Origin of the sequence: Collinsella sp. LCP19S3_B11 (assembly GCF_052121915.1) — a bacterium.
GTDB lineage: Bacteria > Actinomycetota > Coriobacteriia > Coriobacteriales > Coriobacteriaceae > Collinsella.
This window is the reverse complement of record NZ_JBQKDI010000018.1, coordinates 1-43,842: the sequence shown is the minus strand read 5'-3', so window position 1 is coordinate 43,842 and position 43,842 is coordinate 1. Positions and strand designations below refer to the sequence as shown.

Below are 43,842 nucleotides of genomic sequence, written 5' to 3'. Positions count from 1 at the left end.
CGTAGAGCATGGCGCCGTCCTCGCCGTAGAGCACGGTCTTGTAGCCCAGGTCGGTCAGGCCGGTCGACATGGCGCCGGTGGCGCGGTCGAAGTTGTACCAGCGGCCCTCGATCCTCTGCTCCCCGTAGAGCATGGCGCCGTCACGGTAATAAAATGTTCCGCTATCAGTCTTGCTCCAGCCGTCGGCCGCCGAAATCTCCGCCAAGTCCTCGTCGGAAGGAGCGGTCGGCAAATCAACATCGGCATCGGATTCGATCCGATCACTATCAGATCCCTTGTCTTGACTGGAGGAATGATTGCCTTCTTCCGAATCGTCTGAAGAAAACGAATCTTTAGACTCCGACTGAACCTTATCAGAAGTACCGTCATCAGTGGTGCTGTTGCCGTCTTCAAAATCTGATGAGGACGGGGAGGCAGGATTCGCGGACGCATCAAGCTCAGGGTAATGGCTTGAATCCCACGTTTCATCCGTAGCCAAAGAAGAAACAGCGAAGCCGCCCTCAGGCTGAGTGACGTAGAGCGAAGGCTGTGCTTCGGCAGCGAAGGCTTTGCACGGAAACGCAAGGAGAGTAGAAATCGCGAGAATACCCAGCCCAGCACGACAAATGGTCTTTCTTTTTGAAAGAGGGCAGCTTCGCAATCTATATAAACGAACAGACAATTTAAATCCCTTCTATACGACTTAAGCCATTATATAAACGCATCGCCCACGCATAGTTTATTTCCAAACAAGTTGAAGCCATAAACAGCTCGCCAATTAGGCTCTATTTAGTAAACAATTGCAGGATGTTGCTAATGAGGTAATGTGAGCGTTCGTTAAAGTGATCATTCACTAAAACATAGCCGTAAAACCTCTGCTGCGAAATCATTGTGAATTGGCATCCAATCGAGTTCGCGCCGAAGCCTGCTCGCATCTATAGAGTAACGTCGATCATGTCCCGGACGATCCTTCACCCAGTCAATGTAGCCCTCACTCTGACCCATTGCCTTAAGAATGGTTGTGAGAACCTCAAGGTTGCTGCGCTCGCAATTAGCACCAATGAGATACGTCTCCCCAACCTTCCCTTTAGTCAAAATAGACCAAACGGCACGGGCGTGATCCTCAACATGAATCCAATCGCGCACATTAAGACCGTCGCCATACAACTTGGGGCGTTCACTATGTTTAATGCATGCAATGGAATGCGGGATGAACTTCTCGGGATGCTGGTGCGGACCGTAGTTATTACAGCAATTTGAAATCGTTGCACGTAGGCCATAAGTACGAATCCAGGCCCTCACGAGCATGTCAGAGGCCGCCTTGGAACTGGAATACGGACTACTCGGCCGATAGGGGGACTCCTCGGTGAACTTACGCGGGTCATCGAGCACAAGGTCTCCGAACACCTCGTCAGTCGAAATGTGATGGAACCTCACATTGAACGTACGTGCGGCTTCGAGAAGCCGATATGTACCATCAATGTTCGTTTTTACAAAAGGCTCAGGGTCGGCAATCGAATTGTCGTTGTGAGACTCGGCAGCGTAATGCACGATTGAGTCGTGTCCAGGAACAACTTGATTAAGGAGGTCTGAGTCACAGATGTCGCCAACAACAAGCTTCACTCTGTCCTCAGGAAACCCAGCGATGCTGTCAGGATTCGCGGCATAGGTAAGTTTATCCAGCACTGTTATATGAACATCCGGGATATTGCTCACCACGTAGCGGACAAATGCAGAGCCACAAAACCCACAGCCGCCGGTTACCAAGATATTTCGCGGCTCAAACATTATGTCCCTCCAGAAGTCCTAGCCAATAAGCCCCTCAATCAACCGCACCGTCTTGAGATACGAGTGCGGACGATCAAACTGCTCTTCTGCGATGGCTCGCGCTCGTTCCCCCATTTGCGCTCGGCGAGACGAATCTTCAATAAGGTCAATAAGGACCCTAGCCATACCTTCGGCATCTCCGGGTTTAACGTTTACACCAAACCCATCGGCCTCAACTTTTGCTCTAAACTCCTTGCTGCACGACGTATTGACCATAGGCTTTCCGGCGGCAAGATAGTCACCAATCTTGGTCACGATGCTCTGAGCGGCCTTCTCCACCAGCGAGTTGATCGTAATGTCACTCTTGGACAGCCAAGCAGCCATTTGGTCATACGGCAAATAGCCGTGGAAGGCTACAGAAGCACCACAAGATTGCGCTGCGGCCTTAAGATTCTCACGTTCCGAGCCATCGCCCAAAATTTGAAGCTTAGCTTCGGGATGAGATTTCTGTACCAACGCCATGGCATTAACCAACGTCTCCAGGTCATAGCACGCGCTTAACGTACCGGCATAGGAAACCCAAATATCACCAGCAGGCTTATCAATCTGCGGAGCATTCACAGAAACGCCGGCATCAAACTCACATAGCTGGTTGCCGACATAAACGGTTTCACTCGGAATGCCAGCTCGTGCATCACGCAGACCACGCTCGCGATACTCATCCGAAGTACCAACAATGGCATCGGCCATCTGATATACGGCTTTGGCCTGTCGATAAAACGGCGCGAACAAGATATCGGAAAGAACGGGAACGTCGAACGCCACACGGAAGGCCTCAGGCCAAAGGTCATTAACATCGACCACAAACGGGATATTAAACTTTTGAGCAGCTTTACCAATTTCCCTGGCAACATCATTGGGTGGAATCTGGCAGTAAATCAAGTCGTAATCATGATGCCAATCGAAATACTCCGATACACGTTTGGCAACGACGTGATGTGCCCAGATACGCTGGGGACACATGTTCTTGGGGTAAAACGGTTCCTCAATAAATCGAATTGTATAGGCGTCAGTCCCGGCATTAAAGTGTTCAACGTCGCGTTGACGTTTTTCCCAATGCTGAAATCCCGAAGTAATAAAATCGACATCATAGCCATGTTCATGCAGCAACGTTGCAAGATATACATAGCGCGTTGCGCCCTTGACCTCATTGCCAAGCTTGGCATCTTGCGTATAGATGGCAATTCGCTTCTTGTCTGTCATATCAATAATCCACTCTCACAGCTTCGTTAGGCACTAGTCTTATCGCGGCGCTCCCCTTTTTCGGCAGCTCGACGATTGCCAAACAAACCGATACGCGAGAAAGCGAACCCAAAACCATTAATGCGCAACGAATAGACGAACTCAGAGGCAAGATAGGCGACATATGCCACTTTATTGGCCGAAACAACTACACCGGTGAGCTGGGAGTATGTCTGCTTAAATGCACCGCTGATGTGCGACATGCCCGAAACGATTTCAGGATTCATGCGTTTAAACAATGCCGCACAGCGAGCCTTAAGTGCCGGATCCTCAAAGGCCCCCTGCTCAACAAGGCCACCAACATACCTAAAACCAATGGTATAGAAAGACTCAAGAATCCCCTTGTCGGAAATATTAAGTTCATCAACGATATCTGCCATATCATTCCAACGAACAATAGGGAGATCGCTTGCTTTTTTAGCCGAAGACGACGTAGGAAGATCTTCACGATAGCAATAAAACGAATCATCGGTATACGCAATCGAGCGAGCCTGAGCAAGCGTTTGAATCAAGAAGGGATTGTCCACCCATCCGGCACCGGGCACCTCTTTAAAGCGAATTCCAAACTCATCCAAAAACGAACGCTTGTAAACTGCACTCCAAATGGAAGGGTGATGCTGGATCAGACGAGGATTATCCCGCAACGTAAACGGCTGCCTCTTTGTATTAATTCGCTTGTAATAGGCGCAGTGACATACGTTCTCCTGTGGAGTACCGGGCATACACACACGCCAATATGCCGACTTCACAACATCGGGCTCTCCGTATGCATGGGCAAGGTCCATCAGTCGTGCATACATACCAGGCTTAAGGTAATCATCGGGCTCGACAATGGCAATATATGCACCTCGAGACTCCTCAATACCACGATTGACCGTAGCACCATATCCCTGGTTCGGCTTATCAATAACGCGAATTCGGGAATCAATTTCCTCGTGGCGCCTCATGATTTCCAGTGAGTTATCAGTCGAGCCATCATTAAGGACAATAACCTCAAGCGATGCAAGGTCATCGGCCTCGATGCTCGTCAGGCACTGATCGAGATACTGTGCCGTATTAAAACACGGAACAATAACTGAGACCTCTATACGCTCATCAGAATGCAAATTGCTCGGCACTTAAACCCCTTTGGGAACGCAAATCAGAACTGTTTAATCCTAGCACAGCGGTATTAACCGCTAAAAAACTGCTCATACGCCCGCCCCTACAGCCGCTGGCATACTACGGACACATGCTGTCCATCAAAGCCAAACCCCCAGCGCATGCGGCCCACGGCAGGACGTGGCACGCGAATGTCGTCGAGACCGCTCCGCTCGATATCGAGCAATGCCTGTACCGACAGAAGCTCTAGGCCCAACGCATCGACATCGGAGTCGTACAGCATGCTGACCGAGATAAGCGGGCGGCTATCCAATATGCCAAGTGTATCCACCGCATCAAAGGTATTGGCGGTCGGAAACACCTGGAAATCCACAAACTCCGAACCGTGCGCTCGTTTTGCAACAGGGTCGGCATACCCAGGCAACCCAAAACAAAGACCCTGCAGTGCCAAACGAAAAGCCAGCGGCAAATCCGACTCGTCTCCTTCGACGCCCAAGTCATTAATAATTGCGTCCAAAGCTCGCCTGACTGCACGCTCGTCACCGCGGCTAAGACCCTCTTGGAAGTCATCGATAGTCTCGGCACTCTCGGCAGCGCACTCGAACCATTCGATAATCACAAGACGCAGCGCATACCGGAGCTCGTTATTGGGAAGGCGCAGGGCGTGGGGCAGACTGCCGTCCGCCTGGCGATCAGTCGCATCTGTCGTCAGGAGTCCACTCAAATACAAATCGGTCCAAATACCTTCCGCTGTCCCGGCATCAGGCTTCACGGCGTCCAAGCACAGTGGCGCCTCAACACAGCCATACGGATTAAGCAAATCAAACATTGCCGCAAGCCATCTCAAATCCCAGGCGCCCACAGTCTCGTTCAGACAATCGGCATAGCAACATACATCAAAGCGCGTTGGCGGCAGGCAGCCCCGAGCCAAGAAGTCAACCACACGAGCCGGGTTCGAACAATAGAACCCGCCAAACCGGTAGCCTTCGAACCATTCGCGCGCGCAAGCCAGTCTGTCGCTCTGACCAGTGTAATCTAGCAGCGCCCTGTTTTCGGCATCCGAAAAACCAAACCAGCGATCGCACCAGCTCGACAAGGGCGAAGCCAAACAATACGGGCAGTTGCGATGCGCAAGTGCCGCCCGTGCGGGGCCGGGTCGCTCCCCCATCAAGCAAACCAGCCGCAAAGAATCGATCGAGGAGACAATAACGTCAAAGAGCAGGCGGTCAAGCAACTCGACAAAGCACGAGCCATAGGCGCCCTTCGCCTGCATATGATTCGTAAACGCCGCGTCATACCCATCAACCAGCAGCACAACCTGTTCATCACATGCCATACGGAGGAGCTCGATTAACACGCCAAGAGCCGAATCGATTTCATCAGAACCGGCAACACCGCGCGCTACGCGCTCGATATGGCGCACGTCGCCGCGCGCTAAATCGGGAACTTCCAGCAGCGGCAACAGACGAGCGCACTCACGAGCGACGGCATCGCGCATGGCGGCCTCGGCATCGGCGCCTCGATAGGAGGAAGCAGAAAAATCCAAAGCAATGACCGGATAGCGTGCATACTCATCACGATAGACGCCATCTTCTGCGTCCCATATTTTGCTACCGATGAAGAGATTGACGTTAGACGAGCCGGGCACAGGACGCTCCAGATAACATTTGAGCATGGAGAGGTTCATACTCTTGCCAAAACCATGAGGCCGACAACAGAGCGCCACAGTCGATTCGCAATCTAAGATATCGGCAATAAACATGGTCTTATCAACTAAGACACAATGATCGGCGGCATCGGCAAAATCATGAATATCAATCGTCAGAACGGCATTTCCGCCGGGATTGAGCAACTTTACGTCAAAGGTGTTATCAATATCATACATTGCCTGTTCAGACACCGTTTTATCTCCCCTTTTAGAATAACGATGCCATTTTAGCGACCATCTTGGTAACAATTTTATTGTTCAACAAATGATTCGGGTAACGGTAGAAATGACTCCATAAGGGGGGCATAACAAAACGATTCGCAACAAATAGGGATCCGGTGCTATCGCATCGGGCCCCTATTTGAATCGCTAAGGCAAAACGCTCGCTGAGAGCCTACTTTTGGGCGTCTTTCTCCGCAGCGTCTTTGTTTTGCTGATCAAGTTTATGCTTACCGCTCACAATAGACGTAGCGCCCAATGTGGCCAAGCTCGCGCTGGCAAGGCTCGCCATCAAAATCAAGTCACCCGTCTTGGGCATGCTGCCCTTAGAGGACTCAGTCGTCGTGGCTGAGGCAGTCACAACCTTGGTCTTACCCTGGTTCTGGTCGGCGCCATCATCAGCCAGGCCCTTGGACCCATTGTCGTCCGCGTGCTTGCCATCCTTACCAAGGCGGGGATCCTTCGATTCCGCACCGTCGACTTCCGTGCCCTTGTCGGAATCAGACCCCTTAGACCCCTCGTCCTTCGAATGGCCTTTAGCTTCTTCGGTCTTTTCCGTAGCGGCCTGGTCGGAGCCATCCTTCTTGGAAGACGAGCTGCTGTTGATGCCAGACATCAGCGAGGAGCCAAACATGGAGCCAAGCTGTTCGCTCGCAGAGGGTTTGTCATTCGTCGACGAGTCGCTCGAACCGGCAGTCGATCCACTGGCGGAAGAACCAGACCCTGCCGCAGCATCTGCGGAATTCGAAGGCGAGGCAGGCCCCGCGCTGCCGCCCGAAACGACATCGCCATTTCCATCGCTTGCTCCGGCATCGTTCGAAGGAGTATCGACGGTATCCTTGTCAGCACCATTGGTATCGGCACTAGACCCAGAGGGAGCAACGGGAGCGGCGGGCGCCGGAGTCACGGGCTCGGGCTCGGGCTCAGGCTCGGGCTCAGGCTCAGGCTCAGGTTGAGGCTCGACCGGCGGCGTCGCCGCGGCCTCGTCCTCGGTAATATAGACCAGGCAATCCTTAAGCTCGTTCTTGTAACGGTTCTTCCAGCCCTCGTGATATTGCGGCTGGCTCGAGTACTTACGGGCAACGTTATTGACCACGCTGCTGGAAAGCGCCGTCACAAATTCACGGTCGGTCATATCGTTTGTAAGATTTGCCCAGCGGAAAAAGTCCTGGCAGCCATAGGTGCCGCACATGTTGGTGATGCTCCACACCATACCCTTGACGCAATCGGCGCGGCCAGAGATATCAATACCAAGCGCGCTCTTGAGCCAGGCCTCGGTCACCGCGTAATAGGAGTTGTATGCATATGAATCTTGCAGCGCCGAGAACTCAGCCGGATCGGCGTTATAGGCGCCCTGGAAGGCCCCCTGTGCAATGCGGCCCAGCTCTGTCAGCTGACCGTTCGAATACATGGGGTTGCTTGCGTTGGAGATATCGCCCCCGCGGTCAATTGCAGACTTAAGCATGCCGTACTTGGCAGAATCGTAGTTGTAGACCTGCTTCATAAACGGAATGAGCGACCAACGACGGTCGAACTGGTAATAGCCCAGCGCGTTATAGCCGTCGCCGTACGAAAAGCCCTGGTTATAGTTGCCGTGGCTCTCATACTTGGTAAAGTACTTCATCTCGCTGGTCACATTGACAAACGAGACGCCTTGGACCGACCTCAGCACGCCCGAGAAAGACTGCTGGGTATAAAGGCCCTTATCGATATCGGTGGCATCCGAGGCAACGCCCGGCGTGGGCTCATCCGCAGCAGCGGGCGCGGGCGCGGCAACGGCGCCAAACGAAAGAGCCAGCGTCAATCCGGCAACAATCGCAGAATGCTTGGGCTGCATAAGATCCTCCTTGCATTGGTGTAGTTAAAGTGCAGTTTGCAAAGATAGATTTAAGTATCGCAGCAAGACCGATGTCGTACAACAACAACTCGACAAACGATAACGCCCTCCGCGAAATCTTAAGGAATTGTGCTCGAGTTATAGCTTGATATCGAAGTTAATCTCGGGCACGGCCGCCAAGTCGGCCAACGTCACGCCGTCGACGTACTTTTCAATCACGTCGTCCAGACCGCGCCAGAATTTCACAGTAGAGCACAGATCGCTGCGAGTGCAGTTGTTATCGATGCCATCGCATGCGACGGGCGCCGTGCTGCCCTCGACGGCGCGCAGTATATCGCCGGCTCGCACCTCGGCCGGGTCCACGGCCATCATGTAGCCGCCGCCCTTGCCGCGCACACTCTTGAGCAAGCCCGCCTTCATAAGCGGACGGACCAGCTGCTCCAAATACTTTTGCGAAATATGCTCACGGTCGGCAATCTCGCGCAGGGCGATTTTGCCCTCGGCGTCACCGAGCGCCGCGATATAAATCATCAAACGGAGGGCATAGCGGCCCTTAGAAGAAATGAGCATACCTACCCTCCCGTTGCGCTTGAGAAATTATCATCAGCAGGGTTTGCCCCAGATGCCAAGCGTGTGGGGCAGACGATCCCAATTATTATGTCCCACATCTGAAAAGTCGAGTGGATTAGTCGGGTTTTCCCTTGACTAACGCCGAACCCATAGTAACTTTATTCCGAGAAGATTCCTAGGGTTTAGTACACCTATGAGTACACCATAAACAGAGAGGGACAGCATGAGCGCAAATCCGCTGCTTTCCATCGAAGGTCTGACCGCCTCCGTGGACGAGAAGACCATCCTCCACAACGTCAACCTCAACGTCGCCGCCGGCGAGACCCATGTGCTGATGGGGCCCAACGGCGCCGGCAAGTCCACCCTCGGTCACCTGGTCATGGGCGACCCCGTCTATACCGTGCAGAACGGCCGCATCGTCTTTGACGGCCAGGACATCACCGAGCTCACCACCGACAAGCGTTCGCGCGCCGGCCTGTTCCTGAGCTTCCAGGCTCCGGTCGAGATCCCGGGCGTGCCGCTGTCGAGCTTTTTGCGCGCCAGCATCGCCGGCCGCCCCGGCCTGGAGATGAAGGGCAAGGAATTCCGCCGTCGCGTCAAGGAGCTCGCGGCCGAGCTCAACATGGACACCGCCTACCTCAACCGCGAGCTGGGCGTAGGCTTCTCGGGCGGCGAGAAAAAGAAGGTCGAGATGCTCCAGCTTCTGCTGCTGCAGCCCAAACTCGCCATCCTGGACGAGACCGACTCCGGCCTGGACGTCGACGCCCTGTCCACCGTCAGCCACGGCATGGACGCCTACCGCAAGAGCTGCAACGGTTCCATGCTCATCATCACGCACAACACGCGCATCCTGGAGCACCTGGATGTCGACCGCGTCCACGTTATGGTCAAGGGCCACATCGTGCGCGAGGACGACGCCTCGCTGATCCCCTGGATCGACAAGAACGGCTTTGAGACCTTCGAGCGCGAGGCCGCCGAGCAGCGCGCCCAGGCCGAGGCCGTCGCTGCCGAGCAGCAGGCGTAAAGGGGCGACGCAATGACCAAGAACCGCACCGAGGTCGCGGACATCGACCGCAGCCTCTACGACTTCACCTATGGCGAGGAGGGATTCGAGCGCCTCGACGCCGGCATCACGCCCGACATCGTGCGCGAGATCAGCGCCAAAAAGGACGAGCCGCAGTGGATGCTCGAACTGCGCCTCAAGTCCCTCGAGATTTTCAACCGTTTTCCCGACCCGACGTGGGGCCCCTCCATCGAGGGCCTGGACATGGACAACATCGTCACCTACGTCAAGCCCAACACCGACCAAAAGCACGACTGGGAGTCGGTGCCCGACGACATCAAGAACACCTTTGAGCGCCTGGGCATCCCCGAGGCCGAGCGCAGCTACCTGGCAGGCGTCGGCGCGCAGTACGACTCCGAGCTCGTCTACCACAACATGCAGGACACCGCGTCCAAGATGGGCATCGTCTACTCCGGCATCGAGGAGGCCCTGCACGACCCGCGGTGGGAGCCGCTCATCCACGAGAAGTTTATGACGCTCATCCCGCCCACCGACCACAAGTTTGCGGCCCTGCACGGCGCCGTGTGGTCGGGCGGCTCGTTTGTCTACGTGCCCAAGGGCACCAAGCTCGATTTTCCGCTGCAGAGCTACTTCCGCCTCAACGCCAAGGGCGCCGGCCAGTTTGAGCACACGCTCATCATCGTCGAGGACGACGCCGACCTGCACTTTATCGAGGGCTGCTCCGCGCCCAAGTACAACGTGGCCAACCTCCACGCCGGCGCTGTCGAGCTCTTTGTGGGCAAGCGCGCGCACCTGCGCTATTCGACCATCGAGAACTGGTCCAAGAACATGTACAACCTCAACACCAAGCGTGCGCGCGTGGACGAGGACGGCGACATCGAGTGGATCAGCGGCTCCTTCGGCAGCCACGTGGGCTACCTCTACCCCATGAGCGTGCTCAACGGCCGCCGCGCCCGCTCGAGCTTTACCGGCATTACCTTTGCCGGCGCCGGCCAGAACCTCGATACCGGCTGCAAAGTCGTGCTCAACGCGCCTGAGACCTCGGCGACCGTCGAGACCAAGGGCATCTCCAAGAGCGGCGGCATCCAGACCTTCCGCAGCTCTATCGTGGCCACGCCTAAGGCCGAGGGCTCCAAGGCAACCGTGAGCTGCCAGTCGCTGATGCTCGACGACCAAAGCCGCTCCGATACCATCCCCGCCATGGACATCCGCGCCAAGAATGTCGACATCGGCCACGAGGCCACCATCGGTCGCATCGGCGACGACAAGGTGTTCTATCTGATGAGCCGCGGCATCTCGGAGGAAGAGGCCCGCACCATGATTGTCAACGGCTTTGCCAACCCGGTCTCCAAGGAGCTGCCGCTTGAGTACGCCGTCGAGATGAACAACCTGATCAAGCTCGAGATGGAAGGAGCGATCGGATAATGAATCAGACCACCAACACGCCGAACGCATTTACGTCATCCGAGCTTCTGCAGTGCGACGTATCGGGAGCGACGAGCCCGACGACGCGTACTAAAGGTACGCGAGGAGGGTCGGAGCCCCGAGACGGCGTGCTGCAGGAGATCGGGGGCGTCAACGCGATGCCGGCCGCCACTTGGGGTTGGCTCAAGATGAACCAAACCAGGCTCGAGCTTTCGGACGAACTTGCCGCCGCTCCCGCCGAGGCCGTTGAGGTCGAGGGGCTGGACGAGCAGATCCATGGTGCGGCCGACGCCTTCGACGCCGCCATGGACGCCATGGCCGAGCGCTTCCCCGAGCGCCGCGCCTCTGCCCCCGGCGACGCCGCCGACCGCGCCCGCATCACACCCGAGACCGAGCTCGACGTGCCCGCCACCTCTGTCTACCAGGCCGGCGCTATCAAGCTCGAGGAGGAGCTCTCCCCCGCCGAGGCCTTCGAGACCGGCATGGGCGAGGCCGCCTACACCTATCTGGCCGACCATGCCACCAAGCACATCGTCATCGATGTGCCCGCCTACGGCCGTGCCACGGTCACCGTGCGCGTGAGCGGCGTCGATGCCGCCGCTGCCATCGCCGCCATCGATGTCGTCGCCCGCCCGCAGGCAACGCTCGACCTGCAGATCGCCCTGGACTCCCCCGTTACCGGCGAGGGCGTCGTGGGCTCCGTGCTGCGCGTGTGCGCCCACGAGTACGCCACCGTCAACGTTGCCTGTACGCAGACACTCGACGACAGCTGGATCGCACTCGATGACGCCGGCCTGTTCCTGGACGAGGGTGCGCGCGTCAACGTGCAGCACACCGTACTGGGTGCTGGCGCCAGCGCCACCGGCCTTGCCGGCGACCTGCTGGGCGATACCGCCAAGGTGACCATCGATACCGATTACCTGGGCGCCCGCCAGCAGGTGCGCGACTTTAACTACGAGCTGCGCCACCGCGGCCGCAAGACCGAGTGCGAAATCGATGCCAACGGCGTGCTGACCGGCACGTCCAAGAAGGTCTACCGCGGCACCATCGACCTCGTGCACGGCTGCAAGGGTGCCGTCGGCACCGAGCGCGAGACGGTGCTCTTGGCCAACAAGGGCGTCGACAACAAGACCGTTCCCGTCATCCTCTGCGACGAGGACGACGTCGCCGGCAACCACGGCGCCACCATCGGCCACGTCCGCGACGAGCAGCTGTTCTACCTCGCCTGCCGCGGCCTTGACCAAAATGCCGCCGAGGACCTGTTCATCCGTGCCAAGCTGGAGGACGCCGCACTTTCCGCCGCCGACGAGCGCATCCGCGCCGCCGTCGTCCGCTTGGGCAACAACCTGATCGATAACTTTGAGGAGGAGCTCGCATGATCGACACCGAGCACGTTAAATGCGATACCTGTACTGCCCCCGAGCCCATGGAGTTCGACGCCAGCGATGAGGCCTCGCGCGGCTGGCCTACCGTCGACATCGAGACCAACCCCTACAAGGCGCAGTTCCCGCTGTTCCAACAGCACCCCGAGATCGCCTTCCTCGATAGTGCCGCCACCGCGCAGCGCCCCGCCTGTGTGCTCGACGCCGAGCGCGATTTCTACCAGCGCATGAACGCCAACCCCCTGCGCGGCCTGTACTCGCTGTCCGTCGAGGCCACCGAGGCCATCGCGAAGGTGCGCCAGCAGATCGCTGACCTCATCGGCGCCTCCCAGGCTAATGAGATCGTCTTCACCCGCAACACGAGCGAGTCGCTCAACCTGGTCGCCAAGAGCTTTGCGCCCACGGTGCTGGAGCCCGGCGACGAGGTCGTCATCACCATCATGGAGCACCACTCCAACCTGATTCCGTGGCAGCAGGTCTGCCGCGAGACCGGCGCCAAGCTCGTCTACCTCTACCCCACCAAGACCGGTCAGCTCACGACCGAGGAAGTGCTTGCCAAGGTTGGCCCCAAGACCAAGATTCTGGCCGTGGGTCAGATCTCTAACGTGCTGGGCGTCGAGAACCCGGTCAAGAATCTCGGCAAGCTCGTGCACAAGTACGGCGGCTATCTGGTCGTCGACGGCGCGCAGTCGCTGCCGCACATGCCGGTCGATATGGCCGATCTGGAAGCCGACTTCTTTGCCTTTAGCGCGCACAAGGCCATGGGCCCCATGGGCATCGGCGTGCTGTGGGGCAAGATGGATCTGCTCAACGCCATGCCGCCCATGCTTACCGGTGGCGAGATGATCGATTCGGTCACCGAGCAGGACGCCGTCTGGGCGCCCGTCCCCGAGAAGTTCGAGGCCGGCACACAGGACGCCGCCGGCGTCTTCGCCACGGGCGCGGCGCTTGATTACCTGGTCAATACGGTGGGCTACGAAAACATCCAGGCCCGCGAGCAGGCACTCGTCCACTACCTGATGGGCGAGCTCATGCAGCTCGACTTTGTCCAGATCATCGGCTCCATCTATTGGGACAACCACCACGGGGTCGTGAGCTTTAACGTCAAGGGCATCCACCCTCACGACGTCGCGAGCATCATGGACATGGACGGCGTCTGCATTCGTGCCGGTCACCACTGCGCGCAGCCGCTGCTCACCTGGCTGGGGGTCGAAAACCTTGCCTGCTGCCGCGCCAGCGTGGCCTTCTACAACGACAAGTCCGATATCGATAAGTTCATCGCCGGCCTGTATCACGTTTGGAGCACGTTCAATGGGTAATCTGTACACCTCCACCACGTTTATGGAGCACAACTCCCACCCCGACTATAAGTACGAGATGGATGCGCCCACGCACGAGCACGACGGCATCAACCCCAGCTGCGGCGATGAGCTCACCCTGCAGCTGCGTGTCGAGAACGATGTAATCGAGGAGGCATCCTTTACCGGTCACGGCTGCGCCATCAGCCAGGCTAGCGCCGACATCATGGCCGACCTCATCACGGGCGAAACGGTCGAGGAGGCTCGTCGTCTGGCAGGGCTTTTCCTCGCCATGATCCGTGGCGAGGAGCTCTCCGAGAAAGACTTGGAAGACTTGGACGAGGCTGCTCAGCTCCAGGACATCTCACACATGCCCGCCCGCGTCAAATGCGCCGAGCTCGCCTGGCGCACCCTCGACGGCATGCTCGAGGGTCAGGCTAACCAGTAACGGATGCCCCGAATCCAAGGTTTTTGATTGCCGAGCCGCCCGATACGGGCGGCTCGGCTTTTTCATAACGAGCGCACGCGCAGCCACGCTTCCGGCGCCCAATCTGTCATTTATCGCGCGGCCAACCGCAAGCACAAGCGTTTTTCACAGTACCAAAGGCTTGCCACAGGGCCACGGGGCACGCCGAGCAAAGAGCCAGGCACCGTCCTACTAGGCTCCGGCTCGCCTCCTGCCTGCCGCAGACGGGTCCCATAGGGTGCGGCGTGCATTTTTGCGAGTTTTCAGCACGCCAAGCTATGTGCATACAAATCACGAGCATAAATTAGCGCCTTCGGGCGCGTATTTATTGCGTTTTAGAACAGGCATTACGGTCTACGGGGACGCAAACGCGTGCTTCGGGGCGTATTGGAAGACAAATAATTGTCTCGGGGCCCGCAAGTTGCAAGGTTATAGCAGTTCCGACAGCACTACGATGCTGAAAACTCCGCTTTTTGCACGGCGTGGACGGGGGTAGGCACGGGCAAAACCGGACTGAGCTATTATTTTATGCAAAACGGCAATCATTCTATGCATATTTAGAAGTGTAGTTAACGTCCAAGCATTTAGAATGATGGTCCCAGTGGGCAGACAGCCCTATCCCAGGCTGTCATCAGTCCGCACCGCCGTTCGAGCACGGGCGCGCACAATACGAGAAGCGGTACTTTTGCTTATCCCCGTATACCGCTCAATCTGGCGCACCGTAAAACCAGCATCGTGCAAGCCAAGAATAACGATACTGCGCTGCGCCGGCGGCGCCGCTTTAACCCCCTGGAGCGCAACCCCGCATCCCTTCGCCAACTCGTCGGCAAAGGCGCGCCGCCCCAACTCCATCTCTACCAAATCGCGCATCGCCGGATCGCCGCCGTCGGGCGTCGAAAGCGAATAGGCAATAAAGGCTTTGGCAGAACCAAAAAGCTCAAGCACGCAAGAAGGATCGGAAAATCCCCTCCTAGCATCTGCCTCGTCACCGTCGTAAACGCGCAGATGCTCCGCAAAGCTGCTCCAGGGATAACGCTCAATTAGGTTGATGCCCGCATCCTGCGGATCGGCGTGAACGGAGCGAACAGCCTCCATCACCTGCCGGTCGGTATCGAGCGAACAGCGCTCAAAACGTTCCCGGAACAGGCAGCCCGAACGCCCGGTACGCTTATTGAACCGACGAGCATACGTCAACAGCAACCGTTGCATGGCTGCACTCATGTTGTCCTCATAATCCAAAAGTACCAGATCCACATGGTCGCCCATGAGGCACCACGCCACAATCGTTACCTGGGCATCGCGGCAGCAGTCGCGCATCAGCTCCAAAAACTCCCACCGGTCCTCGTCGCTCTCAAAGATCAGCTGACTGCCCATACCGCGGGCACAGACATGGTAAAAACCAGTGATCGTTTTCCAAACGCGCTGCATAGTGCTCCCTTCGCCGGGACCTGCATACCATCCAATACATCACGATTGAAACGTGCCATCAAAACATTCACGCAAAATGGCACCCGTCGACGGTAAAAGGCGGCAAACCGACGGCGAATGGCATCATAACCACAGGCTAGACACCGCAACATAGGCAAGAACTAACTAAATACTTGACCAGAACTGACCCCCTAAAACGTATCGCATAACCGCAAACAACCTTGTTAAATCGTTTCAATTGAAAGTTCCGCGCTTCTCGTTACGAAAACTGCGCCGTTCGCCGAATATTCCGTGCATTTCGCGGTATTATAGGGGCTGCATGTCATGTCCCTTTCGAAGGGTCGCCCGGCAATCACCAGCCACGACCTCCAGACGGGACGCCAACACGATAGAGAGGAGAGGCATGCAGTACTCACAGGAAGTGGAGAACATGTGCCCCGTTGCCAAGGGTGCATACCACGGCCCCGCACCCATCCCCGAGGAGGGCAAGTGGGTCCAGGCTAAGGAGATTTCCGACATCTCCGGTCTTACGCACGGTGTGGGTTGGTGCGCACCTCAGCAGGGCGCCTGCAAGCTCACGCTGAACGTCAAGGACGGCATCATCGAGGAGGCCCTCGTTGAGACCATCGGCTGCTCGGGCATGACCCACTCTGCTGCCATGGCTTCCGAGATCCTTCCCGGCAAGACCATCCTCGAGGCCCTCAACACCGACCTTGTCTGCGACGCCATCAACGTTGCTATGCGCGAGATCTTCCTGCAGATCGTTTACGGCCGCAGCCAGACCGCGTTCTCCGAGGGCGGCCTGCCCGTGGGCGCCTCCCTCGACGACCTCGGCAAGGGCCTTCGCTCTCAGGTCGGCACCATGTTCGGCACCAAGGCCAAGGGCGCTCGTTACCTCGAGCTCGCTCAGGGCTACGTCACCCGCATGGCTCTCAACGACAAGAACGAGATCATCGCGTTCGAGTTCCTGAACCTCGGCAAGTTCACCGACGCCGTCAAGGCCGGCAAGACCCCCGAGGAGGCCATCGCTGGCGCTATGGGCCACTATGGTCAGTGGGAGAACGCTGCCAAGTACATCGACCCGCGCACCGACGAGGAGACTCACTCCGTCGCCAGCGTGTTCCCGGTTCACGAGTAGAAAGGGAGGGAAATAACTATGACTGTTACGTTCGAAGGTTACGAGCGCCGCGCTGACAAGATCAACAAGTGCCTCGCCGACAACGGCATCGCCTCCCTCGAGGAAGCTCTGCAGATCTGCACCGACAAGGGCTTCAACCCGCGTGAGATCGTCAACAACACCCAGTCCATCGCCTTCCAGAACGCCGAGTGGGCCTACACCCTCGGCTGCGCTCTCGCTGTCAAGCGTGGCGCCAAGAACGCTTCTGAGGCTGCCGCCATCATCGGCGAGGGCATCCAGGCCTTCACCGTTCCCGGCTCCGTCGCCGAGGACCGCAAGGTCGGTCTGGGCCACGGCAACCTGGGCGCTATGCTGCTCTCCGACGACACCGAGTGCTTCGCCTTCCTGGCCGGCCACGAGTCCTTCGCTGCCGCTGAGGGCGCTATCGGCCTGGCTCTGAACGCCAACAAGGCTCGTAAGAAGCCGCTGCGCGTTATCCTCAACGGTCTGGGCAAGGACGCCGCCCAGATCATCGCCCGCATCAACGGCTTCACCTACGTGAAGACCCAGTTCGACTACTACACGGGCGAGCTCAAGGTCGTCGAGACCATCCCCTACTCCGATGGTCCCCGTGCTGCCGTTAACTGCTACGGCTCCGACGACGTCCGTGAGGGCGTTGCCATCATGTGGCACGAGAACGTCGACATCTCGATTACCGGTAACTCCACCAACCCCACGCGCTTCCAGCACCCCGTCGCTGGCACCTACAAGAAGGAGCGCATCGAGGCTGGCAAGAAGTACTTCTCCGTCGCTTCTGGTGGCGGCACTGGCCGTACCCTGCACCCGGACAACATGGGCGCCGGCCCTGCCTCTTACGGCATGACCGACACCATGGGCCGCATGCACTCCGACGCCCAGTTCGCCGGTTCTTCCTCCGTGCCTGCGCACGTCGACATGATGGGTCTCATCGGCATGGGCAACAACCCCATGGTCGGTGCCACCGTCGCCTGCGCTGTCGCCGTCGAGGAAGCCCTCAAGGCCTAATCGCGCCTGCGCGATGCTCATATAGTTGAGCTTCGGAGCCGCTATCCACCCGGGTAGCGGCTCTTTTTTATTCCAAAACAGCCAATCGCTTTGGATTGCTCCACGAAAACGGCCCATCTACTACGTTTAACCCGCGCAGGTCGGCCATAGCCGGTTTTTTTGAAAATCAATAAGCCGTCTACCTGCGGTTTAAATTTTTTAATTCTCGGTATGGTTGGGGGTGACCGCTCAAACGTAGTAGATAGGCCCATTTCGTGGCGAGCGGATCGACCCGAGGCGCAGGACAGCTCGTAAAGCCCCGTCTCAAATTGACTACTCCAAAATAGATGTCCGATATATCAGTTGCAGAGAAATACGAGATGCCCGGAGACGAAGCCAGCGAATGCGTATGACGTCCACCTGCCATATTCGCCCTTTACCGAATAGCGCGGCCTTTGCATCGCATTAGTTGATCACCCATGCGACAATGCGCCGGACGAGAAAGGAATCCCATGGAATCGACTGATGTACTGGTAATAGGATCTGGCATTGCGGGCCTTTGTGCCGCCATAGAAGCGGCACGCGCGGGCGCGACCGTTGCCGTCGCAAGCGCCGCCAAGACCATGAGCGGATCGAGCTTTTTCCCGGGCACCTGGGGCCTAGGTCTCATCGGTCCCGTTAACGAAGACGACGAACGGGACCTCATCGACACCGTCCAGACCGTGGGCGGCGGCGTCGCCGAACCTACGCTCGTCCAGACGTTTGTCCACGGTATTCCCCAGGCCATCCAATGGCTCGAGCAGGATCTAGGTGTTGAGCTCCAACGTCCGCAAAGCGCCGAGAGCGCCCAGCAAAAGCAATTTATCCCCTGCTTCGACCATAAGGCACGCAATTGGCGCGGCCTTACCCGCAAGCCCCTTGAGGACGCGTGTACGGCCCAGATCGAGTCTCTCGGCATTCGCCTGTTCCCCCGCCACGAGCTTATCGACCTTGTTGAGGACACAACCGGAAAGATTATCGGCGCCGTACTCTACGACCGCACAAACAAGCATCTCGTGCCTATGGCAGCTAAGGCCACTATCATCGCTGCGGGCGGCACGGGTGGCCTGTTCGAGCGAAGCCTCACTTCCGCCGACGTGCTCAGCTCCTCGCAGGCCATCGCGCTGGCACACGGCGCAACGCTCACTAATATAGAGTTCATGCAGATGATGCCGGGCTTCATCGAGCCCAAGCGCAACCTTGTCTTTAACGAGAAGACCTGGCGCTACGTACATGTAGACCAGCCGGTCGATATCGCCGACGACAAGCTGGACGATCTACTTGAGCAACGCTCCGGATATGGTCCCTTCACCTCGCGCTTGGCCTCCCGCGCCATCGATCTTGCCATCGATCAAGCGGGTGCCGAAGGTCTGGCGCTCCACTACGACTTCCCCCGCGAGGACGTCCCCGAGTTTGTGCAGACCTTTGCCACCTGGCTACAAGACGAGCACGGCATCGCGCCGACCGACGAGATGCGTGTGGCGATGTATGCCCACGCCGCCAATGGCGGCATCAAAATCGACAAGTCCGCGTACACGGGCGTTGAGGGCCTCTATGCCTGCGGCGAGGCGACAGGCGGCATGCACGGAGCCGATCGCATTGGTGGCCTGTCAAGCGCCAACGGCATCGTGTTTGGGCGCATCGCGGGCGCCTCGGCAGCCCAAGCAGCACAGAATGCACCTGAGGTGGCCCCAAAGGCGGATGTCGCCCTCCCCCAGTATGGCATTGCCACAACAGACGCCGAGCGCCTAACCCGTAGCCTCAAGCACACGATGAGCACCTACTGTATGATCAACCGCACCGAAGGGGGCCTATCCAAGGCACTACACGAGCTTGAGGGCTTGAAGACGGAGGCAACGACCTTGAGCACACAGAAAGCTCAGGACAGCGAAATCGCAGCCCTCGCCCGCCTGCAATCGCAGATTCAGCTGGCAGCGGAAATGGTCAAAGCCATGCGCAAACGGACCGAAAGCCTCGGATCGCACTATCGAGCGGACTGATTCGATTCCCACCTTGAGCTTGATCACAATTACTCAACATGTATCGAGCCCCGTAAGCATGATTCCCCTAAGGAGAACACGCTTACGGGGCTTTAGCCGTGTTTTCCCTAAGGGAATCACAATGGAGATTTCTCAGCTCCGCGCCCTTTCGGGTTCGACCCATGTATGGTCAACAAAAAAAGCGACCAGCCTAAGCCAGTCGCTTTAACGTTCTTTGGTGGGCCGTCAGGGGGTCAGCCTGCTGCGCAGGCGGCCGCTGCGGCGCTTCGCTCCTTGCGCGCTGCGCTGGCAAACGCTTACGCGTTTCCTCAGCTCCGCGCCCTTTCGGGTTCGACCCCATGCAAGGTCAACAAAAAAGCGACCAGCCGAAGCCAGTCGCTTTAACATGCTTTGGTGGGCCGTCAGGGGGTCGAACCCTGGACCTTGGGATTAAGAGTCCCCTGCTCTACCAACTGAGCTAACGACCCAAAGCTAAAGTCCGTACTAGCGGACTTTAGAGGAGATATCGTGTGGTGGGCCGTCAGGGGGTCGAACCCTGGACCTTGGGATTAAGAGTCCCCTGCTCTACCAACTGAGCTAACGACCCGATATCAACACGAAGCAAGAACTGGGGTGGGTAAAGGGACTCGAACCCTCGACCTACGGGACCACAACCCGTCGCTCTAGCCAACTGAGCTACACCCACCGTGTCCTGTGCGCTTCGCGCTCGACTATTATTGCAAGGAACGCCACGCGACGCAAGCCCCAATTTTCAAGAATTTTGAAAAGAGTTTTTCGGATCCATTTCGAGCAAATCCCACCGGTTCCATAGGAGTAAACTTGCCCCACCCCGATGTTCGAAAGGACAAGCATGAAAGAACTCTCCAATCGCACGGCAACGTTTACCGATTCGGTCATCCGCCGCATGACGCGCATCTCCGATATGTACGGCGCCGTCAACCTCTCGCAGGGCTTCCCCGACTTTGATCCCCCAGCGCAGCTGCTCAAGAGCCTGAACACCATCGCCACCGATCCCAAACCGCTCTACCACCAGTACTCCATCACCTGGGGCTCCCAGGCCATGCGCGAGGCGCTTGCCGCCAAACAGGAGCACTTTATGGGCATACCGATCGACCCCAACCAGAACATCGTGGTCACTTGCGGCTCCACCGAGGCCATGATGGCTGCCATGATGACGGCCACCAACCCCGGCGACAAGGTCGTCATCTTCTCGCCGTTCTACGAGAACTACGGCGCCGACACAATCCTTTCGGGTGCCGAGCCCATCTACGTGCCGCTCAACCCGCCCACATTCGACTTTGACCGCGAGACACTCGAGGCGGCCTTCCGCGACAACGACCCCAAGGCCATCGTCCTGTGCAACCCTTCCAATCCCTGCGGCAAGGTCTTTACGCGCGATGAGCTCACCTTTATCGCCGATCTCTGCAAAAAGTACGACGCCTACTGCATCACCGACGAGGTGTACGAGCACATCGTCTACGCGCCCCACGAGCACGTCTATATGGCCACGCTGCCCGGCATGTTCGAGCGCACCATCAGCTGCAGTTCGCTATCCAAGACGTACTCCATCACCGGCTGGCGTCTGGGTTACACCATCGCCCCGGCCCAGATTAGCGAGCGCATCAAGAAGGTCCACGACTTCCTCACCGTGGGTGCCGCCGCTCCCCTGCAGGAAGCCGTCGTCACCGCCCTCAACTTCGACGACAGCTATTACCAGGAGGTCCTCGATCTCTACACAGCCAAGCGCGATCTTTTCTGTCAGGGGCTCGATAGCATCGGTCTTGAGCATAACGTGCCGCAGGGCGCCTACTACGTCATGATGGACATCTCTGAGTTTGGCTATGACAGCGACCTCGACTTCTGCGAGGACCTCGCGTCTAAGGTGGGCGTGGGCGCCGTGCCCGGATCGAGCTTCTTCCGGGAGCCCGTCAACCATCTGATTCGCCTCCACTTTGCCAAGCGAGACGAGACGCTTAACGCGGCACTGGAGAACCTCAAGTCGCTACGCGATAAAATCAAGCCGCGCGGGTAAGGACGGCCCGGCAACTAAAGCACCCAAAGAAGCCCCGCACCGCACGCGCGTTGCAGGGCTTCTTTTTATAGCGCTTTCTTAATTTGTTTAAAGCGCTATACTTTAGTCACGGAGCAACTCGTCCCAGGGGGAGGAATACTATGGCAGAGCAGCAGCTTATCGGAGCGCTCGAGGCCGGCGGCACCAAGATGGTCTGTGCCACGGGCTATGCAGACGGTACGGTTCTGGAGCGTGAGCAGATCGCAACCACGACCCCGCAGGAGACCGTTGAGGCCGTCAACGCATGGTTTGCAAACAAGGGCATCGCCGCGCTGGGCATCGGCGCCTTTGGCCCCACCGCAGTCAACCCTGCCTCGCCCCAATACGGCAAGATCTTGGAGACGCCCAAGACGGCATGGCGCTACTTTGACCTGCTGGGCACCATCCAAAACGAGCTCAATATTCCCTGTGGCTACGATACCGACGTCAACGTCGCCTGCTTGGGCGAGGTCACCTTTGGCTGCGCCCAGGGCCTCACCGACGTGGTGTATCTGACCATCGGCACCGGTGTGGGCGCCGGCGTGCTCTCGGGCGGCCAGCTCGTACACGGCATGATGCATCCCGAGGCAGGGCATATCCTGGTCACACGCGATCCGCGCGACACCATCGGCGAGCACAGCGGCTGTCCTTTCCACGACAACTGCCTCGAGGGCCTCATCGCAGGCCCCGGCATTAAAAAGCGCTGGGATGGCAAAAGCGCCGGAGACATGGCCGATGACCCGGAGGCCATGGACCTGCTTGCAGGCTACTTGGCACAGGCGCTCATGACCTACACGCTGTGCTATGCGCCGCAAAAGATCATCATCGGCGGCGGCGTGGCCGACCACACCCCCATCGTGCCGCTCGCCCGCAAAAAGTGCGCCGAGATGCTCAACGGCTATATCGTCACGCCCGAGGTCAACGACATCGATACCTACATTGTCAACAACAGCCTCGAGGGTAAGCAGGGCATCATGGGCTGTCTGGCCCTTGGCGCACAGGCGCTCCAGTAAAAGGTGCACCAACGACACACGGTATTGCCGGGCCCGTTAACGCGCAGACAACGCTATCGCGTCCTGCAGGGCCCCCAAACGCACAAGGCCGTCTAGGACCAAGCAAAACGTCCTAGGCGGCCTTTCTGGTGCATACAAGCGATCGGAGGAGATATCGGAGCACGACGCCGGTAGCCGCTCCGCAGCAATCAATCATCACGTCGGTGATCATGCCGGCGCGCCCCGGCACAAATAACTGAATCGTCTCGTCGATTGAGGGGACCAGCAACAGAAAAACCACCATGGGAAGCAGTCTGTCAAAAGTGCGTCGACCCTCGATATCAAAGGCATGTGTCACCAAAACACCGAGCACCATATACTCGGTAAAGTGTGCGCACTTGCGGACGACAAAGTTGGTTACCCATTCATACGGCAGGCTCAAGCTATGCAAAAACCCGCGGACGTTCTCCATGATCGCCAAGCTCAGTGAGCCGGACCCCGTGCCGGGAACCAGTGAATTGCCCCAGATCAGCAACACCATGGCGCAGGCCGCAACCGCCCACTTACGATCGATCTTAATCATGCAGAACTAGGCCTCGGCACGAAGTGGCGTAAAACTGGCGGTACCGCCCTCGATAACGCTCAAATAAGCACGACCCGTACGTTTGGCGGTAGAGGACTGCAGGCGCTCGATCTCTTCCTCAAGGATCTGATTGACGCGCTCATGGCGACGGTTTTCCATAACACCGGCGGCGATAGCCTCGGCGCGCTCGATACCCTCGCGCGAGATACGCGCGGTATCCTCGGGAAACACGGAGCTGTGGCGGCCGACATAGACGGGAGCAACCGAGACAGGTGAGGCTGCAGGCGTGGGCATCGGCGCGGGGGCGGGCTCGGCGACCTCGGCCATGATCGCCATAGCGGCGGCCCACATGTCCTCGTGGCCCGAATAATCGGCCATGGGGATATCTTCCTCGAGGGAGGCATCGGGGAGACTGTCGGTATCCACACGATTCTGGGCATCGATAGAAGCAGTGATGGCGGCGGGCTCGTCCAAATCGGCGAGATCCACACCCTTGGCATCGGAAATGATGGGCATGCTGGCGAGCTTGGCGTTGTACGGCACCGCCTCCGCGGCCTGCATTTGGGCCGAAGCGCCCCAAAGCGAGCTTTCGGCAGCACGACGAGCGGCTATGGTCTCCTCGTCGACAACCAGGGGCTCATCGGCAAAGGGGTCGGCGACAGGAGCCGGCTGAGCTGCGCCCTGCTGACCGGTCGAAGCGGCCGCCGCGGCAGAGGCGTACGCAGCCGACGCAGCACCGTTATAGGCGGCATTGTTGGCAGCGTTGGCCACAAGCGCCACGAAAGCTGCAGTGCTGCCCGCAGGAGCGGCATGAGAGCCCGAAACGGCACGTGCGGCAGCAGCGATGTCGTCGCGGTTATAGGAGCCGGTCTTTTCACCGTTTGTGAGCTCGTCAATTGCGACCTGGTAGACATCGCGCGAGCGAGCGGGATCGCAGCTAACCGGCGAATCGTCGTCGAGCATGCTATCGATCATAGCCCAGGCATCGGCCTCGTCCATGGCATTGGCGGCACGGGCGATGGTCGGAACGCCATCATCGGCATGACGGCGCTGAAACGCGCCGGTCAGACCGGAAAGAAGCGAAGAGGATTGACCCTGCTCGTCCAAAGTGACAGGCGCAGCAGCCCGGGGAGCGGCCTCCTCCTGCTGAGCGGGAATCGAGGCGGTCTTGAACTCGTTGTAGGTCCGACTAAACTGAGCGGCGCCGCCCACGGCATCGGGCTCAAACAGGCGGCCATCGTGCTCCGCACGATACTCAGAGATACCCAGCGAGGCGGCATAGATACCCACGCCGGCCACTGCGCCCACGGCAAAGGGAACAGCACCCGCGATAACCGTCTCGTTGATTGACGAAAACGGCAGTGTAGCGGCATACACGACCACGGGTGCGGCAAGGCCGATCCCGCAGGAAAGTCCGGCAAGGACTGCTCGTTGTGTTGCATCAGAAGAAGCCATGAGCTCTCCCCATCTTCCAGCACCCAAATCGCGTCATTCAGTTGGCTGCGCGAGAGAAGATGAAGCGGGGCCTGAGCCCCAAAGCAACGGTATATGGTTCGTTTCATCTGCGTTTTCCGTCGCGAAGCTTAACTGCTATTATGCGAAACCCCCCTGGGGATTGCAAGCGACGAAGCGGAATTGAAACGGGAAAATCGCTGCTTGCCGGTCGTGAGGTCAATAATCGTTGGCGAGCGGCTATACGAAAAGGGCCAGGATCTAAACCCCGGCCCTTCTGGCATGTCTATGGTTGCTGTCGCGTGCAGCGGACGGACTAGAACGTCTGCTCGTAGTCGCTGTGCTTTTTTGCCGAACGCACCAAAAATTCCTGGTTGGTATTAGTGCCCTTAAGGCCCTTGATAAACGACGCTGCCGCGCGCTCGGTATTGTTCATGCCGGCGAGGATGCGGCGCAGGCCAAAGACAAACGGGCGCATCTGCTCGTCGACCAACAGGTCCTCGTTGCGCGTGCCCGAGGCAACGGGGTCGATGGCCGGGAAGATGCGGCGGTCGGCCAGATCGCGATCGAGCTTGAGCTCCATGTTGCCGGTGCCCTTGAACTCCTCAAAGATGACCTCGTCCATCTTGGAGCCGGTATCGATAAGGGCGGAAGCAAGGATGGTGAGTGAGCCGCCGTTTTCGATATTGCGGGCAGCACCCAGGAAGCGTTTAGGCGGATACAGGGCCGCCGAATCGACGCCGCCCGAAAGGATGCGGCCCGAGGCGGGCGCCGCCAGGTTGTACGCACGGGCAAGACGCGTGATGGAGTCGAGAACCACCACGACGTCGCCGCCCAACTCCACGATGCGCTTGGCGCGCTCGATGACGAGCTCGGCCACGCGGGTATGGTTGTCGGCGGGCATATCGAAGGTGGAGGCCACGACCTCGCCCTCAATGGAGCGCTGCATATCGGTGACCTCTTCGGGGCGCTCGTCGACGAGCAGGCAGATGAGGTGCACCTCGGGGTTGTTGATCGAGATAGACTGGCAGATCTTCTTGAGAATCGTGGTCTTACCGGCCTTGGGCGGTGACACGATCAGGCCACGCTGACCCTTGCCGATCGGCGACACGATATCGATGGCGCGACCGGTAATGGAATCCTTGCCATGCTCCATGCGCAGTGGCTCATTGGGGTAGACCGGAGTGAGATCGCCAAACTTGGGGCGATTGCGAATCTGCTCGGGGTCCAAACCGTTGACGGTCGTAATTTTGGCGAGACCGGCACGCTTGTCGCCGCCGCGCGAGGGGCGAAGCGAACCCTCGATCACGTCGCCCGTGCGCAGACGCGCGGAGCGGATGAGGTAGGCGGGCACGAAGGCGTCGTCATTGGACTTCATGTAGCCGTGGGCATGGATGATGCCGGAGCTGTCCGGGCGAATCTGCAGGATGCCCTTAATATCGCGGAAGCCCTCGGCCTTCGCGGCTGTGGTGTAGATCTCTTCGACGAGCTCGGCCTTCTTCTTGCCGGTCGTCTCGATCTCGAACTCCTTGGCCTTCTCGCGCAGCTCGGCGACCTTCATGGCCGCGAGCTCCTCGCGCGAAAGCGTGGGCTCAGTCGGAGCGGCATTGCGCTCCTTATTGCGCTGTTTGCGGTCGCGCTGACGGCTGCGGCGGTCGTTGTTACGATCATCCTTGCGCTCGCTGCGCTCATCGTTGCGCTTGTGCTGACGGCGGTTGGGGCGGGAACCCTCTTCGGCCTCAGCGCTCTCGACGGCAGGCGTCGTGGGCGCATCGGCGGTCGCCGGGGTCTCGCCGTCCGACTTAGCGTCGGACTCGGGCTGTTGCTCAGCATCCCCCTGCTGTTCGGCAGACTTGGTCTTGGAAGATTTCTTGCGCGTGCGCTTGGGCTTCTCGCCTGCCGACCGATCGGCGCCCTCCGTCTCGGGAGTCGTGTCGACACTCGCCTCGGTAGACTCAGCTACCGCAGATTCGGCGCCGGACTTCGCCTCTGCCTTAGCTGGGCGTTTGGCTGCGGTGTGACGGCTGCGCCCGGGACGAACGTCGGCAGGCTCGGCAGCGGCAGAAACAGCGACCTCAGGAACATCAGCGCCCTCGGCCGAAACCACGACAGCCGCTGTAGGCTCGACGAACGCCGGGGCATCTTGGACAGAAGCCGCGGCAGCGGCCGCCTTCTCCGCCTCGACAAATGCCTTGGGCTTGCGGCCGCGGCGATGCGGGCGCAAAGCAGGATCGACGACAAATGCACCGCCGGCCTCGGCAGGCACGAAAGACTCAGCAGAGGAAGCGTCCTCCCCCGCCGCAGAGCGAACCGGGGTCTCGGCGGCATCGGACGAAGCCTGCTCGGCAGCCCGCTGGACTTTGGCCGCCGTGCGACGGCGCGTGCGCGGAGCCGGCTTTTCTGCTACCTGCTCGGGAGCCGGAGCCGAAGGCGCCTCGGGGGCGGACGGAGCCGCGAGTTCGGTCAGAGCCGCGGCATCGCGCTCGGCGGCACGACGGCGAGCACGAACAACCTGGGCTTCGCTGATCTGCGCAAGCGCGCGGGCCTGCGCAACCTCATCTGAAAGCGGCGCCGAAACCTCGGCGGAAACCGGACGCTTGGCACGCGTCGTGCGCGTGGTGCGGCGTTTGGGCTTTGCAGCCTCATCGCCATCCGCAGCGGGCTTGGCCACACGACGCGTGCGCTTGGGCTTCACGGGCGCAGCCTCCTCCCCGGTAACAGGTGCGACGGGAACAGGCTTCTCACTCAAAGCCGAGGCAGCGTTCTGGTGTGTCTCGGGGACCGACGCCTGCGACGGTGCGGGTTTCGCGATCTGGTCCAACGCAACCGGTGCAGCAGGAGTGGTTGGTGCCGTGCTTATTTCATTTTCTTGCTGTTGATCAGACACAGTGTTTGCTCAACTTTCTTTTAAAGCCCTGTGATCACATGCTCCCTGCATAAACCTTCAGGGCGGCTAAACAGTCTAGCTCCGTTCAAAACACAACGGGCATCATTGATCTGTATCGAGATGATTGCGTCAAATACGCAGCGTTAGTGTAACACAACCGCCACCACCTGCAACTTAGTCATTGGACGTTCTTATACAACTGGTCAAAAGGGACACTCTCCCTCAAAAGCGCTTCCTCTGTCTCACCAGAGGCGTGAAGCCGTGGCATCCGGAATAGCCGCGCCACGAAACGCGCCTATCTACTACGTTTGACCCGCGACCCCTGACCATCCCCTCGATCTTCCTAAAATCGCAAGCCCGCTACCTGCGGTTTTAATATCGTACTTTTCGGCATGGTTCGGGGTATGCGACTAAACGTAGTAGATAAGCCCGATTCGTGGCGGACGGTTTCGCACCACTCTCCCACCGGACAAAAATGATCCGTTTTCCTCCGTCCCCAAGGGGTCGTTTTCAAAACGATCGCGGATTACGGTGCAAGAACGGCGTAAGCCAACCATGCCCTGCATTTTTAATATTCGGCAAGCCGTCTACCTGCGATTTTATTTTCGCTGTTGTTGCTATGGTCGTCAGGCAGCGATTCAGCCCCGTAAACCGGTATAGTTGCGTTTTTGTAGCATTTTCCAACACGCCAAAAAGCCCCGCCAAACGCAAAAAAGCCCGACCTCCGCATGGAGATCGGGCTTATAGGGCTCAGCAAAGCCAAACCTACACGGTCAAACGACCCGTAGATTACATCTGCTCGGGTGCAGAAACGCCAACCAGAGTGAGCACCAGGGCGAGCGTCACGCGGACGGCGTCGCAAGCGGCCAGACGGGCGCGCGAAAGCTCGGGGTCGACGGGACGGCCCTCGCTCGGAAGCACCTGGCAGGCAGCGTAGAAGCTGTGGAAGTCGCCGGCGAGCTCCTCGGCAAAGTGCGTCAGGCGGAACGGGGCGCGGTCACGAGCGCAGCTGGCGATGAGGTCGGTGAGCTCGTTGAGCTTGCGCGACAGGGCGAGCTCGGTGGGGTCGGTCAGCAGCGAGTAATCGACGTTCTCGCCGATGGCCTTGGCGGCGACTGCCTTCATGCCCATCTCATCAGCCTGCTCGGGCGTAACGTCAGCGGCACGGCGCAGAATGGAGCACACACGAGCGTGAGCGTACTGCACGTAGTAGACCGGGTTGGAGTTATCACGCTTCTTAACGGCCTCGATATCGAAGTCGACCATCTGGTTGGAGCTCTTGGAGATGAGCGTGTAACGGGCGGCGTCGGAGCCGACCTCGTCAACAAGCTCCTGCAGGGTCACCATGGTGCCCTTGCGCTTGGACATACGGACGGGCTTGCCGTTGCGCAGCAGGTTGACGAGCTGGCCCAGCAGAACCTCGAACTTGCCGGGATAGCCAAGAGCGTCGCAGACACAGCGGACGCGGTCGATGTAGCCATGGTGGTCGGCGCCCCAGATGTCGATGACGTGGTCGACGCGCTGGAACTTGTCCCAGTGATAGGCGACGTCGGAGGCGAAGTAGGTGTACTCGCCGTCGGACTTGATCAGGACGCGATCCTTGTCGTCGCCCAGGTCGGTGGAGCGGAACCACAGAGCGCCGTCCTTGGTGTAGAGGTAGCCCATCTTGTCGAGCTTCTCGAAAGCGCGGTCGACGGCGGAGGTGCCGGCGGTCTCGCCCTCGGTGTCCTTCACATACAGTGAGCGCTCGGAGAACCAACGATCGAAGTCGCAGTTGACGGCGTGGCAGAGGTTACGCATGTTGTCGACCATCTTTACGTAGCCGCGCTCGCGGAAGCTCTCCATGCGCTCCTGCGGATCGGCGTCGACCCACTTGTCACCGTCGGTGCGCCAGAACTCGGCGGCCTCGTCGATGATGTAGTCGCCGCCGTAGGAATCCTTGCCCAGAGTCTCGGCAAAGTTGTCCTGATACGGATGGGTCTCGGGATGCTCGTCGTTCTCGTCGGCAACAAAGGCATCGCGGTCGGCAATCAGCAGCTTGTGAGCCTCGTCGATATCCACGCCCTGCTTGGCGATGATGTCGGCAAGCTGCATATAGCGTGTGCTGATGGAGTTGCCGAAGGTGTTCATCTGAGAGCCGTGGTCGTTGATATAGAACTCACGCTGGATATCGTAACCGGCATGGTCCATAACGCGGCAGAGGGAGTCGCCCAGAGCGGCCCAACGGCCATGGCCAATATGCATGGGGCCGACGGGGTTGGCGGAGACAAACTCGACCTGGGTCTTCAGGCCGCCGCCGACGTTGGACTTAGCGAAGTCCATACCCTTCTCGCGAGCCTCGCCGAAGATGGCGTTCTTGACGGCGACGGAGAGGTAGAAGTTGATGAAGCCAGGGCCGGCGATCTCGACCTTCTCGATCGCGGGGTCCTCGGGCATATGGGCAACGACGGCCTCGGCGATCTTGCGCGGGGCGCAGTGAGCCAGCTTGGCGGACTTCAGGGCCATGGTGGAGGTCCACTCGCCATGAGAAGTGTCAGCCGGTCGCTCGATAGCGCAATCGTCAAGTTCAAATGCGGAAAGGTCGCCGGCCTCCTGGGCCGCAGCAAGCGCAGCGCGTACCAGCTCTTCAATCTTCTCGGGCATAGATCCTCCTTGTGTTAAAGCCCCCGAGCTCTTGGTCACTCGTAGGGCAAAAGCCAGAGTTTGCAGCACTCTATCACAAGCGGTAACTACTGTCGCAGGGTAAAGTCAATCGATATTGCATATGCACATAATTGACCACAGTTGTCGCAAGGCCATTCAAAGATGGCGGTCTGCCTGCTGGTTGTGCACTCGCCGAAAATGCATAAACATCTGCATGGGCAGCTCATAATATCGAATACTCTTACCTATCAGATTTGTGTGCTTTTCCTGCATAAAGTAAGGGTTTACGCACGTCAGCGTGGTATTCTAGACATACGTAAATTCGTATAAGTTGGAGGTAGCATGTTCTCAATCGGTCAACACGTCATTCATCCGGGTCAGGGAGTCTGCACCGTCGTCGGTTTTAGGGAAGACACACCGCAGCCCATGCTGTTGCTCGAGACCAAGCAGGGACATGCGCAGACGATCCTCATGTACCCCGTGGCGCAGGCCGACCGTCTGCATGCCGCCATCTCCCAGCAAGATGCCGAGCACCTGCTGAGCCATTACGACGAGCTGGAGTGCGACACCTTTACCGAGCGCAACAGCTCGCTCGAGGAGACGCACTTTAAGCAGCAGCTCAAGCTGGGTGCGCCCGAGACGGTCCGCGTGGCAAAAACAATGATGCACCGTATTCGCCAGGCCGAGGAAGCAGATAAAAAGCCCAGCTCCTACTACATGCGCGTACTCAAGGAAGCCAAGCGCCGCTCCATCGAGGAGATTGCCGTGGCCCTGGGCGTCACCGAGGAGGACGCCGAAGCCCGCCTAGCCCAAGCCGCCCTCAACTAACCTGCCAAAAAGGGACAGGTTTATTTTGGCAGGTTTTATCTGGGGAAACGTCAACAAACAATTGGTAAATGGTCGGGTGCTCCGTTTTGTTTGTAAGCCCCGGCCATTTTTCTATCGCTGCGAAAATGCGTGAAGCCCATTTGTGATGACATCACGCGAGGGCCGTCCAGATCGACGCAACCAACGCCCGTATCCGCAACAAGCGCACCCGTCTTGCTCAATTACCATTAAAAAGCATCAATTTGAAAACGCAATAACATTTCGGCAGGTAGCAGCTATAGTCGGTAAACTGAATCTCGACAACCGAAGCCCCCGAATGAGGTATCTTCAGCCCATCCAAGCTAAAGGAGGGGCCATGCCGAGAAAACCTCGTTCAAAGTCACCAACCGGTTATTTCCACGTCACGTTGCGTGGAAACGGAGGGCAATTGCTGTTTGACGATGCCGAGGACCGAATCGCCATGCTTCAGATCCTCGATGCAATCCTCCCCAAACACAATATCGAGCTTATCGCTTGGTGCCTTATGGGAAACCATATTCATTTGGCACGGCAATCGTGCAGAGTGTCGCAGGATGTGCTCCGACGGAACTCAAATCCGTCCCCAAGCCACTTCGCAATGAGGCGATTCTCGCGCTTCGAAAACAAGGGCTAACCGTTAAGCAGGTTCAGCTGTTGACCGGACTCGGAACATGGATTATCAAGAACGCGTCCTAGCATCGCGTTTACCGAGTTACGGATACGGCGAAGCGCAGCTGCCTGCCGCGAGGCGCCGCCATTCGCAAGCGCCACCATGTTAAACAGAAAACGCTTCCGCTGAATAACGTCCAATGGAAGCGTCTTCCCAGATAAAACCTACCAAAATAAACCTGTCCCTTTTTGGCAGGTTAGGCCTGGAAGGTGTCGCGGTCGGGCGCGAAGGACTGCATGGCCGCGATGGTGCGGTCGAAAAGCTCGGGGAGCTCCCAGCCCAGCATCTCGGCGCCCTGCGTAATCACGTCGCGCGAGCAACCGGCGGCAAAGCGCTTGTCCTTGAACTTCTTCTTGAGCGACTTGGTCGTAAAGTCCATGACGCTCTTGCTCGGACGCATGATGACGGCAGCCCCGATCAGGCCGGTAAGTTCGTCGCAGGCAAACAGGATCTTTTCCATCTGCAGCTCGGGCTTGGGCAGCGAGGTATTGAAGTCCGAGGTATGCGTCTGGATGGCGCGGATGAGCTCGGGCGATGCACCCTCGCCCTTGAGGATTTCGGCCGCATAGATGGTGTGGTTCACGGGGTCGTCCTCATGCTCCTCCCAATCCAGGTCGTGCAGCAGTCCGACGATGCCCCAAAACTCCTCGTTCTCGGGGTCGAACTCGCGCGCAAAGTAGCGCATGGTGCCCTCGACCGTCTCACCATGGGTGATGTGGAACGGATCTTTGTTGTGCTCGTTGAGCAATTCGAACGCACGGTCGCGGGTGATTCCGGCGGAAAGCGTCTGAGACATGGCAATACCTCCAGGTGAGTCGGTGCTAAGACACGGTGTCACTATCGTATATCGCCGCGGATCAAGCCGAAAGGCAGAAAAGGCATACGGAGAAAAAAGCCGGGCGAACGCGTCGCCCGGCAAAACCGCAGATAAAACCTGCCAAAATAAACCTGTCCCTTTTTGGTAGGTTTAGGGGCGGACCTGGCCGGTGCCGCGGAGCTTGTATTTGTAGGTGGTGAGGGCCTCGGCGGCAAAGGGGCCGCGGGCGTGGAGCTTTTGGGTCGAAATGCCGATCTCGGCGCCCAGGCCAAACTCGCCGCCGTCGGTAAAGCGCGTGCTGGCGTTGGCATACACGGCCGAGGCATCGATCTCATCCAAAAAGCGCTCGCAAGCGTCCGCGTCCTCGGCGATGATAGCCTCGGAATGCATAGTGCCATAGCGGTTGATGTGCGCGATGGCCTCGTTCTCGTTCGCCACTACCTTCACGCTCATCTCGAGCGCCAGGTACTCGCGGCCCCAGTCCTCCTCGGTTGCGGCCACGTAGTCGTCGCCCTCGGCAAGACCGGCGGCGGCGCATGCGGCACACATGGCCTCGTCGCCGTGAATCAGTACACCGTGGTCGTGCAGCACGGCCACGACCGCCGGCAAAAACGAATCTGCCACGGCGCGGTCCACAAGCAGCGACTCGGCGGCGTTGCACACGCCCACGCGCTGGGTCTTAGCATTGACGATAATGTTGAGCGCCTTGTCAAAGTCGGCCGACTCATGCACGTAGATGTGGCAGTTTCCCGTGCCCGTCTCGATAACCGGCACAAGCGACTCGCGCACGCAGCGCTGGATCAGGCCCGCACCGCCACGCGGAATAAGCACGTCGACGATGCCGCGAAGCTTCATGAGCTCGCCGGTGGCCTCGCGGTCGGTGGACTCGATCATCGAGATAGCCTCGCGCGGGAAACCCTTGGCCTCGAGCGCATCGGCCAGCAGTTCGGCAATCATGGCGCACGAGTGATAGGCCAGCGAACCGCCGCGCAGAATGCAGGCGTTGCCGGTGCGGATGCAGATGCCCGCGGCATCGGCCGTCACGTTGGGACGCGCCTCATAGACCATGGCGACCAGGCCCAGCGGCACGCTCACGCGGGTGAGGTCCACACCACTTGCAAGTACGCGGTGGTCGAGCACGCGGCCGACAGGATCGGGCAGCTCAGCGAGCTTCTCCAGGCCGGCGGCCATGCCCTCGACGCGCTCGGGCGTCAGCAGCAGACGGTCGAGGAGCCCCGCCGAGGTGCCCGCATCGCGCGCAGCGGACATATCGAGCTCGTTGGCGGCGACGATGGAATCGACGCCATCGCGCAGCGCCGCGGCCATGGCGCGCACGGCCTCCTGGCGCTGCTCGTCGCTCGCCGTGGCAAGCGAGGCCGACGCTGCCTTGGCGGCAACGGCAAGATCGTGGACATACGTGGCTATATCGACCGACATGGGCGGCCCTTTCTCTTAGTAGTTTGCCAACCATGGTAGCCGATTTGTGCATGCCCTCGCGCATGGCGGTAGAATTGGTCAACCCGAAACACCGCAACGAACGGAAGTACCGCATGGCCCTCATCACTTCGTACCACGTCCCCGGCCTCTATGTCGAGGACCACAGCATCGACGTCCCCTTGGATTGGCGCGGCCTGGAGCCAATGCTTTTGGCCTTCGGCAGCACCATGCGCCGCGGCGCCATGCCGGCGCCCATCGCCGGCGCACCCGAGAGCATCAAGCTTTTCTACCGCGTGGTTTGCGCTCCCGACCGTATCAACGACGACCTGCCACTCCTCCTCTTTTTGCAGGGCGGCCCCGGCGGCGAGAGCCCGCGTCCGTTGTCGCCCACAAGCGACGGCTGGATCGAGGAGGCCGTCAAGCATTTCCGCGTCGTCCTGCCCGACCAGCGCGGTACCGGGCGCAGCAGCTGTGTAGACGGGCGCACGATTGCCGCACTGGGCGAGCGCGCCGAGGCGGCAGGCTCCGATGCGGCCCGCTCGCAGGCGGATTTTCTCAAGCGCCACCTCGCCAGCTCCATCGTGCGCGACTTTGAGTACCTGCGCCTGGTAGGCTTTGGCGGCAAGCCCTGGGTCACACTCGGCCAGAGTTACGGTGGCTTTTTGACGTTGAGCTATCTGTCGCTCTTCCCCGAGGGCGTGGCGGCGAGCTTTACCTGCGGCGGCATTCCGCACGTACCGGCGAGTGCCAGCGAGGTCTACGCGCACACCTTCCCGCGTATGGCGGCCAAGACTCAGCAGTATTACGACCGCTACCCCGCCGACGTCGAGCGCGTGGCGGCCCTGGCAGATGCCCTCGAGGAGCAAAAGCCCGCGCTGCCCGACGGCTCGCCGATGACGGTCGAGCGCCTGCAGCTCATGGGCAGCGACTTTGGCATGAAGCCGAGCTTTGAGCGCATGCACTGGATTATCGACCATGCTTTTGTTGACGGCGACGGCACGTTGAGCTGCGGATCCTCGGTATCAGAAAGCTTTTTGATGCGCGCCTTCGAGCGCACCAACACGCGCACGAATCCGCTGTACTGGACGCTGCAGGAATTCATCTACGCCGATGGCGACACGATGCCCATTGGCTGGGCAGCCGCCGAGGAAAAGGCCCATCGTGCCGAGTTCGACACCCTCGCGCGCCCACTCATGTTTACCGGCGAGGCCATGTTCCCGTGGATGTTTGAGCAGATGCCCGAGCTCAAGCCCTTCAAGCCCGCCATGGACCTGCTGATGGAAGACACCAGCTGGGACAAGATCTACGACCCGCAGCGCCTGGCCTGCAACGAGGTGCCGCTCCAAGCCGCGGTGTATTTCGACGACATGTACGTGGATTCGGGCCTGCAGCTCGACACGCTCAGCCGCGTGGGCAACTCACACGCCTGGGTGACCAACGAGTTCGAGCACGACGGCCTGCACGGAAGCGTGGTGTTCAAGCACCTCTTCGACGAGGCCCTCAACCGCGGAGACCTGCGCCGAATCTTCTAGCAAAGGAGTGTCCCCACCTGCCGGCACATAAGAAACGCCTCCAAGTGCCGGCACGAGAAAGACAGCGCTGCGGGAAACGATCCGCAGCGCTGTCTTTCTTTATGCAAAGACGATCAAGTTGTCTCGGTGGATCGCGGGCTTCTCGGCCAAGTCTGCCAGCAAGCGGTTGCCGGCAATCTGGTCCTGGCGGCGTCCGGCTGCAAGCTCCAGCACGTCCGAATCGGCCTCGGCGATACCGCGGGCGACAACCATGCCGCTCGGGTCGCACACGTCGAGCACATCGCCCTCGGCAAACGTGCCATCGACCTCGCGAATACCCACCGCAAGCAGGGAAGAACCGCGGCTGACCAGCGCCTTCGCGGCGCCGTCATCGACCGTCACCGAGCCATGCGCCTTGTCGCCCAGTGCAATCCACAGCTTGCGGGGCGCAATGTCCAGGCGCTCCGCCGGCGGATCGAACAGCGTACCCACGCTCTCGCCGCGGGCAAGGCGAACGAGCGCATCGGGCTCCTCGCCCGAGCAAATCGCGCTCTGAATGCCCGCCGTCATCAGGATGCGGCTCGCGCGGATCTTGGTAATCATGCCGCCTGTGCCAACCGATGTGGAAGAATCGCCCGCCGAGGCAATGATCTTGGCATCGATCCTATGCACGACCGGGACGAACTCGGCCGTGGGGTCCTCGTGCGGATTGGCGGTATAGAGGCCATCGATGTCCGAGAGCGTCACGCACAGGTCGGCAGAAACCAAGCAGCCCACAAGCGCCGCCAGCGTGTCGTTGTCGCCAAACTTGATCTCGTCGACGGTAACGGTGTCGTTCTCGTTGACGACCGGCACCACGCCCAGTTCCACCAGACGCAGCAGCGCGTCGCGCGCGTGCAGATAGGACGTGCGACGGGCCGTGTCGTGACGCGTGAGCAGCACGAGCGAGGTAAGCAGGTCGCGCGCATGGAACTCCTCGTCGTAGGCCGACGAGATGATGCACTGACCGGCCGAGGCGCAGGCCTGCAGGCTCGGCAGGTCACCGACCGGTTTGCGGTCAAAGCCCAGCACGGGATAGCCACAGGCAATGGCGCCCGAACTCACCACGACCAGACGCCAGCCGAGTTTGCGCAGGGCAGCAGCCTGATCGGCAAGCCCGCCGATAAAGGCGCGGTTGACCTTGCCATCGGCGCCCACCACCGTGGACGAACCGATCTTTACCACCATCGTTTTATAAGAAGTCGTCATACGTCAAACCAATCAACTGTTGAGGGTTCGGGCGAGCTGACGGCCGAGGGAACGTAATTCCACCCTACACCCAAGAAAATTAGCGAGCCCAGGGGAAGGCAGAAGCCGCGGCCATGTTCTTGCGCACGAGCTCGTCGCGCACCTGCGCCAGGCCCTGCTCCATGCCCACCACATAGGTCTGCGGGTACAGGAAGCGCTTGTAGACCGGATCCAGATGGTCCAGCGCCCAAGCGCAACGCTCGCGTGCGGCCTCGATGCTCTCGCGCGGGGCAACAGCGCTGCCATCGCGCACGATCGGCGCCAGCAGCTCGCGATACTCAAGCTCGGACACGTCGGTCACTAGAGCGGCATCGTTCACGGCCACGAGGGTATTGCCGCGCGCGGCGCCCTCCCCCGCCAGATGGTCCTCGTCATAGATCATGTCGCAGACCGGGCCGCCAAAGCCGTCGTAATAGCGGCGCACGCGCTGCACACCCGGAATCGTGCGCTTGTAGGGCTGCTCGGAGAGCTTGACCACCGGCGTCCACGGGTCCGCCTCGCTCGCACGGCGGGCGGAAAGCTTGTACACGCCGCCCAGCGCCGGTTGGTCGTAGCAGGTCGCGAGCTTAGTGCCCACGCCAAAGCTATCGATGGGCGCGCCCTGGTCAAGCAGCGACTGAATCGTGTATTCATCCAGATCGTTGGAAACCGAGATCCCCACATAGGGCAGGCCCTCGGCATCAAAACGGCCGCGGACATACTTGGACAGCTTGGCGAGGTCGCCGGAATCGATGCGAATGGCCGACAGACGCTCGCCCGCCGCCTCCATCTCCTTGGCAACCGTAATGGCATGCTCGCAGCCCTCGCGCACATCATAAGTGTCGATGAGCAGCGTGCAGTTCTTGGGGCTCGACTTGGCAAAGGCACGGAAGGCCTCGAGCTCGGAATCGAAGCTCATCACCCAGCTGTGCGCATGCGTGCCAAAGACGGGAATACCGTAGCGGCGACCGGCGAGCACATTGGACGTAGAGGAACAGCCGGCAACGTAGCTCGCGCGCGCGACGGCCAGACCACCATCGGGACCCTGGGCGCGGCGAAGGCCAAACTCGGCCACAGGACGGCCGTCCGCCGCCAGCACCACGCGCGCCGTCTTGGTGGCGACAAGCGTCTGGAAGCCGACGATGTTGAGCAGCGCCGTCTCGAGCAGCTGGCACTCCAGCGCGGGGCCGGTGACGCGCACCATGGGCTCGCGCGGAAAGACGAGCTCGCCCTCGGGGACGGCGTCGATGTTTACATGCGCACGAAAATCGCGCAGGTAGTCGAGGAATTCGGGCTTGAACATCGCGCCGCCGGCCGGGGCCTGGAGCGATGCGAGGTAGTCAATATCCTCGGGCGTAAAGCGCAGGTTTTCGACCAGCTCGGGCAGCTCGGCGGTGCCGCACATAACGGCGTAGGCGCTGCCAAACGGATGGTCACGGTAAAACGCCGTAAAACAGCCCTGCTCATTGGCCTTGCCGCTCTCCCACAGGCCCTGGGCCATAGTGAGCTCGTACAGATCGGTGAGCATTGCGATGTCGGTGGGATGCGAGATGTCGGTCAAAGCCATGGGGCGACCTTTCGGATGCGTTGTGCAGAGGTTGAGGGTTGGACGAGAGCAGAGCATGCGGACATGACGCCCGATGCAAATCGGTTAGAGCAGGCCCATGCTGGTCATGATCGTGTAGCCCATAAAGACGACAAACGCGACCAAGGCGAGCGCGATGATGATCTTTTGAGCCGGGGCCATACCGGGGATCTCGCCCTCGGCCGTGGGCTCCTTGGAAGTGACCATGCGCTGGGCAAACGTCATCTCGTCACGGCTCGGCTTGGGCTCGGCGTGCTTGGGGCGGGCGGCTTTTTTAGACTGAGGTTTGGGCTCGGCGGGCGCAGGCTTCGCAGCAGCGGGCCTGGGCGCGGGCGCGGGCTTGCGCTCGGATGAGGCGCTCGCGGCAGCCTCCTCGGCCTTCGCATGCTCGGCACGCAGGGCGGCCAGCTCCTCACGCTCGCGCCGGGCCTCTTCCTGGGCCTCGCGGCGGGCCTTCTCAGCGCGGAGCTCTTCCAACTCGGCGCGCTCCTCGTCGGACAATGGTTGGGAATCAAGCTCGGCCATGGTGCAGCCCTTTCTTTCAAAAAAAGCCGCCGACACAATGTCAGCGGCTTATCAAATCCAAGGGTGGAGACGAAGGGAGTCGAACCCTCGGCCTCTGCCATGCGACGGCAGCGCTCTCCCAACTGAGCTACGTCCCCAGGACAAGTTGATATTTTACCTACGGCTCGCCAACTGTCAACGCCCAATACCCAGTCTTTTTGGGACGGGGCTTTTTTGACTACTTTTAGGATGGTAGCTCGACTCCCACCGGGAGCAGTCTTTTTGGGACGGGGCTATTTTAGCTACCCAGGCAGATAGCGAAAACGATTTGGACGATTAACGGCAGGGGCAGCTAAAATAGCCCCGTCCCAAAAAGACTGCTCAAAAGAGCTACTTTGCGCTGGTGAGGACGCCGGTAGTGTCAAACGCTGGGGTAAAGCTCTCGTCTACCGCACCGCCCTCTTGCCAGAACATCGTCGTAAAGCCCAGGTCGTCGGCATGGTCGAGCACCCGCTCGTACTCCTCGCGCGTCACGGCTCGCGCCAAGTCGCCGCCCTGCTCGCGCATGAGCGCATTGGGCGTGTACTGGTTCATGACCGAGATCGGCACATCACCCACCGTCTGCCACACCAGGTCTAGCACGCGACACGAATCGTCCGCATGCCCCGGCAACACCAGGTGACGCACGATCATGCCGCGCTTCATGAGCCCGTCCTCGTCCACCAGCTCTCCCCCACGGCGCTCAATCTCGCGCGCCATTTGCGCCAAACCCGACACGGCCACACGCGGGTAGTCCTTAATGTGGGAGAGCGACTGCGCAAGCCCCGCATCGGCATATTTAAAGTCGGTTAGCCACACATCGACCAGATCGCCGAGCGCCGCCACGGCACTCGCGCGCTCATAACCGCTTGTGTTGTAGACGATTGGAACAACCAGCCCGCGCGCCCGTGCCGCGGCAATCGCAGCCGGCAGCAGGTGCGCGTAGTGCGTCGCCGTCACCAAGTTAATATTGTTTGCACCCTGGTCCTGCAGCTCCAACATAATCTCGACCAGGCGCTCGGGCGAAATTTCAAGCCCAAAATTGCCCGTCGAGATCTCGTGGTTCTGGCAATAGACGCATTTGAGCGAGCAGCCGCTAAAGAAGATCGTGCCCGAACCGGCCTCGCCCGAAATAGGCGGCTCCTCCCACATATGAAGCGCCGCGCGGGCCACCTTGAGCGTGTCGTTAGCACCGCATACGCCGCGCGCACCCTCATCGCGCGCCGCACCGCAACGCCGCGGACACAAATGGCAGGCGGGCGAAAAAAGTTCGGTCAACGACGTCGGCATAAAAACATGCTCCAAAACAACGATTCAGCAGCTCAAAATGCAAAAGGACCAACCGCGCAGACGGCTCGAGCCCAAGGCGCCGTAATCGTCCGACACGATTTTTGTAATGTCAAGACTGGAATCGATAAAGTGCCGCTTTATGATATAGGTATTCCGCCCCCCGCGGAGCAACTGGGTGAACCGTCGCGTTTATTTAGGGAGCCCACACAGTCGTACGTAGTACAGGTATCCTTCGTTGTTAAGGACGCTGGAACGGTCGATGAGGGCACCCACCTGTTTTAGGTGGGTTCATTTTCGTAACGTGGGGGGTGGTTTTCTTTTGCCGTTTTTGCCAAAAATAGCCATCGCAGATCCCGTATGACACCCAACGGCACTCGGCAGAACCCCCGCCACCATCCCAATATCTGGTAAGCGCGTGATTATCGATCGGCGCGATTCCCCGCACCCCCTTTGGTCGAGTATCATGGGTCAGCTATACCCTTTGCGGCATGGCATCCTTTGACCTTTTCCTTCGACGCTTGGCGGTTTTTGATACATGGCTTCATCCACAAGCTACATACCGTTCCTTTGCGTGGCAGCCGCGGCATTTATCACGACCTTCCTCACGGTGCCCCTGGTTAAACGTCTGGCAATCAAGCTCGACGCCGTTGACTATCCTTCAAAACGCCGTATCAACACCAAGCCCATCCCGCGCTTGGGAGGTACGGCGGTCTTTTTGGGCCTGGTCGTTGCCTGCATCGTTCAGATTATGGGCACCTGGCATCTGGGCTGGCCGCCCGTCTTGGTCCCGCATCCGCGCCTGCACATTAGCTACCCCATGCTGGCGCTTTCTTTTACCGTCATTTTTGCGACCGGCGCGATCGACGACGTCTTCCAGCTTAAGCCCAAGCAAAAGCTCGCCGGCCAGGTCCTCGCCGCACTCATCGCCTGCGTGGGTGGCCTAAAAATCGGCGTCATCGTCAACCCGGTTGCCCCCGGCGAGATCATGCTCGGCTGGCTCGCCTATCCCATCACCGTGGTCTACCTGGTGGCGTTCACCAACATTATCAACCTCATCGACGGCCTTGACGGCCTGGCGACGGGTATCTGCGGCATCGCATCGTTCACGATGTTCTCGATGGCCGTTCTCTCGGGCCGCATCGATGCCGCCGCGCTCTCCATCGCGCTCTTTGGCGCCTGCCTGGCCTTCTTGCGCTACAACTTCAACCCCGCGAGCATCTTTCTGGGCGACTCGGGGTCGCTGCTGCTGGGCTTTGCGCTTGGTTCCATTTCGCTGCTTAATGTGAGCCGCACCGCCGCGCTCACCTCGCTTATCATTCCGCTCATCGTTGCCGGTGTGCCCATCATCGACACGTTTAGCGCCATCGTGCGCCGCAAGCGCGCCCACATTAGCATTGGGCAGGCCGACAAAGGCCACATCCACCACCGCCTCATTCAAGAGGGCTATAACCAAAAGCAGGCTGTGCTGCTTATCTATGCCTGGTGTGTCCTGCTTTCGGCCGGTGCGGCCGCCATCAACCAGGTCGAAGTCCCCATGCGCGTGCTCATCTTTACCGTCCTTGGCATTGGCTCGGCAGCCTTCGCCAAGCACCTGCACCTGTTTGAGCCCGTGCTACGCCACCATTACAACAAGCGCACGCACGAAGACGAGCTGATAACCCCCGACGACCCCGCCTTTAAGCAGGAGGAGCAAGCGGCCGAGGAGCGTAAGGGAGAGCGCCACCACAGGCATTAAGGTTTGCTGCAGAAGGTCGCTCTGCTTACCGTCGGCCGCTCGTGACCGCGCCTCGACCGCCACGCATGTCTCGCCTTACCACCCCCTTGCCCACTTTCGCCCGCCCCTCTCAATAAACGCGTTATCATCTTGACCCATGAACATACGTTAGGAGCAATCATGCCAAACGAGAACAGCTACGAAGTCGCGCTGCAAAAGAGCAACGCCATTCGCGAGGGCCTGGCCAAGACGCCCGAGAAGTTCACCATGCTTTCCGGCGACCGCCCCACCGGCCGTCTGCACCTAGGCCACTACTTTGGCACCCTCAAGGGCCGCGTGGAGTTGCAGAATATGGGCGCCAAGACCAACGTGCTCATTGCCGACTACCAGGTCATTACCGACCGCGACACCACCGAGCACATCCAGGACAACGTGTATAACATGGTCATGGACTACCTTGCCTGCGGTATCGACCCCGACAAGACCATGATCTACACGCACTCCGCCGTGCCCGCCGCCAACCAGCTCATGCTGCCGTTCCTGTCGCTGGTCTCCGAGGCCGAGCTGGCGCGCAACCCCACCGTCAAGGCCGAGATGGAGGCCTCGGGCCACGAGCTCACCGGCCTTCTGCTCACCTATCCGGTACACCAGGCCTGCGACATCCTGTTCTGCAAGGGTAACGTTGTGCCCGTCGGTCGCGACCAGCTGCCGCACATCGAGCTCACCCGTACTATCGCCCGCCGCTTTAACAACCGCTACGGCAAGGTGTTCCCCGAGGTCGACGCGCTGCTGTCCGAGACCCCGCTGCTGCCCGGCCTGGACGGCCGCAAGATGAGCAAGAGCTACGGCAACGCCATCAATATCTCGATGACCGCCGAGGAGACGGCCAAGCGCATCAAGAAGAGCCAGACCGACTCCGAACGCATGATTACGTTTGATCCCGAGAACCGCCCCGGCGTGTCCGGCCTGCTTTCGACCGCCGCCATCTGCACCGGCCGTTCCGAGGTCGAGATTGCCGAGGAGATTGGCATGGGTGGCTCCGGCCAGCTCAAGAAGTACGTGACCGAGGCCGTCAACGGGTACTTCGCACCTATCCGCGAGCGTCGCCAGCGCTACGAGAACGACCTGGACTATGTGAAGGACGTCCTGCACGAGGGCAACCGTCGCGCCAACGAGATTGCCGAGCAGACCCTGGCCGAGGTTCAGGACGCCATGGGCATGGTGTACTAGTCGAGAGCAATAAACAACACTCAAACTAAACCGCCGCGATTGGCACAATCCTCGTTGCGGCGGTTTTGTTTTCTTCAGAGGTCGGTCGCCGAGATATTCAGCCGCTTGGCAGAACCCCTAAGTCGCAAGCACCTTGAGGCTATATCCTGTTAAGCAATGACACCCTATTGTTTAACATGCGGCAGCTTTTACGGCAGACCCGACCGACCGGAAGGAGTCCCATGAGCTCAGTTGCGTTTTGTACCTGCAACGACCGGAAATGCCCATTTAACCCTGTCAACCACGAGAAGGGCTGCACACCGTGTATCGCTAAGAATGTGCACGAGCACGAGATTCCAACGTGCCTGTTCAACGCGATTTCTCCCGATCGGCTTGAGGCCGATAAAGACGAGTGGTCGTGGCAAGCGTTCGCGCGGCATGTAGAAGCATATCTGGGAAGCGACAGCCCAAGAATCCCCGCAGGCGAAGAAGCGCCGCAGGGATTTACCAAGATCGGTTGCTGTAAGCGGGACTAACAATCAAAGTTAGTGCCCATTACAGTCTGAAGTGGGCCACCGATAAATTTCGATGGCGAGCATTCGGCGCATTGCCTACGATACGGGCAAGCCCCGAGGGGCCGCCGATCGGGCGCCTCCGGATGG

Annotated in this window: 33 protein-coding genes and 4 tRNA genes; 15 read left to right on the top strand and 22 right to left on the bottom strand. The window is 59.4% G+C overall.

Features of this window, described 5'->3' with window-relative positions:
- The 7 genes from ACTQV4_RS08975 to ACTQV4_RS08945 all read right to left on the bottom strand — a co-directional run.
- Positions 1–661: hypothetical protein (locus tag ACTQV4_RS08975; RefSeq protein ID WP_441569672.1), on the bottom strand; the 661-nt coding region annotated here is incomplete at its 3' end.
- A gap of 164 nt (positions 662–825) precedes the next feature.
- Positions 826–1,767, bottom strand: coding sequence for a dTDP-glucose 4,6-dehydratase (gene rfbB, locus ACTQV4_RS08970; protein ID WP_441569671.1), 942 nt, complete (start codon positions 1,765–1,767; stop codon positions 826–828).
- 18 nt (positions 1,768–1,785) lie between these two features.
- A complete protein-coding gene (locus tag ACTQV4_RS08965; protein ID WP_441569670.1) occupies positions 1,786–3,009 on the bottom strand; it encodes a glycosyltransferase family 4 protein in 1,224 nt (407 codons plus the stop codon).
- Between the two features lie 26 nt (positions 3,010–3,035).
- Positions 3,036–4,166 carry a glycosyltransferase gene (locus ACTQV4_RS08960; protein ID WP_441569669.1) on the bottom strand — a complete coding sequence of 377 codons (1,131 nt, stop codon included), beginning with the start codon at positions 4,164–4,166 and terminating at the stop codon, positions 3,036–3,038.
- A gap of 86 nt (positions 4,167–4,252) precedes the next feature.
- The gene (locus tag ACTQV4_RS08955; protein ID WP_441569668.1) at positions 4,253–6,049 is read right to left on the bottom strand and encodes an AAA family ATPase; all 1,797 of its coding nucleotides are present in this window, start codon (positions 6,047–6,049) and stop codon (positions 4,253–4,255) included.
- A 202-nt stretch (positions 6,050–6,251) separates the two neighbouring features.
- Positions 6,252–7,913, bottom strand: coding sequence for a hypothetical protein (locus ACTQV4_RS08950; protein WP_441569667.1), 1,662 nt, complete (start codon positions 7,911–7,913; stop codon positions 6,252–6,254).
- Positions 7,914–8,051: 138 nt separating this feature from the next.
- Positions 8,052–8,483 (bottom strand): RrF2 family transcriptional regulator, encoded by a 432-nt coding sequence (locus tag ACTQV4_RS08945; RefSeq protein ID WP_154518293.1) that lies wholly within the window; start codon positions 8,481–8,483, stop codon positions 8,052–8,054.
- A gap of 223 nt (positions 8,484–8,706) precedes the next feature.
- Here ACTQV4_RS08945 and sufC point away from each other — a divergent pair, with 223 nt between their 5' ends.
- Genes sufC through sufU form a run of 5 tightly spaced genes read left to right on the top strand, consistent with a single transcriptional unit; the run spans position 8,707 to position 14,060 of the window.
- Positions 8,707–9,507, top strand: a complete 801-nt coding sequence (sufC, locus tag ACTQV4_RS08940; RefSeq protein WP_441033050.1) for a Fe-S cluster assembly ATPase SufC — start codon at positions 8,707–8,709, stop codon at positions 9,505–9,507.
- Between the two features lie 12 nt (positions 9,508–9,519).
- Positions 9,520–10,932, top strand: coding sequence for a Fe-S cluster assembly protein SufB (gene sufB, locus ACTQV4_RS08935; protein ID WP_441569666.1), 1,413 nt, complete (start codon positions 9,520–9,522; stop codon positions 10,930–10,932).
- Positions 10,932–12,311 (top strand): SufB/SufD family protein, encoded by a 1,380-nt coding sequence (locus tag ACTQV4_RS08930; protein WP_441569665.1) that lies wholly within the window; start codon positions 10,932–10,934, stop codon positions 12,309–12,311. The genes sufB and ACTQV4_RS08930 overlap by 1 nt, the downstream gene beginning before the upstream one ends.
- Positions 12,308–13,633, top strand: a complete 1,326-nt coding sequence (locus ACTQV4_RS08925) for an aminotransferase class V-fold PLP-dependent enzyme (RefSeq protein WP_441569664.1) — start codon at positions 12,308–12,310, stop codon at positions 13,631–13,633. The genes ACTQV4_RS08930 and ACTQV4_RS08925 overlap by 4 nt, the downstream gene beginning before the upstream one ends.
- Complete coding sequence (gene sufU, locus ACTQV4_RS08920; protein WP_441041897.1) at positions 13,626–14,060, top strand: Fe-S cluster assembly sulfur transfer protein SufU; 435 nt, start codon at positions 13,626–13,628, stop codon at positions 14,058–14,060. Before ACTQV4_RS08925 ends, sufU begins: the two co-directional genes overlap by 8 nt.
- Positions 14,061–14,693: 633 nt before the next feature.
- Here the strand turns inward: sufU and ACTQV4_RS08915 are convergent.
- Positions 14,694–15,506 (bottom strand): transposase, encoded by an 813-nt coding sequence (locus ACTQV4_RS08915; RefSeq protein ID WP_441569663.1) that lies wholly within the window; start codon positions 15,504–15,506, stop codon positions 14,694–14,696.
- A 403-nt stretch (positions 15,507–15,909) separates the two neighbouring features.
- Between ACTQV4_RS08915 and ACTQV4_RS08910 the strand changes: the two genes are divergently transcribed.
- The 3 genes from ACTQV4_RS08910 (at position 15,910) to ACTQV4_RS08900 (ending at position 19,685) form a co-directional block, all read left to right on the top strand.
- Positions 15,910–16,644, top strand: coding sequence for an iron-sulfur cluster assembly scaffold protein (locus ACTQV4_RS08910; protein WP_006235554.1), 735 nt, complete (start codon positions 15,910–15,912; stop codon positions 16,642–16,644).
- Between the two features lie 18 nt (positions 16,645–16,662).
- Complete coding sequence (locus ACTQV4_RS08905) at positions 16,663–17,667, top strand: GGGtGRT protein (protein WP_154518278.1); 1,005 nt, start codon at positions 16,663–16,665, stop codon at positions 17,665–17,667.
- A 491-nt stretch (positions 17,668–18,158) separates the two neighbouring features.
- A complete protein-coding gene (locus ACTQV4_RS08900; RefSeq protein ID WP_441033033.1) occupies positions 18,159–19,685 on the top strand; it encodes an FAD-dependent oxidoreductase in 1,527 nt (508 codons plus the stop codon).
- Between the two features lie 391 nt (positions 19,686–20,076).
- On the opposite strand, the gene ACTQV4_RS08895 is transcribed toward ACTQV4_RS08900, so the two are convergent.
- The 3 genes from ACTQV4_RS08895 to ACTQV4_RS08885 all read right to left on the bottom strand — a co-directional run bounded on the left by ACTQV4_RS08895 (position 20,077) and on the right by ACTQV4_RS08885 (position 20,370).
- Positions 20,077–20,152 (bottom strand) — tRNA-Lys (locus tag ACTQV4_RS08895).
- Between the two features lie 43 nt (positions 20,153–20,195).
- Positions 20,196–20,271: transfer RNA gene (locus ACTQV4_RS08890), tRNA-Lys, on the bottom strand.
- Positions 20,272–20,293: 22 nt separating this feature from the next.
- Positions 20,294–20,370, bottom strand: a tRNA-His gene (locus ACTQV4_RS08885).
- A 165-nt stretch (positions 20,371–20,535) separates the two neighbouring features.
- Here ACTQV4_RS08885 and ACTQV4_RS08880 point away from each other — a divergent pair.
- Positions 20,536–21,717 (top strand): pyridoxal phosphate-dependent aminotransferase, encoded by a 1,182-nt coding sequence (locus tag ACTQV4_RS08880; protein WP_441033027.1) that lies wholly within the window; start codon positions 20,536–20,538, stop codon positions 21,715–21,717.
- Positions 21,718–21,857: 140 nt separating this feature from the next.
- Complete coding sequence (locus ACTQV4_RS08875; RefSeq protein WP_427727921.1) at positions 21,858–22,748, top strand: ROK family protein; 891 nt, start codon at positions 21,858–21,860, stop codon at positions 22,746–22,748.
- A 112-nt stretch (positions 22,749–22,860) separates the two neighbouring features.
- Here ACTQV4_RS08875 and ACTQV4_RS08870 read toward each other — a convergent pair whose 3' ends face one another.
- From ACTQV4_RS08870 to argS, 4 genes are all read right to left on the bottom strand, one after another.
- A complete protein-coding gene (locus tag ACTQV4_RS08870) occupies positions 22,861–23,310 on the bottom strand; it encodes a VanZ family protein (RefSeq protein ID WP_441033024.1) in 450 nt (149 codons plus the stop codon).
- Between the two features lie 6 nt (positions 23,311–23,316).
- Complete coding sequence (locus tag ACTQV4_RS08865) at positions 23,317–24,765, bottom strand: hypothetical protein (RefSeq protein WP_441033022.1); 1,449 nt, start codon at positions 24,763–24,765, stop codon at positions 23,317–23,319.
- Positions 24,766–25,078: 313 nt separating this feature from the next.
- Positions 25,079–27,511 (bottom strand): transcription termination factor Rho, encoded by a 2,433-nt coding sequence (gene rho, locus ACTQV4_RS08860; protein ID WP_441569662.1) that lies wholly within the window; start codon positions 27,509–27,511, stop codon positions 25,079–25,081.
- Positions 27,512–28,438: 927 nt separating this feature from the next.
- Positions 28,439–30,292, bottom strand: a complete 1,854-nt coding sequence (gene argS, locus ACTQV4_RS08855) for an arginine--tRNA ligase (RefSeq protein ID WP_427727932.1) — start codon at positions 30,290–30,292, stop codon at positions 28,439–28,441.
- Between the two features lie 342 nt (positions 30,293–30,634).
- Between argS and ACTQV4_RS08850 the strand changes: the two genes are divergently transcribed.
- Entirely contained in the window at positions 30,635–31,120 is a 486-nt protein-coding gene (locus ACTQV4_RS08850) for a CarD family transcriptional regulator (protein ID WP_154518254.1), read from the top strand.
- 884 nt (positions 31,121–32,004) lie between these two features.
- Here ACTQV4_RS08850 and ACTQV4_RS08845 read toward each other — a convergent pair.
- Together ACTQV4_RS08845 and ACTQV4_RS08840 are read right to left on the bottom strand one after the other, a co-directional pair.
- The gene (locus ACTQV4_RS08845) at positions 32,005–32,604 is read right to left on the bottom strand and encodes an HD domain-containing protein (protein ID WP_441083210.1); all 600 of its coding nucleotides are present in this window, start codon (positions 32,602–32,604) and stop codon (positions 32,005–32,007) included.
- Positions 32,605–32,775: 171 nt separating this feature from the next.
- Complete coding sequence (locus ACTQV4_RS08840) at positions 32,776–34,062, bottom strand: glutamate-5-semialdehyde dehydrogenase (protein WP_441540572.1); 1,287 nt, start codon at positions 34,060–34,062, stop codon at positions 32,776–32,778.
- Positions 34,063–34,124: 62 nt separating this feature from the next.
- On the opposite strand from ACTQV4_RS08840, the gene ACTQV4_RS08835 reads away from it, so the two are divergent.
- Positions 34,125–35,594, top strand: coding sequence for an alpha/beta fold hydrolase (locus tag ACTQV4_RS08835; protein ID WP_441569661.1), 1,470 nt, complete (start codon positions 34,125–34,127; stop codon positions 35,592–35,594).
- A 99-nt stretch (positions 35,595–35,693) separates the two neighbouring features.
- On the opposite strand, the gene proB is transcribed toward ACTQV4_RS08835, so the two are convergent.
- From proB to ACTQV4_RS08810, 5 genes are all read right to left on the bottom strand, one after another.
- Positions 35,694–36,821, bottom strand: coding sequence for a glutamate 5-kinase (gene proB / locus ACTQV4_RS08830; protein ID WP_441569660.1), 1,128 nt, complete (start codon positions 36,819–36,821; stop codon positions 35,694–35,696).
- A 79-nt stretch (positions 36,822–36,900) separates the two neighbouring features.
- Positions 36,901–38,406, bottom strand: a complete 1,506-nt coding sequence (locus tag ACTQV4_RS08825) for a nicotinate phosphoribosyltransferase (protein WP_441014794.1) — start codon at positions 38,404–38,406, stop codon at positions 36,901–36,903.
- Between the two features lie 84 nt (positions 38,407–38,490).
- Positions 38,491–38,949, bottom strand: coding sequence for a hypothetical protein (locus tag ACTQV4_RS08820; protein WP_441569659.1), 459 nt, complete (start codon positions 38,947–38,949; stop codon positions 38,491–38,493).
- Between the two features lie 64 nt (positions 38,950–39,013).
- Positions 39,014–39,086: transfer RNA gene (locus ACTQV4_RS08815), tRNA-Ala, on the bottom strand.
- Positions 39,087–39,318: 232 nt separating this feature from the next.
- Positions 39,319–40,257 carry a radical SAM protein gene (locus ACTQV4_RS08810; RefSeq protein WP_427719526.1) on the bottom strand — a complete coding sequence of 313 codons (939 nt, stop codon included), beginning with the start codon at positions 40,255–40,257 and terminating at the stop codon, positions 39,319–39,321.
- 535 nt (positions 40,258–40,792) lie between these two features.
- Between ACTQV4_RS08810 and ACTQV4_RS08805 the strand changes: the two genes are divergently transcribed.
- From ACTQV4_RS08805 to ACTQV4_RS08795, 3 genes are all read left to right on the top strand, one after another.
- Positions 40,793–41,992 (top strand): MraY family glycosyltransferase, encoded by a 1,200-nt coding sequence (locus ACTQV4_RS08805; RefSeq protein WP_441068313.1) that lies wholly within the window; start codon positions 40,793–40,795, stop codon positions 41,990–41,992.
- A 159-nt stretch (positions 41,993–42,151) separates the two neighbouring features.
- Entirely contained in the window at positions 42,152–43,201 is a 1,050-nt protein-coding gene (gene trpS / locus ACTQV4_RS08800) for a tryptophan--tRNA ligase (protein WP_441056267.1), read from the top strand.
- Positions 43,202–43,422: 221 nt separating this feature from the next.
- Positions 43,423–43,716 carry a DUF6485 family protein gene (locus ACTQV4_RS08795; RefSeq protein WP_441569658.1) on the top strand — a complete coding sequence of 98 codons (294 nt, stop codon included), beginning with the start codon at positions 43,423–43,425 and terminating at the stop codon, positions 43,714–43,716.
- The last annotated feature ends 126 nt before the right edge of the window (positions 43,717–43,842 follow it).

Bases quoted from the DNA above. Each gene is read 5' to 3' on its own strand.
- rfbB (WP_441569671.1), bottom strand. From the start codon at position 1,767: ATGTTTGAGCCGCGAAATATCTTGGTAACCGGCGGCTGTGGGTTTTGT.
- ACTQV4_RS08965 (WP_441569670.1), bottom strand. From the start codon at position 3,009: ATGACAGACAAGAAGCGAATTGCCATCTATACGCAAGATGCCAAGCTT.
- ACTQV4_RS08950 (WP_441569667.1), bottom strand. From the start codon at position 7,913: ATGCAGCCCAAGCATTCTGCGATTGTTGCCGGATTGACGCTGGCTCTT.
- ACTQV4_RS08945 (WP_154518293.1), bottom strand. From the start codon at position 8,483: ATGCTCATTTCTTCTAAGGGCCGCTATGCCCTCCGTTTGATGATTTAT.
- sufC (WP_441033050.1), top strand. From the start codon at position 8,707: ATGAGCGCAAATCCGCTGCTTTCCATCGAAGGTCTGACCGCCTCCGTG.
- sufB (WP_441569666.1), top strand. From the start codon at position 9,520: ATGACCAAGAACCGCACCGAGGTCGCGGACATCGACCGCAGCCTCTAC.
- ACTQV4_RS08930 (WP_441569665.1), top strand. From the start codon at position 10,932: ATGAATCAGACCACCAACACGCCGAACGCATTTACGTCATCCGAGCTT.
- ACTQV4_RS08925 (WP_441569664.1), top strand. From the start codon at position 12,308: ATGATCGACACCGAGCACGTTAAATGCGATACCTGTACTGCCCCCGAG.
- sufU (WP_441041897.1), top strand. From the start codon at position 13,626: ATGGGTAATCTGTACACCTCCACCACGTTTATGGAGCACAACTCCCAC.
- ACTQV4_RS08915 (WP_441569663.1), bottom strand. From the start codon at position 15,506: ATGCAGCGCGTTTGGAAAACGATCACTGGTTTTTACCATGTCTGTGCC.
- ACTQV4_RS08910 (WP_006235554.1), top strand. From the start codon at position 15,910: ATGCAGTACTCACAGGAAGTGGAGAACATGTGCCCCGTTGCCAAGGGT.
- ACTQV4_RS08905 (WP_154518278.1), top strand. From the start codon at position 16,663: ATGACTGTTACGTTCGAAGGTTACGAGCGCCGCGCTGACAAGATCAAC.
- ACTQV4_RS08900 (WP_441033033.1), top strand. From the start codon at position 18,159: ATGGAATCGACTGATGTACTGGTAATAGGATCTGGCATTGCGGGCCTT.
- ACTQV4_RS08880 (WP_441033027.1), top strand. From the start codon at position 20,536: ATGAAAGAACTCTCCAATCGCACGGCAACGTTTACCGATTCGGTCATC.
- ACTQV4_RS08875 (WP_427727921.1), top strand. From the start codon at position 21,858: ATGGCAGAGCAGCAGCTTATCGGAGCGCTCGAGGCCGGCGGCACCAAG.
- ACTQV4_RS08870 (WP_441033024.1), bottom strand. From the start codon at position 23,310: ATGATTAAGATCGATCGTAAGTGGGCGGTTGCGGCCTGCGCCATGGTG.
- ACTQV4_RS08865 (WP_441033022.1), bottom strand. From the start codon at position 24,765: ATGGCTTCTTCTGATGCAACACAACGAGCAGTCCTTGCCGGACTTTCC.
- argS (WP_427727932.1), bottom strand. From the start codon at position 30,292: ATGCCCGAGAAGATTGAAGAGCTGGTACGCGCTGCGCTTGCTGCGGCC.
- ACTQV4_RS08850 (WP_154518254.1), top strand. From the start codon at position 30,635: ATGTTCTCAATCGGTCAACACGTCATTCATCCGGGTCAGGGAGTCTGC.
- ACTQV4_RS08845 (WP_441083210.1), bottom strand. From the start codon at position 32,604: ATGTCTCAGACGCTTTCCGCCGGAATCACCCGCGACCGTGCGTTCGAA.
- ACTQV4_RS08840 (WP_441540572.1), bottom strand. From the start codon at position 34,062: ATGTCGGTCGATATAGCCACGTATGTCCACGATCTTGCCGTTGCCGCC.
- ACTQV4_RS08835 (WP_441569661.1), top strand. From the start codon at position 34,125: ATGGCGGTAGAATTGGTCAACCCGAAACACCGCAACGAACGGAAGTAC.
- proB (WP_441569660.1), bottom strand. From the start codon at position 36,821: ATGACGACTTCTTATAAAACGATGGTGGTAAAGATCGGTTCGTCCACG.
- ACTQV4_RS08825 (WP_441014794.1), bottom strand. From the start codon at position 38,406: ATGGCTTTGACCGACATCTCGCATCCCACCGACATCGCAATGCTCACC.
- ACTQV4_RS08820 (WP_441569659.1), bottom strand. From the start codon at position 38,949: ATGGCCGAGCTTGATTCCCAACCATTGTCCGACGAGGAGCGCGCCGAG.
- ACTQV4_RS08810 (WP_427719526.1), bottom strand. From the start codon at position 40,257: ATGCCGACGTCGTTGACCGAACTTTTTTCGCCCGCCTGCCATTTGTGT.
- ACTQV4_RS08805 (WP_441068313.1), top strand. From the start codon at position 40,793: ATGGCTTCATCCACAAGCTACATACCGTTCCTTTGCGTGGCAGCCGCG.
- trpS (WP_441056267.1), top strand. From the start codon at position 42,152: ATGCCAAACGAGAACAGCTACGAAGTCGCGCTGCAAAAGAGCAACGCC.
- ACTQV4_RS08795 (WP_441569658.1), top strand. From the start codon at position 43,423: ATGAGCTCAGTTGCGTTTTGTACCTGCAACGACCGGAAATGCCCATTT.